The organism is Methanomassiliicoccales archaeon (genome assembly GCA_026394375.1).
Lineage (GTDB): Archaea > Thermoplasmatota > Thermoplasmata > Methanomassiliicoccales > UBA472 > JAJRAL01.
In genome coordinates this window covers 1-56457 of sequence record JAPKYJ010000022.1, presented here as the reverse complement: position 1 = coordinate 56457, position 56457 = coordinate 1, and the positions used below count along the sequence as shown (strand labels likewise).

Annotated in this window: 61 protein-coding genes and 1 pseudogene (1 of these 62 only partly in view); 35 read left to right on the top strand and 27 right to left on the bottom strand. The window is 59.3% G+C overall.

Annotated features, from left to right (window positions below; all coding sequences use genetic code 11):
* Positions 1-40: the end of a carboxypeptidase M32 gene (locus NT137_05920; protein ID MCX6652875.1), read on the top strand. The gene continues 1445 nt to the left of window position 1, outside the view; only the last 40 of its 1485 coding nucleotides appear in the window; its start codon lies off the left edge, out of view; its stop codon occupies positions 38-40.
* A 336-nt stretch (positions 41-376) separates the two neighbouring features.
* Here NT137_05920 and NT137_05915 read toward each other — a convergent pair whose 3' ends face one another.
* Complete coding sequence (locus NT137_05915; protein ID MCX6652874.1) at positions 377-979, bottom strand: rhodanese-like domain-containing protein; 603 nt, start codon at positions 977-979, stop codon at positions 377-379.
* 399 nt (positions 980-1378) lie between these two features.
* Between NT137_05915 and NT137_05910 the strand changes: the two genes are divergently transcribed.
* A complete protein-coding gene (locus NT137_05910; protein ID MCX6652873.1) occupies positions 1379-2098 on the top strand; it encodes a 4Fe-4S binding protein in 720 nt (239 codons plus the stop codon).
* Positions 2099-2239: 141 nt separating this feature from the next.
* On the opposite strand, the gene NT137_05905 is transcribed toward NT137_05910, so the two are convergent.
* Positions 2240-3325 carry an adenylyl-sulfate kinase gene (locus tag NT137_05905; GenBank protein MCX6652872.1) on the bottom strand — a complete coding sequence of 362 codons (1086 nt, stop codon included), beginning with the start codon at positions 3323-3325 and terminating at the stop codon, positions 2240-2242.
* A gap of 122 nt (positions 3326-3447) precedes the next feature.
* Here NT137_05905 and NT137_05900 point away from each other — a divergent pair, with 122 nt between their 5' ends.
* A complete protein-coding gene (locus NT137_05900) occupies positions 3448-3807 on the top strand; it encodes a hypothetical protein (GenBank protein ID MCX6652871.1) in 360 nt (119 codons plus the stop codon).
* A 43-nt stretch (positions 3808-3850) separates the two neighbouring features.
* On the opposite strand, the gene NT137_05895 is transcribed toward NT137_05900, so the two are convergent.
* Both NT137_05895 and NT137_05890 read right to left on the bottom strand, forming a co-directional pair.
* A complete protein-coding gene (locus NT137_05895) occupies positions 3851-4477 on the bottom strand; it encodes a Type 1 glutamine amidotransferase-like domain-containing protein (GenBank protein MCX6652870.1) in 627 nt (208 codons plus the stop codon).
* A 64-nt stretch (positions 4478-4541) separates the two neighbouring features.
* Entirely contained in the window at positions 4542-4934 is a 393-nt protein-coding gene (locus tag NT137_05890) for a hypothetical protein (GenBank protein ID MCX6652869.1), read from the bottom strand.
* A 426-nt stretch (positions 4935-5360) separates the two neighbouring features.
* Between NT137_05890 and NT137_05885 the strand changes: the two genes are divergently transcribed.
* Positions 5361-5954, top strand: a complete 594-nt coding sequence (locus NT137_05885; protein MCX6652868.1) for a biotin transporter BioY — start codon at positions 5361-5363, stop codon at positions 5952-5954.
* Between the two features lie 48 nt (positions 5955-6002).
* Positions 6003-6203 carry a DUF2116 family Zn-ribbon domain-containing protein gene (locus NT137_05880; protein MCX6652867.1) on the top strand — a complete coding sequence of 67 codons (201 nt, stop codon included), beginning with the start codon at positions 6003-6005 and terminating at the stop codon, positions 6201-6203.
* Here NT137_05880 and folP read toward each other — a convergent pair whose 3' ends face one another.
* Genes folP through larA form a run of 3 tightly spaced genes read right to left on the bottom strand, consistent with a single transcriptional unit; the run spans position 6204 to position 9715 of the window.
* Complete coding sequence (gene folP / locus NT137_05875; protein MCX6652866.1) at positions 6204-7364, bottom strand: dihydropteroate synthase; 1161 nt, start codon at positions 7362-7364, stop codon at positions 6204-6206. It abuts the gene before it with no gap.
* Entirely contained in the window at positions 7354-8472 is a 1119-nt protein-coding gene (locus tag NT137_05870) for a (Fe-S)-binding protein (GenBank protein MCX6652865.1), read from the bottom strand. Before NT137_05870 ends, folP begins: the two co-directional genes overlap by 11 nt.
* Complete coding sequence (larA, locus tag NT137_05865; protein MCX6652864.1) at positions 8465-9715, bottom strand: nickel-dependent lactate racemase; 1251 nt, start codon at positions 9713-9715, stop codon at positions 8465-8467. The genes NT137_05870 and larA overlap by 8 nt, the downstream gene beginning before the upstream one ends.
* A gap of 124 nt (positions 9716-9839) precedes the next feature.
* Between larA and thiL the strand changes: the two genes are divergently transcribed.
* Together thiL and amrS are read left to right on the top strand one after the other, a co-directional pair.
* A complete protein-coding gene (gene thiL, locus NT137_05860) occupies positions 9840-10808 on the top strand; it encodes a thiamine-phosphate kinase (protein ID MCX6652863.1) in 969 nt (322 codons plus the stop codon).
* A complete protein-coding gene (amrS, locus tag NT137_05855) occupies positions 10792-11817 on the top strand; it encodes an AmmeMemoRadiSam system radical SAM enzyme (protein ID MCX6652862.1) in 1026 nt (341 codons plus the stop codon). The genes thiL and amrS overlap by 17 nt, the downstream gene beginning before the upstream one ends.
* 145 nt (positions 11818-11962) lie before the next feature.
* Here amrS and NT137_05850 read toward each other — a convergent pair whose 3' ends face one another.
* On the bottom strand, positions 11963-12847 hold the full coding sequence (locus tag NT137_05850) for a hypothetical protein (protein ID MCX6652861.1): 885 nt from the start codon (positions 12845-12847) through the stop codon (positions 11963-11965).
* A gap of 940 nt (positions 12848-13787) precedes the next feature.
* Between NT137_05850 and NT137_05845 the strand changes: the two are divergent.
* A pseudogene (locus NT137_05845) lies at positions 13788-14326 on the top strand (mechanosensitive ion channel).
* Positions 14327-14328: 2 nt separating this feature from the next.
* Here the strand turns inward: NT137_05845 and NT137_05840 are convergent.
* Positions 14329-15375, bottom strand: a complete 1047-nt coding sequence (locus tag NT137_05840) for a radical SAM protein (GenBank protein ID MCX6652860.1) — start codon at positions 15373-15375, stop codon at positions 14329-14331.
* A 141-nt stretch (positions 15376-15516) separates the two neighbouring features.
* Between NT137_05840 and NT137_05835 the strand changes: the two genes are divergently transcribed.
* From NT137_05835 to NT137_05770, 14 genes are all read left to right on the top strand, one after another.
* Complete coding sequence (locus NT137_05835; GenBank protein ID MCX6652859.1) at positions 15517-16008, top strand: nitroreductase family protein; 492 nt, start codon at positions 15517-15519, stop codon at positions 16006-16008.
* 133 nt (positions 16009-16141) lie between these two features.
* Positions 16142-17605, top strand: a complete 1464-nt coding sequence (locus tag NT137_05830; protein MCX6652858.1) for an MFS transporter — start codon at positions 16142-16144, stop codon at positions 17603-17605.
* Positions 17606-17622: 17 nt separating this feature from the next.
* On the top strand, positions 17623-18399 hold the full coding sequence (locus tag NT137_05825; GenBank protein MCX6652857.1) for a metallophosphoesterase: 777 nt from the start codon (positions 17623-17625) through the stop codon (positions 18397-18399).
* The gene (locus NT137_05820; protein MCX6652856.1) at positions 18368-19357 is read left to right on the top strand and encodes an endonuclease V; all 990 of its coding nucleotides are present in this window, start codon (positions 18368-18370) and stop codon (positions 19355-19357) included. The genes NT137_05825 and NT137_05820 overlap by 32 nt, the downstream gene beginning before the upstream one ends.
* Positions 19358-20263: a 2-dehydropantoate 2-reductase gene (locus tag NT137_05815; GenBank protein MCX6652855.1), complete on the top strand. Its 906-nt coding sequence runs from the start codon at positions 19358-19360 to the stop codon at positions 20261-20263.
* Between the two features lie 84 nt (positions 20264-20347).
* Positions 20348-20989, top strand: coding sequence for an orotate phosphoribosyltransferase-like protein (locus NT137_05810; protein MCX6652854.1), 642 nt, complete (start codon positions 20348-20350; stop codon positions 20987-20989).
* Between the two features lie 10 nt (positions 20990-20999).
* Positions 21000-21443 (top strand): DUF5788 family protein, encoded by a 444-nt coding sequence (locus tag NT137_05805; GenBank protein MCX6652853.1) that lies wholly within the window; start codon positions 21000-21002, stop codon positions 21441-21443.
* A 131-nt stretch (positions 21444-21574) separates the two neighbouring features.
* Complete coding sequence (locus NT137_05800; GenBank protein ID MCX6652852.1) at positions 21575-21997, top strand: Lrp/AsnC family transcriptional regulator; 423 nt, start codon at positions 21575-21577, stop codon at positions 21995-21997.
* A gap of 1 nt (position 21998) precedes the next feature.
* Positions 21999-22877, top strand: a complete 879-nt coding sequence (dapA, locus tag NT137_05795) for a 4-hydroxy-tetrahydrodipicolinate synthase (protein ID MCX6652851.1) — start codon at positions 21999-22001, stop codon at positions 22875-22877.
* Positions 22878-22918: 41 nt separating this feature from the next.
* A complete protein-coding gene (dapB, locus tag NT137_05790; GenBank protein MCX6652850.1) occupies positions 22919-23698 on the top strand; it encodes a 4-hydroxy-tetrahydrodipicolinate reductase in 780 nt (259 codons plus the stop codon).
* A complete protein-coding gene (locus tag NT137_05785) occupies positions 23695-25050 on the top strand; it encodes an aspartate kinase (GenBank protein MCX6652849.1) in 1356 nt (451 codons plus the stop codon). Before dapB ends, NT137_05785 begins: the two co-directional genes overlap by 4 nt.
* 1 nt (position 25051) lies before the next feature.
* A complete protein-coding gene (lysA, locus tag NT137_05780) occupies positions 25052-26311 on the top strand; it encodes a diaminopimelate decarboxylase (GenBank protein ID MCX6652848.1) in 1260 nt (419 codons plus the stop codon).
* A complete protein-coding gene (gene dapF / locus NT137_05775; protein ID MCX6652847.1) occupies positions 26308-27138 on the top strand; it encodes a diaminopimelate epimerase in 831 nt (276 codons plus the stop codon). The genes lysA and dapF overlap by 4 nt, the downstream gene beginning before the upstream one ends.
* A gap of 4 nt (positions 27139-27142) precedes the next feature.
* Positions 27143-28306 carry an aminotransferase class I/II-fold pyridoxal phosphate-dependent enzyme gene (locus tag NT137_05770; protein MCX6652846.1) on the top strand — a complete coding sequence of 388 codons (1164 nt, stop codon included), beginning with the start codon at positions 27143-27145 and terminating at the stop codon, positions 28304-28306.
* A gap of 3 nt (positions 28307-28309) precedes the next feature.
* On the opposite strand, the gene pgk is transcribed toward NT137_05770, so the two are convergent.
* The 4 genes from pgk to NT137_05750 form a co-directional block, all read right to left on the bottom strand.
* Positions 28310-29548 carry a phosphoglycerate kinase gene (gene pgk, locus NT137_05765; protein MCX6652845.1) on the bottom strand — a complete coding sequence of 413 codons (1239 nt, stop codon included), beginning with the start codon at positions 29546-29548 and terminating at the stop codon, positions 28310-28312.
* A gap of 129 nt (positions 29549-29677) precedes the next feature.
* Positions 29678-30697 (bottom strand): type II glyceraldehyde-3-phosphate dehydrogenase, encoded by a 1020-nt coding sequence (locus tag NT137_05760; GenBank protein MCX6652844.1) that lies wholly within the window; start codon positions 30695-30697, stop codon positions 29678-29680.
* 130 nt (positions 30698-30827) lie between these two features.
* The gene (locus tag NT137_05755) at positions 30828-31079 is read right to left on the bottom strand and encodes a DUF5654 family protein (protein MCX6652843.1); all 252 of its coding nucleotides are present in this window, start codon (positions 31077-31079) and stop codon (positions 30828-30830) included.
* Between the two features lie 114 nt (positions 31080-31193).
* Positions 31194-31778, bottom strand: a complete 585-nt coding sequence (locus NT137_05750; protein ID MCX6652842.1) for a GyrI-like domain-containing protein — start codon at positions 31776-31778, stop codon at positions 31194-31196.
* 115 nt (positions 31779-31893) lie between these two features.
* On the opposite strand from NT137_05750, the gene NT137_05745 reads away from it, so the two are divergent.
* Positions 31894-32820 carry a radical SAM protein gene (locus tag NT137_05745; GenBank protein ID MCX6652841.1) on the top strand — a complete coding sequence of 309 codons (927 nt, stop codon included), beginning with the start codon at positions 31894-31896 and terminating at the stop codon, positions 32818-32820.
* On the opposite strand, the gene NT137_05740 is transcribed toward NT137_05745, so the two are convergent.
* The 3 genes from NT137_05740 to NT137_05730 all read right to left on the bottom strand — a co-directional run bounded on the left by NT137_05740 (position 32783) and on the right by NT137_05730 (position 34757).
* Positions 32783-33736, bottom strand: a complete 954-nt coding sequence (locus tag NT137_05740) for a prenyltransferase (GenBank protein ID MCX6652840.1) — start codon at positions 33734-33736, stop codon at positions 32783-32785. The two genes, NT137_05745 and NT137_05740, sit on opposite strands and share 38 nt — an antisense overlap.
* Before the next feature lie 110 nt (positions 33737-33846).
* On the bottom strand, positions 33847-33987 hold the full coding sequence (locus tag NT137_05735; protein ID MCX6652839.1) for a hypothetical protein: 141 nt from the start codon (positions 33985-33987) through the stop codon (positions 33847-33849).
* A gap of 242 nt (positions 33988-34229) precedes the next feature.
* A complete protein-coding gene (locus NT137_05730; GenBank protein ID MCX6652838.1) occupies positions 34230-34757 on the bottom strand; it encodes a GrpB family protein in 528 nt (175 codons plus the stop codon).
* A 286-nt stretch (positions 34758-35043) separates the two neighbouring features.
* On the opposite strand from NT137_05730, the gene ilvB reads away from it, so the two are divergent.
* The 4 genes from ilvB (at position 35044) to NT137_05710 (ending at position 39066) form a co-directional block, all read left to right on the top strand.
* Positions 35044-36720 carry a biosynthetic-type acetolactate synthase large subunit gene (gene ilvB / locus NT137_05725; GenBank protein ID MCX6652837.1) on the top strand — a complete coding sequence of 559 codons (1677 nt, stop codon included), beginning with the start codon at positions 35044-35046 and terminating at the stop codon, positions 36718-36720.
* A 75-nt stretch (positions 36721-36795) separates the two neighbouring features.
* A complete protein-coding gene (gene ilvC, locus NT137_05720) occupies positions 36796-37785 on the top strand; it encodes a ketol-acid reductoisomerase (GenBank protein MCX6652836.1) in 990 nt (329 codons plus the stop codon).
* Between the two features lie 174 nt (positions 37786-37959).
* A complete protein-coding gene (locus NT137_05715; GenBank protein MCX6652835.1) occupies positions 37960-38601 on the top strand; it encodes a DUF1638 domain-containing protein in 642 nt (213 codons plus the stop codon).
* 93 nt (positions 38602-38694) lie between these two features.
* A complete protein-coding gene (locus tag NT137_05710) occupies positions 38695-39066 on the top strand; it encodes a cyclophilin-like fold protein (GenBank protein MCX6652834.1) in 372 nt (123 codons plus the stop codon).
* Positions 39067-39074: 8 nt separating this feature from the next.
* Here NT137_05710 and NT137_05705 read toward each other — a convergent pair whose 3' ends face one another.
* From NT137_05705 to nadX, 5 genes are all read right to left on the bottom strand, one after another.
* Complete coding sequence (locus NT137_05705; protein ID MCX6652833.1) at positions 39075-40085, bottom strand: hypothetical protein; 1011 nt, start codon at positions 40083-40085, stop codon at positions 39075-39077.
* A gap of 89 nt (positions 40086-40174) precedes the next feature.
* Positions 40175-41536, bottom strand: coding sequence for a TldD/PmbA family protein (locus NT137_05700; protein ID MCX6652832.1), 1362 nt, complete (start codon positions 41534-41536; stop codon positions 40175-40177).
* The gene (locus NT137_05695) at positions 41537-42913 is read right to left on the bottom strand and encodes a TldD/PmbA family protein (protein MCX6652831.1); all 1377 of its coding nucleotides are present in this window, start codon (positions 42911-42913) and stop codon (positions 41537-41539) included.
* Complete coding sequence (locus NT137_05690) at positions 42913-43998, bottom strand: Xaa-Pro peptidase family protein (GenBank protein MCX6652830.1); 1086 nt, start codon at positions 43996-43998, stop codon at positions 42913-42915. Before NT137_05690 ends, NT137_05695 begins: the two co-directional genes overlap by 1 nt.
* A 66-nt stretch (positions 43999-44064) precedes the next feature.
* Positions 44065-44880, bottom strand: a complete 816-nt coding sequence (gene nadX, locus NT137_05685) for an aspartate dehydrogenase (GenBank protein MCX6652829.1) — start codon at positions 44878-44880, stop codon at positions 44065-44067.
* A gap of 86 nt (positions 44881-44966) precedes the next feature.
* Between nadX and NT137_05680 the strand changes: the two genes are divergently transcribed.
* The 8 genes from NT137_05680 (at position 44967) to NT137_05645 (ending at position 52210) form a co-directional block, all read left to right on the top strand.
* On the top strand, positions 44967-45371 hold the full coding sequence (locus NT137_05680; protein ID MCX6652828.1) for an archease: 405 nt from the start codon (positions 44967-44969) through the stop codon (positions 45369-45371).
* Between the two features lie 7 nt (positions 45372-45378).
* Complete coding sequence (gene mvaD / locus NT137_05675) at positions 45379-46338, top strand: diphosphomevalonate decarboxylase (GenBank protein ID MCX6652827.1); 960 nt, start codon at positions 45379-45381, stop codon at positions 46336-46338.
* Between the two features lie 57 nt (positions 46339-46395).
* Positions 46396-47382, top strand: a complete 987-nt coding sequence (locus NT137_05670) for a carbohydrate kinase family protein (GenBank protein ID MCX6652826.1) — start codon at positions 46396-46398, stop codon at positions 47380-47382.
* On the top strand, positions 47376-48212 hold the full coding sequence (locus NT137_05665; protein MCX6652825.1) for a phosphoribosylglycinamide formyltransferase: 837 nt from the start codon (positions 47376-47378) through the stop codon (positions 48210-48212). The genes NT137_05670 and NT137_05665 overlap by 7 nt, the downstream gene beginning before the upstream one ends.
* Before the next feature lie 9 nt (positions 48213-48221).
* Positions 48222-49343 carry an HAD hydrolase family protein gene (locus NT137_05660; protein MCX6652824.1) on the top strand — a complete coding sequence of 374 codons (1122 nt, stop codon included), beginning with the start codon at positions 48222-48224 and terminating at the stop codon, positions 49341-49343.
* 141 nt (positions 49344-49484) lie between these two features.
* Positions 49485-51494: a hydantoinase/oxoprolinase family protein gene (locus NT137_05655; GenBank protein ID MCX6652823.1), complete on the top strand. Its 2010-nt coding sequence runs from the start codon at positions 49485-49487 to the stop codon at positions 51492-51494.
* Entirely contained in the window at positions 51495-51836 is a 342-nt protein-coding gene (locus NT137_05650) for a hypothetical protein (GenBank protein MCX6652822.1), read from the top strand.
* Entirely contained in the window at positions 51833-52210 is a 378-nt protein-coding gene (locus NT137_05645; GenBank protein MCX6652821.1) for a hypothetical protein, read from the top strand. Before NT137_05650 ends, NT137_05645 begins: the two co-directional genes overlap by 4 nt.
* A gap of 22 nt (positions 52211-52232) precedes the next feature.
* Here the strand turns inward: NT137_05645 and NT137_05640 are convergent, their stop codons facing one another.
* From NT137_05640 to NT137_05615, 6 genes are all read right to left on the bottom strand, one after another.
* Positions 52233-52553 carry a hypothetical protein gene (locus NT137_05640; protein MCX6652820.1) on the bottom strand — a complete coding sequence of 107 codons (321 nt, stop codon included), beginning with the start codon at positions 52551-52553 and terminating at the stop codon, positions 52233-52235.
* 9 nt (positions 52554-52562) lie between these two features.
* Positions 52563-53048, bottom strand: coding sequence for a hypothetical protein (locus tag NT137_05635; GenBank protein ID MCX6652819.1), 486 nt, complete (start codon positions 53046-53048; stop codon positions 52563-52565).
* Positions 53045-53719 carry a hypothetical protein gene (locus tag NT137_05630; protein ID MCX6652818.1) on the bottom strand — a complete coding sequence of 225 codons (675 nt, stop codon included), beginning with the start codon at positions 53717-53719 and terminating at the stop codon, positions 53045-53047. Before NT137_05630 ends, NT137_05635 begins: the two co-directional genes overlap by 4 nt.
* 87 nt (positions 53720-53806) lie before the next feature.
* Complete coding sequence (gene hgcB, locus NT137_05625) at positions 53807-54124, bottom strand: mercury methylation ferredoxin HgcB (GenBank protein MCX6652817.1); 318 nt, start codon at positions 54122-54124, stop codon at positions 53807-53809.
* Complete coding sequence (hgcA, locus tag NT137_05620; protein ID MCX6652816.1) at positions 54121-55101, bottom strand: mercury methylation corrinoid protein HgcA; 981 nt, start codon at positions 55099-55101, stop codon at positions 54121-54123. The genes hgcB and hgcA overlap by 4 nt, the downstream gene beginning before the upstream one ends.
* 4 nt (positions 55102-55105) lie before the next feature.
* The coding region (locus NT137_05615; protein ID MCX6652815.1) for an HgcAB-associated protein at positions 55106-56457 on the bottom strand (1352 nt) is incomplete at its 5' end.

Below are 56457 nucleotides of genomic sequence, written 5' to 3'. Positions count from 1 at the left end.
CCTGACGTACTTGGAGGAGAAGTGCAACAGACTCTGCTAATGTAAAGAGTTTCAAGACCAGGGCCCAAAGGCATCAAGGGAGAAGATGAAGAGGGCTCTGCTATCGGAGCAGCGCAGAATCGTCGAATGACTAGACTGCCAAGAGCAATTGGGAACTCAGGCAAGCCCTGGAAGAGCCCTGCGGAGACGCCCTTGGACTTGTCTGCGAAGCCATCACGCAAGGATGGTTCGCCGATAGCCTGGAATCGCAAGGCCTTGCAGAGGAGATGAGGAGGCACGTCAAGGTGGCGATGGAAATCTATCGCCGACTGAGTAACCGGACGATACTGGCTCAACTAGAAGCGCGCCTTCGTTGATCCGAACCTAGATCTTTGGCTCACCGTGGAGAGGGACCTGTGACGGTCGGGTTCTCAGAATGAGCGCACCACTCGGTCATCGATGCCTCGAAAAGCCTCACCTTGGGGAATCCCAGGAACCATCTGAGCACGACGAGCTGCGCGGCTGCCTTCCTCCCTGACCCACAGGAGCAAATGATATCGGCCTCGGGCCTCGCTCCTGTCGCTCGAACCACATCCTCGATCTCCTTCGCTGACCGCAACCGACAGAGGTTGCCCTCTTCGTAGAGGCTAGACCAGGGTAGGCTCACCGCTCCGGGGATGTGCCCAGGCTTGGGCCAAGGACTGGTTCCTTCATACTGCGCCTTCGGACGGAAGTCGATATGCACTGCTTCGTTCCTCATCACCATATCATGGAATTCACTGTATTCGACGAGCAGGTCCTGACGCACCTTGGGCCTAAAAACGCCCTTTCCAGCTGATCGGTAGCGAGTGGATATCTCCCTTTCCTCTTGACGCCAGAGATCGAACCCCCCATCGAGTATCCTGATATTTCTGTGCCCATACCGGACGAGAGAGTATGCGATCATGCCCTGCGGCACGCCGTCCCCCACGGGCGAGGAGGGATTGGTGCCGGTGTACACTACCGCCTCCCGGTCCTGGTCGATGCCTACTCAAGCGAGGACCTTTTCGGCCAGGTCGGTGTCAAGCCAACTGTGGAGAACCCCCCCCTGCCGAAAGCCGAAGGGATTCTTCGCCCAGGTAGACCGCACCCGGGATATGACCGCGTATGAAATCATGCACGTTCGGTTGGGCGTCTATGACCAGCACGTCTGCCTCGAGGTGCCTTTCCAACCAGCCGGTGCCGACCCAGCGCACCTCTCCTTCATCGGGAAAGATGTCTCGACCCATTCTGCATTCCCCTAGGTGGAACGGTCGCGAAGCTTATTGGAGGTTCGCATCGCCTTTATGCGAAGGGGCAGGGGCGACAGACTTATGAACGGCCGAATCTGAAGGAGACCGAGCAGGGAGGGCTGGTTCCAATGGCCAAGCGCAATATAATAAAAATCGATGAGGAGAAATGCACCGGCTGCGGCAAGTGCGTGCTGGCGTGCGCCGAAGGTGCCATCGAGATCAGAAGTGGAAAGGCAAGGGTCGTATCGGAAGTGTTCTGCGATGGCCTGGGAGCGTGCATCGGAGAATGTCCGGAAGGAGCTCTGATCATCGAGGAGCGCGAAGCGCCGGACTTCGACGAGGAGGCGGTGAAGAAGCACTTGAGCGATAAGAAGGGTGAGGTGATTCCCTTGGCCTGTCCCTCCGCGGCCTTGAGACGGATCCCCGTGCCGAAGTCGGAATCCAAGGGAGAAAAGCCGTCGGCACAGCTATCCAATTGGCCCGTGCAGTTGCGCCTGGCCCATCCCAACGCTCCCTACTTCAAGAACGCAAACCTGCTCCTGGCCGCCGATTGCACTGCCTTCGCCTACGCCGCCATGCACTCGGACTTCATCAAAGGGAAGGCGACGTTGATCGGCTGTCCGAAACTGGACGATGTGCCGGTATCCATCAACAGGCTGGCTGAGATACTCACCCTCAACAACATCAAGGATATCACACTGGTGCACATGGAGGTGCCGTGCTGCTCTGGTCTGGATCGTGTGGTGAAGAAGGCCATGGAGAAGTCAGGCAAGAGCGTGCCTGTGGAAACGGTGGTGATCTCCACCGATGGCACCGTGCTCCGGAGGTCCATTGCAGGCTGCGCCTGACCGAGCCCCGTCCCAAGTTCTTCCCAGACCTGTTCGCCATCCGGGACAGCTTCTATACAGCCGGGCCCCTTGAATAGTGATGGCAGTTGAGTTGCTGTGAACTAGGTGAGAATGAGGCCTATCCACCGCCCCTTCCAGATATCAGGAGGAAACGAACTTCGGCGAATCTGGCTTGGGAACGAAACACGCGACCTTTCTTTCCACAACCTCGATCCCCGCTTTGGCGAACGCCTCGTCCATGACCGCTTCAATGGAGCTCCGCAGCGGCTCTGGAGGAGAGCGCACCCTAGAGTTCAGTACCAGTTCGGCCACCCCTTCGAAGTATCTGCCCCCTTTGAGATCATCGACCTGTATCGAGTCCTCGACCAGGCTAATCTTGACACTTGCGCCCGGCGAATTCAAGAATATCTTCACATGCGCTATGTCGTCGGTCCTGAAGCGCTTGGCGATCTCCTTCATCATCCCCATTAATAGGTCGTAGGTGTCGATCTTGCCCGCCCCGGATGAGATTCTGCAGCTGACGCTGTACCATCCCATGGCAGCCTTCTCCATGGAGAAGATCCGCTGGTCGACCTTGGGTGCCTGCTTCGCCGTTTCTCTGTCGGAATCGATGATCTCCAAGATGCTCGAGACGTTCCTCTGGTCAATGGACGAGAACTCAATGATCTCTGCATCTGGCACCTGCCGCCCCACCTCCCGCACGACCGCCGCCCTTCCCTCTTCGGACAGCAGATCGACTTTGGAGATGACGATCACTTCGGCCTCGTGCATTTGATGGACCAAGATCATCTTCTTCGGACCAAGACCGAGGTTCTCTTGCCTCCCTGCATCCTCCAGGGCTCTTGGCCCATCTGCCACCACGAACAGAGGTGATACCTGGAACTCGTCCTTGTAGAGCGTCTTCATGGGGTTGATGACGGAGGCCATCAGACTGGTGGATGTCCCAATGGGCTCGGCGATTATAACGTCGGGCTTTCCGAAGGCGACCAAGCTCCTGGCGCTCTTCACGAACTCATCGAACTTGGTGCAGAAGCAGGCGCCGACCACCTCTCCAACGTCGACCCCCGCATTCTTCATGAACTGAGTATCGACCAGAACATTTCCCTGGTCGTTCATGACCACCGAAACGGACTTCCCCTGTTTGCTAAGCGCTCGAGCCACATGATAGGCTAGCGTTGTCTTCCCAGCTCCGAGGTATCCACCTAAGAATACAATTTTGGTCTTCATCGCAACGCCAGAATCCGTTCAGCGGGAAGCGCTTGTGTGTATTTATCCTTTAGACCTACCCCTTAGACTCCTTGGTTGGAGCGTGCCTCAGCGAAACAGATTCCCTGGTTCGTCTGAACAAGATGAAGAGGGGTCTTGGTCCGCACCACCATTCCAAAGCGATTCGATGGGCCTTCGGTCGAGTGCTCGATGCGGGTGCTTACCGAGCGGCGGGTGGTTATGAAGAGCAGGACGATGAAGTGGCCAGGAAGATCACGCCTGGAAAATGGAAGTTCAAGCCGGACGTGTCCAGACAAGTTCAAGACGAACATGTCAGACCTAGCCAGATAATCTCCAAGGAGGAGCCAGAGCAGCCTCAACCGGTACAACCGACTAACCAGCAACCTGCACCGGCGTATCAGCAGCAGTACCAGCAGCCCCCGCAGCAGTACGCGCCGCCACAGGACCAACAATACCAACCGCCGCAGAACCGGCAGCCTTGACCGGGTCCAAGCGCCCCCTTCTTCACTTTTACACATGGTCAGGCTAGGCCTTGCTACCGTCCTGGAACATGACCACTTCTCCAAAAAGACAGATGCTGCATTCACCGAAGACCAGCGCCCCTCCCTCCGGAATGGCGAAGATGTGCCGGTCCGTTGAAAGTCCCTCCAGTTCTTGATCTTGGGAAGGTTCGTAGTGCACCGCCACACTGAAATCGACCAGGCCCAGGCCGCTGCCGATGCTCAATCGCCCTCCTTCTACCTCGGGCCGGAGCACGAACTCCTTGCAGAGCGCCAGCGCCCCCGCCGAATTGCCTAGGATGACCTTGTCATAGACGCGGATGAGGTGGGCCGCGCCGGTGTTGCGCATCCGATCGAGAAGCAGCCTGGTGTCGCCGCCGGGCAGATAGATGAGGTCGGACTGCTCCACTAACTGCACCATCTCGGTGTAAGGAAGCGAGACCTCCACGAAGCGCACGGCTCTCGCACCCAGCTCCTTGAAGTACTCCACCATGAGCCAGCGATACTTGTCCTCGCGCGCCGTCGTCTTGGATGTCCAAGGGAACACCAAAACGGAAGGCGACCCACCGGCCTCTTGGAAGGCTTGCTGGTCGATCTCCTTTGAATTCCTTTCCTGCAGGTCCTCGCCGCCGAGGAAATAGAGCCGAAGCATCCGCTTCCGACAATGCCGCCACCGGAGATAATGCTATTCAATGGCGTTCAGATTCTCCGACCCACTATCGCTTCTTCCCGTCCTCTTCCGCCTTCATCTCCGTTCGAAGTGTTCGCCTGAGGGAGTAGTCGTCTGAGTACTCCTCGCTAGTGACGGCGATCGAAACCTTTTGTGCCTCACCATCCAGTTCCATGAGCGGAGCGCCCGCTCCCTTGTTGATCTTGATCAAGAAGTCCCGCACGAACTCCAGGTCCTCCCGGCTCGAGCCCTCCGGCAAGTTGATGATGAACATCCACACCTCGCGGACGCCGTCCAGCACCACGCGGATGTCCGCCGCCTTCAGCAGCTTCAAGAACCGCTCCCGGTCCTTCTTGCGCAGGGAGAGCTCCACTAGTCTCTTCCTCCAAACGTCCCCCGCCTCGGGCAGGAGCGTCTCCTCGCCTAGTATCTTCCACATGAGGGTGAACTCCTTTGGCTGATAGGTCAGCTACCCACGATCAAGATCATGGGCTTGTAACTATGCTCGATCTTATCCAAGGTGTCACAGCACGCTACATTTGGTCGGCTGACTCCTGCCTGCAAGGCAGGGTGGCATCTGCCACGGCGGCCTACTCCATCAGGAGCGTTCAAATGCCTTTCCCGCAGACCGTTGCCAGTCCCGTGCCCGATGGAGCGATGTGTACGCCACGGTCATTCGGGCATTTGAACTTTATCGCCATTCATCCCACGACTGAAGTTCGTGGGTTTTCTGGCGACATACTTATAAAACCATTGTCCCAGTCTGCCAGACAGTGGCATTCAAGGGCGTCCTATGGGCGGCGAAGGAGCGTGAAGAGGGGGTCCGTGACAATTTTTATCAAGGAGCGGCGCCTTCCTCCTGCCGATGTCGGTCCGCACCGAGCTCGTGCACAAGCGCCGGGACGTAGCCCTGGTCCTTCTGCGATGGAGGCATGAGGCCAGCTTGGCGGAGAAGCTCGCCGCGTCCCTCCTGGTGGCACTACTGACCGCCTTGGCTGCGCAGATAAGACTGCAGTTGCCGTTCACGCCCGTGCCCTTCACCGGCCAAGTGCTCATCGTGCTCCTCTCCGGCTTCCTCTTGGGCAGGTTCGCACCGATCAGCATGGGCATGTACCTGGGCCTGGGAGCGACCTTCGGCTGGTTCAGCGGATTCCAGGGGATCGCGGCTTTCACAGGCATCACCTCTGGCTACCTTTTCGGTTTCGTGCTCGCCGCCGCCATCGTCGGGCATCTCGCATCCAGCAAGAGGGTTTGGAGCTTGACGGGCATAAGCGTGGTGATGAGCCTTGGCCTGGGAGCGATATATCTTTGCGGGGCGAGTTGGCTCTGCCTCTTCTGGGGCATGGGCCCGATCCAAGCCATAGCCCTCGGTGTGATTCCTTTCATCCTAGTGGATGCCTTGAAGCTGGGTATCGCAGCCACGGTGGCACGTGGCATCTCCTCAAGCGAAGCGAGCTGATCTCCCTCGAGCAAGGGGTTAAGTAAATCCAAGCGCTTCCGAAAGGCGATGCCAGAGAGGCTGCCGCCGCACACGCATTGCATCCAGTGCGACAATCCCGTGCCCGAAGGGGAGGAGTACTGCTCCGAGGAATGCAAGGCGACCTACCAGAAACGGATGAAGGACAGCACCCGCCGCTCCTGGATCTTCTTCGCCGTGGTGGTCGTCATCATGGTGCTAATGGCGATGGTGACCGTTTTCGCCGTCTGATTAGACACCTTGGACGGCGTCTATCATGCGCAGCACCTGTTTCGTCTCTTGAACGTCATGCGCTCGAATGATGCTCGCTCCATTCATAGCCGCCGCGGCCGCTGTCGCGAGGCTTCCCTGTAGCAAGCTCGCCTCATCCTCACCCAAGATCTTGCGGATGAACGACTTTCGCGAAGCGCCGATCAGAAGTGGATGACCTAGGCTGCGGTACTCCGGCAGGCGCCTGAGGATCTCCAGGTTGTGCCCGACCGTCTTGCCGAAGCCGATGCCAGGGTCCAGTACTATCTGTCTCTCGTCCAAGCCTCCCTTCTTGGCGACGTCGATCCTTTCCTGGAAGAAGAGAAGAATATCACCCACCACGTCCTGGTAGTCAGGGGAGAGCTGCATGGTCTTGGGGTCACCAAGCATATGCATGAGCACGACCGGAAGCTCGTGCTCAATGGCCACTCTGACCATTCGCGCATCGCGCAGACCACTGACGTCGTTGATCATGCTCACGCCCAGCTTGGCTGCCGCCTCCGCCACGACGGGATGCCTGGTATCGATGGAGACGGGCACGTCGAGCGAAGGGATGATGTCTCTGAGCACCGGAAGCACCCTCGCCTTCTCCTCTTTCTGGCTCGTTTCCGCCGCGCCCGGGCGGGTGGACTCCCCTCCGACGTCGATGATGTCAGCGCCCTCCTCCGCCATCTGGAATGCCCGTTTCACCGCCGCTTCCTTCTTCAGGTATCTTCCTCCGTCGGAGAATGAGTCCGGGGTCACGTTCAGAACGCCCATGACCAAGGTGCCTTCCGATCGGAGCTCTCCTCCAGGCAGTCTGACATGGAATGACTTCCTTGCATGGAAATTGCCCAGTGCCTGGGTGATGAAATCGTAGGATGTGCCTTCGTCCACCCCGCAGGACAGCGGTCGCAGCAGTCCTGATTCGAAAACGAGCATGATCCGCTTGAGGTTCTCGGAATGACATGTGGCCACATCGCCTCCCAGTTCCTCAGTCAGGAAGGCCACCTTCTCCAACTCCTCCTCCGACCTCGCCTCGGCGTACAGGAAGATGCTCTGCCACAGGTCCTCTGCTCTCTCCACTGGCGGCTGCACAGCGAATCGCCGCCATTCCGCCTGCGCCTCGAGCATGCTCGAGTATACTCGGACCCTAACGATCATGACCGATCACCAGAGGCTCGATCAGCTCCACCAGGTCCATCACTTCTACATCGCATCCTGATCCATCCTTCCCCGCACGCAGATTGGAAACGCAGAATGGACAGGAGGTCACGAGAATATCCGCGAAGGCAGCTTCGTCCACCCGGCGGGCGGCGATCTGCCTTGACAGTTCGGGATAGGCCGAGCGCACTCCTCCGCCGCCACCGCAGCAGCGAGCGGTCTCCTTGTTCCTTGGCATCTCCTGGAACTGGGCATCGGGGATGCGGGCCAGCACTTTCCTGGGTGCATCGTACACCCCACTGTGCCTTCCCAGGTGGCAGGGGTCGTGATAGGTGATCTTCTTGGACATGGACCGGAGCTTGAGATCCTTCCTGGCCAGGAACTCCGAGATATGGCGCACCTCGAACCCCACGTCCAAATGCTTCGGGTATTCCTCTTTGAACATGCGATAGCAGCCGGCGCAGGAGAACACGACCTCCTCGACCCCTTGTCCCGCGATCGAATCAACATTGCGTTGCATCAGCTCCTGGACCTCGTCCTCGTTCCAGCCGATGCGCTGCAGCACGCTGCCGCAGCATGCTTCGTCCACCAGGGTGAAATCCTCACCGAGCTTGTTCAGGAGGGATAGACTGGAGCGTGCTATCCCCAGGTTGCGGTAGGCGGCCGTGCAGCCGGCGAAATAGCCTAGCTTGGCCCGGCCTTTCTTTATGCCCAGAGCATGAGCGACGCTCCTTTCCTCCCCGTACGGATTACCGTTGCGAAGGATGCTCTCCGCCAGCTGACGGTGTTTGGGGAGGAGCGCTCCAGCCGCCACCAGATCGCGGCGGCATCTCTCCACCACGTCCACCACCTCGATGCCGGAGGGACAGCGGCGCTCGCAATCCTTGCAGGTGGTGCACTGATAGATGTGCTCCACCACGCTCTCGTCCGCGGGAATGTCCCCGTTCAGCAGGCCGTAGGATAGGATGATACGGCCCCGGGCCACGCTCGCTTCCCATCCGACGCTCTCGAAGGTCGGGCATACGGATTTGCAGAAGCCGCAGTAGGTGCAGGTCATCATGCTGCTCTTGGCGCCTTCCAGATTCTTCGTCTCGATGCGCTCAACCATTGCCTGTCAACCTCGGCACTAGGACGCTGCCCTCGTACATGACGAGTACCTTTGCCTTTGGATCCACCAATAATGCGGAATCCACGGCCTCTTGGACGCTGGAGAAGGGATGGATGTTGATCTTGCTCAGGTCATCTGGTCTCAGTGAGGTGACGCCGCAAATCTTGCCCTTCTTCGCGATCTCCGCCATCTTGGCCGCCTTATGATACCCTAGCCTATACTCGGTTTCAAGGTTGCGGAGGATCTCTTCAAGGTCCGCGGAGCGGGAGAGCTGATCGTAGTAGGTCCTGTCGCCGATGCCGTCACGACATTCGGAAACGAATATGAGCGTTCCTCCAGGCTTCAGCGCCCACTTGGCGTTGTCCATGGCCTTTTGCGATTGGTAGAGGTCGATGTCCATAGGGTACTGCGCGATCGAGATGACCACGCCCGCTCTCTCCTTGATAGGGACGCAGAAGACCTGGTTGGCATACTCGACCGCCTTGCGGAAGGAACGATGCAGGTCGCCCGCCACCACCCGGTAGATACTCTGATGCCGATCGAGGACCACCTGGACGGCGAAGATATCTTTGTTCTCGATGCACTTGATGGCATCCATCATGTCCTCGTGCACGGGATTGCCCTCCAATCTCAGAACTTGCGCCTCTGGCCTCATGGCGAGGCGATGATTCTGCTCGATGGACTTATGAGCCGCAACCCCAGGTAGAAATGACTTCCTGCCGCCTGTGTAGCCGGCGAAGTAGTGCGGCTCCACACTGGTTATTATGAGCAACCTATCTGCCTCAGCGGCCATCTCGTTCACCAGCATCTCCGTGCCGTTCTTGGAACGGCCTAGGTGGACCATTCTGTCCTTGCGGGAATCGTGCGCCTTGATCCTGTCGGCCAAGAGAGGATACCAGCGTCCGAAGATCATCTGGTACTCGGGTACCGTGGGCGGGCGATGAGCTCCCGTGGCCACTAGATAACGGAATCGCTTCAGATCAGCGAATTCCGATATGGCTTCCAGAACCAATGACGTCGGGGTCGGCCTGGTCCCATCGTTGACGATGAAAACCGTTTCTCCATCCCCTTCCAGAAAGGATAGGAGTGAGTTGAGACCTAGCGGATTGAGGAGTCCTTTTCTGATCTCCTGCTGCGGCTCACCACACTCCACCTCGTTAGGTCGAAGGACGGCCGAGAGATTCTCATCCGGAACCTCCAATATCTGATGACCATCTTTTCCATAGGGAAGCTCGAGCCTCATGATGCCAGAACCGATTGAACGCTGGCGGCCCTATTAACTCTTTGCAGCAGTCGGCGGAAGGGTGGATCTCCAATTCCAGGCCGGCACGAAAAAGGTAATCTGTAGGAGCGACGAATTAGTGACGATGAGTAGGCTTGAGGAGATCGGGGAGAAAGAAGCGGTCAGACGCATACTGGCGCAGATAGCGGAGACGGAATCATCCTCCAACGTCGGACCTGGGGATGATGCGGCGGCAGTGGACCTGGGTGTCATCTACCTCGTGGCCAGCACTGACCTCATAGCACAGAAGACGCACTTCCTCCCCGGTATGACGCACAAGCAGATGGGCTGGACTGTGGCCGCGGTCAATCTGAGCGATGTCGCCGCCATGGGCGCAAAGCCCATCGGTGTACTGGTCTCCATGGGTCTGCCCCGAGACCTGGAATTCGAGCACCTGGATGAGATCATTGATGGGGTCATGGAGTGTTGCGAATCGGTTGGCACCGAGCTTCTGGGCGGGGATACCAAGGAGACGCCGGAGATTGTGCTCGCCGGCACGGGGATCGGCACCGTTCCGAAGCGCGGTATCCTTCTGCGGAAGGGAGCGTCCCCCGGAGATTTGCTTGGGGTCACCGGTTCCCTAGGCCTGGCCGCGGCGGGATACCACTCCCTGATCAAGGGCCTTGGCAACAGAAAATCGGAGAAGGCGCTCCTTGAACCCAAGCCCCGGATCAAGGAAGGGATGGCTCTGTCCTCCTCAGGCTGTGTGACCTCCTGTATGGACATCTCCGATGGATTGGCTGCTTCGGTGCATGCGCTCTCTGAAGCGGGCCGCGTGAGCTTCGAGGTTGACTATGGAGCGATACCGGTGGAGAAGGACGTGGTGGAGATCGCCAAGCAGGCGAACGTCAAACCGGAGGACCTTGTGCTGTACTATGGGGGCGACTACCATCTGCTGTTCACATTCAAGCCCGAAGGGCTGAACATGCTCAGATCCCGCCTGGGGAATACCTTCATGGTCATAGGTAAGGCCAAGCCAGGCGGAGAGAACACGCTGACCAGGGGAGGCAGGACCGCTCCGCTGGATAAGAGGGGCTATGAGCATTTCCGTTGAGAAGGGCAAGCACGAGGCCAAGTTCTGGAAGACAGAGGGCGACAGGACTGCCTGCTACCTCTGTCCGCACCATTGCAAGCTGAGCGAGGGCAAGTACGGCATCTGCGGCGTGCGCCAGAATCAAGGGGGAAAGCTGTATTCGCTCATCTATGGCCGCGCTTCGGGCGTGCACATAGACCCGATAGAAAAGAAACCGCTGTTTCATTTCCTGCCTGGCGAGCCAATTCTATCCCTAGGAAGCGTGGGCTGTAATCTGCGCTGTCAGCACTGCCAGAACTTCAGCATCTCCCAGGCGAAGGTGCAGGAGACCCACCTAGAAGGGATGAGACCGGAGGACGTCTCCCGCATTGCAATGGAGAACGGCTGCCGCGCCATCGCATATACATACAACGAACCGACCATCTGGCACGAGTTCACCTATGACGCATCGAAGATAGCCAAAGGAAAGGGATTGCGCACCGTCTACGTGACCAACGGATTCATCGAGGAGGAGCCGTTGAGAGAGATCGCTCCTTACCTGGACGCCATGAACATCGACGTGAAAGGATTCCGAGATGATTTCTACAAGAGTGTATGCAAGGCGCGCTTAGAACCCGTGCTCAAGGCCACCATACTGGCACACCAGCTGGGCATCCATATCGAGCTCACTTACCTCATCATCCCGGGCAAGAACGACAGCGAAACGGAGATGCGGGATTTCGCCCGCTGGGTCTCCAATGAGCTGGCGAAATCCGTGCCGGTGCACTTCACCCGCTTCCACCCCGACTACATGATGAACGACGTCCCGGCGACCCCCATCAAGACCCTCGCGCTGGCAAGGGGAATAGCCAAGGAGGAAGGGTTGAAGTTCGTGTACACTGGCAACTACCTCTCCGAGGAGGACGAGGATACTCGCTGCCCGAAGTGCGGAACGCTCATCATCCACCGGATCGGCTTCAATGTCGAGAAGGTGAACTTTTGGGGTTCAAGCTGCCCGAAGTGCGGTGAGGACCTGCACATAGTGCCCTAGCAGCCTTCTTGGGAAGCGCCCAATAGGACCGCGAAGACACATGATCAACATGAGTGTAGGACCAGTGCGTTTCACCGAGGCAGCTAGCCGAGATCTATTGCCGCTCCCCGTTGCCACGACTGCCTCTTGGTTGATGGCTGTGATCCTAGTGAGTCAATAGCATGACGATGTTCCCCACGACCGCGGAGAATATTATCGAAACGGTCATGGGGATGAGGAATGGGATCTTGGGTGTGACCCAGATCTCGTCCACGCCCGCCTGCAGCAGCGCATCTAGGATCGCGTTCTCATCCTCATCCTCCTTCGGAAAGTAGACGAACTTCCTCTCCCCGTTCACCATACGCTCCATGGACCAGACGAACTTTCCCCGGGCGTCCTGGATGGTGGTGCGATATCCGAGAAGCATGGCTGGAAGGCGCACTTCCTTCTTTGCTGCGTTATAGAACAGCAGGCCCAATGGCACCGCGATGGAGAGAAGGGCAGCGTTGAACAGCACTAGTAGAGAGAAGGGGAAGACCACCGTGGCCAGATCGGAGGTGATGTGAATCAATGGCAAGCCCTCGATGATCGGGTAGGCCGGGAAAAGGATGGAGAGAGCCATGAGCCCCTTGGCATCGGCGCCTCCCTTGATGATGTCGAACTGGTAGAGCAGGAATATGATTGCGAACATCACCAACACCGCTGCCAGCCTCCAGAACAGCACCTCGTCCTTCAGGTTAACGAAAAGATAGGCTAGTGTGGCGATGCCGAGAGCGTAGAGCACGATGGGCACCGGGTTGATGCCGTCCTCGAGCATTCCTTTCCTGTCCCAGAAGAGATCAACGAACACGAAGCCAATGGGAAACAGAAACAGAAAGTAGAGCCAATTGGCGCTTGCGAGGACGAGTTCGGTGGCGATGAGCGTTAGGCCCACGACGCCCATGACAAGCCAGTAGCCGTCTTTAGCGACCCGCGTCCTCCAATCACTGTAGGAGGCCAGCAAGCATATGACCAGGGCGACTCCCAAACGCAGGAGGTCCAGCAGCTCCATCGCTGGAGGAATCGGTTGCCCGCATATCAATCATTGCGCCCAGTTACGGCCAAATGGCAACGACCGGGGCGGTCAAGGCCAAGCTTTATGTTTTCGTTGACTATGCACCGCACCACCCAAGGTAAGCCGCCTGAAAGCTGGTGCTAGGAGAGGCGTGGCCGCTTCGATGCTAGTGGCATTGACCGCAGCGCTCATGGCCATCGCTCTCGTCGCCCCTGCCGCCGCGGCCTCACCGATCAACGTGTTCTTGGTCGACAACTACAGCAAAGAGACGACCGCAGGGCACTCGGTAGAGTTCAAGTGGGTGGTCTTCAACAACGGGACGACCCCTTACCTGGTCAAACTGAACCGCACCGTGTCCTCGGCCTCGGACATGACCGCTGAGTTCGCCGAGAACTACTTCACCCTCCAGCCCGGAGAGTCGCACTCAACGGTCATGAAGGTGAGCACCGACCCGGCCATGGATTCCCGGGACGTAACCTTCCTCGTTACCCTGACCCTCACCCGGATGAGCGACCCCTCTCAAATGGAACAGGTGCAAGAGACCGTCCATCTGAAGATCAAAGCGGTCATCGGAGCCGGAGCTGGTCAGAACAAAATCTTCGGCATCTGGGACAACTTCTTGCCGGCGCCCTTCGACACCAACCTGGGTGCGTTCCTGTTCTCAATCCTGGGATGGGTGCTGATCGCCCTCTTCCTCACCTTCGTGGTGGACCCCCTCGTCCACGCCATCACCAAGAACACCAACACCACCCTGGATGACGAATTGCTGAAAATCCTGCGCGGGCCGATTTTCGTTTTCGTCATCGTGTTCGGCGCGGTAACCTCGGTGGAGATCCTCAACCTCGACCGGGACGTCATCGCCAACATCGAGTTCATCTATCACATCGCGGTCATAATTTTGCTCGTCTGGGTGGTCGGCATGATGGCCATCCTCGGAATGCTCGGATACGACCTCACCGCTCTGCTGGCAGGCGTGGGCTTCCTCGGCATCGTGATCGGTTTCGCGGCCCAATCGACCTTGTCCAACTTCTTCGCTGGCCTGCAATTATTGACGGACCGCCCTTTCAAGGTGGGCGACACGCTACAGCTGGAGAGCGGCGAAGTGTGCGAAGTGAAGAAGATCGGCATGCGAGCGACCGAGCTTCTGGACGGCTCCGAATGCTAGTGAAGATCAATACAGCCTATGGGTCGGACGTGAAAAAGGTCAGCACTATCTTGAGGCAAACGGCGCTCGAGCATTCGAACGTCCTGAAGCATGCAGAACATCAGCCAGTGGTGCGTTTCTCGGACTTCGGCGATTCGTCGCTCGTGTTCAAGGTGTTCATCTACATCGACGACGTAGCCAATCGCCACAAGGTGACTTCTGAGTATCGGAAGGCGGTCTACGAGCGCTTCGCGGCGGAAGGCATCGGGATACCATTCCCGCAGCGCGTGGTGCACTTCGTCGACGAAACGAAAAAGTCAGAGCGGAATTGAGCTCACATCAGATGCAGACCGAGGTCACGGGCCAGTTCGATTGCTTCTTCGTAATCTTTGATCTTGACCCCAGAGCGCAATTCTGGATAATCTCTGGCCAAATGCATCGGCCGGTATTGGTCCATGACATTCACCAGTGCGTTCGGCGTGTTCTCGGCCAGCCATCGGAGGATGGGCTTGGTGCAGCATTCCAGATGTCCTGGAAGCATGAGGTGGCGCACGATGAGGTCGGCGTGCTTCGCCGCCTGGATGTGATTGCGCGAAACCACCGGAAAGTAGTCTGGAATCTTTGACAGGCGCTGAGCGCATTCGTCGTTGCCGTACTTGAAGTCGGCCAGGTAGAGATCCACCATGCCGTGCAGCAGGCTCATGCACCGCTCGGACATGTACATGTTCGAGTTCCATATCTGGGGGATGTTGGCCCGGCATTGGTTGAGCACTTGCAGCACGTATCGCAGGTTGGGGGTCGGCTCGCCACCCACCCAGTTGACGTTCCTGGCCTTCTCTCCCCATTCCCTCACCAGGCTCACGTGGAAGCCCGCTCTCCCCACGTCCGTGAGATTCTCAATCCGCCGGGCTAGGCTCTCGGGGGGCACTTCGCGTCCTGCTCGAGGATCGGTGGAGATGTCAAAGTTCTGGCAGAAGACGCATTGGAGGTTGCAGCCGGCGAAGAAGACGGTGAATGAGGGGACGAGGGGCGCTTCCTCACCATGATGAAGGAACATGCTGACGATGCGCGCTTCTCCCACACCGCACTTGCCCTTCTTGCCCGCTAAGCGGTCCACGCGGCAACGGTGCTCGCAGAGCTCGCATCGCTTGATCATCCTCTCCATCAGCTGCAACTTGAGGCGGAGAAGATCGCCTTCTCCCTCCTGAACCTCTCTGCTCGGAGGTCCCGTTCCCAGACTCCCCACGGAACGGTCGTGCACCTTCCAGAGATCGTCGTCCGCATCAGAATCGTCGAATGATAGGGGGAACGACTTGGCCAGGGAGTAGGCCGGGCTCCTGCTTCCTTTGAGTATGGAATGGTAGCGATGCAGCGGGTCCATCTTAGCTCGTTCCTTATCCCCTGCCTGATTTAATTCCTTTCCTTGGTTGGCGGTGCTTTCGAACGCAAGGGCTTTCTACGACCGCTGCCAATATTGAAGCGCCCGGTGGGTTCTCCCACCTGGTCAAGGAAGGCGTTCACCATGGACGTGTCAGCAGCGATCCAGAAGCGGCGGAGCATCCGCAAGTACAAGGCCAAAGAGATACCGCACGATCTGCTCATGGAGGTTCTGGAGGCAGCCAGACTGGCACCTTCCGGAGCGAACAAGCAGCCGTGGCAGCTGGTCGTGGTCACGAACCCGGAACGGAGGAAGGCCCTGGTGCCCATCTGCAAGGAGCAGAAGTTCGTGGGGGAATGCTCGGCCTTCATCGCTGGCATCGACGACACCACCCAGAAATGGGCCAGGGTGGATGTGGCCATCGCCCTGGAGCATATAGCGTTGATCGCGGTGGAAAAGGGATTGGGGACCTGCTGGATCGGCGCCTTCGATCAGGAGAAGATGGCGGCCTTCCTTGGCCTGCCCAAGGGTCTGATGGTCACTGCCTGCCTAACGTTGGGATACCCGGACGAGAGCCCTGATGCCCGCCCCCGCAAGGAGATGAAGGACCTGGTGCACTGGGAGAAGCACGGCTGAGCGACCTGCCCTCTCAGGCAAGTCGATATCGGGTCCAGCACAAATACCATATGCCCGTCTTGGCATACAGGAGCGGGCACTGTTTTCCCGTTTCCAGCCCGCGAACCAGGAAATGGCCAATGAAGGTTCGCGGATGCCCGAAGGGTCCAATCGGCTTGACGAAGTGAACGAGAAACCTCCAATAAAAGGCTGGCAGCCCTACCACCATGTCTGGCTGTGGCTTTTCCTGGCCTGGATGCTCCTCTACGCGGACCGGAGCATCACCGGGCCGGTGGTCAATTGGATGATCGTCAACGACGTCTCCTTCCTCTATCAGGCGCCGATGCCCCATGCCTTGGGGGGTATCATCGGCTCCATGTTCTTCGCCGGCTACATGCTTACCCAGTTCCCCGCAGGCTTTCTGGGCGATCGTTACGGAAGCAAAGTGCTCATCCTGATCAGCGTCGTCTGGTCGGGCATCGCCACCTTCCTGAGCGGGTTGACCCGAGAGCTGTACTCCTTCGTGGCCTTGCGCATCTTCACCGGTCTGGGAGAGGGAGCCTATTACTCCAATGATCGGGCCATCGTCTACAAGCTGACGCCCGAAGGGCGCCGGGGCCTGGGGATGGGCGTGGTCTTCGTGGGGCTCGCCGCCGGTCTGACCATCGCCACCCTGCTCACCCCTCCATTGCTTGATTTCGCTTCGAGCATTTGGGGCAAGGACTCGGCCTGGTCCTTCCCGTTCCTGCTCTTTTCCATACCAACTCTGCTCATAGCCTTGGGCATCTGGCGCTTCGTTCGCATCCCCAGTGCGAAGGGCGCTTATCGAAAGGCGCTGGCCCGATTGCTGAGCTACTCCGCCATCTTCTTGGTCGCGCTCATGGCCACCTACCTGCTGACGGTGAACTTCGGTCTGGGGGTGGTGTTCCAAGCGGTGGCGGTGCTTCTGACCGCGCTGCTGTTGATAGCATTCATATTCCTTCGGCTCTCCTCCGCCAATCCAAAGCTGCTGCGTGACCGCGACCTGCTCGTCATGTACGTTTCCGCCATTCCGTTGCTCTACACCCTCTGGTTCTTCGGTTTCTGGGTATTGCTGGTGGTTTCAGAGGCGTCAGAGCTGGGACTTTCCGGCGCGGCGGTGTACGCAGCTCTGTTCGGAGTGGCCAACGCCCTGGGCTATCCCGTCGGTGGCAGGATCTACGACCGACTGGGGCGCACCACAAGACGGGGGAAGAGGGTCTACTCCGCGCTAGCGTTCGGCGTCGCCCTCCTGGTCTTCCTGCTGGCGGTGGTGATCGCAACCAGCAAGATTGATGTGCTCGTCCTAGGGGGCTTGGTCTTCCTCATCGGCTTCCTGTTCGCCGCCGCCCAGACCGTCCACATGACCTTGACCGCGGATCTCTCTCCGAGCGGCCAGGTGGCGCAGACGTTCGGCATGTGGAACCTGGTGGCCGAAGTGGGCGCGGTCCTCTCGCCCGTTCTGTCCGGTGCCCTGCGAGATCTCACAGGCGATTGGACCCTGGCGGTGCTGGTCGACGGAGGGCTGTTGATGATCGGCGCTTTCATGGTGTTGCTAGTGAGGAATGAGCACCCGAGACAGCACACCTCAGCAAACTAGGGACCGAAGGGGTTTTGATGTCCCGGACACTTAGACGCTCGATGAAGATCGCCGCCCTCGGGGACGTCCACTGGAAAGAGGGCATGAGCGTGCTCCGGGAGGGGAGGGGGCTCCTGGCGGAGTGCGAGCTGGTGCTCCTGGCAGGAGATATCACAGATAGCGACAATCTCGAAGGCTATGACGAGGTAATCGGGGCATTAAAGGAGATGAGCGACGCCGACATCATCGCGGTGTTCGGGAATGAGGAGTATGAGCCTTCCCATCCCGTGTACAGGAGCCGGTTCAATGTACGATTCCTCGAGGATGAGAGACTCGATCTGGAGGTGGAGGGCATCAAGCTACGCATGGTCGGTAGCACTGGCTCCGTGGACCGCCCCACGTGGTGGCAGCGCAACAACATCCCGGATATCTGGAAGCGCTACAAAGATCGGATGGGGAAGATCGAAGGGCTGCTGGAAAGAGGGGATGCGGACGTTCTACTCCTTCTGACGCACTACGCTCCAACCTATGCCACCTTGGATGGGGAGAAGAAGAGCACCTTTCCCGAAATGGGATCGCTGCAAATGGAGAAGGTCATCCTGGAGAAGAGACCGGACCTGGCGATCCATGCCCACGCTCACCGGGGAAAGGAGAGAGCGGTCCTCGCCCGCCAACAGCGCTCGCTTGAGGATTTCACCCTCGCAGGGGCTGAAGTGGTCGTTCACAATGTTTCACTGCCCGCCAAAGGCAAGGTGACATTCTTCGACATCAGGAAGGATGAGAATGGTATCAACATACGAGAGTTGCGGGGATGAAGTGGACCTGACCGCCGCCATATACGAGGCGACGTGCCAGATACCCGAAGGCATGGTTTCGACCTATGGGGGCATCGCTCGGGCGTTGGGGGACGTGCGAGCGGCCAGGGCCGTGGGCACGGTGCTGGCGAACAACCCCAGGCCGATAGTGGTGCCTTGTCACCGGGTGATATTCTCCGACGGCCGGGTCGGCTGGTATGGGGGTAGTGGCAAGGGCAATCAAAGGAAGGTCGACCTATTGCTCGCTGAAGGCCTCAGGATCGATGAAGGCCTTGTGCAAGACCTGAGCTCGGTGATGTTCAAGGATTTTCGCCTTACCCCCATGCTCAAGGACCTGAGCCAGAGACAATCTAGGATGCGGGAGCTTGTGATCGAGAAGGATGACTTCGGTTCCCTTGACAGAGTGGCCGGCCTGGACGTGGCCTACTCCGGCTACATGGGCTTCGCGGCCATGGTGGTGATGGACGCGGAGAGTGAGGAGGTGCTGGAGCAGAAGGTGATGAGCTGCCAGACCAAGTTCCCTTACATACCCGGATACCTCGGTTTCCGCGAGACCCCATTGATTGCGCGTCTGGTCAAGGAGAAGCGGGACATAGTCTACCTGGTGGACGGACATGGAACTCTGCACCCCCGAGGCTTCGGGGTGGCATGCCAGATCGGAGTGGAACTGGGCATTCCCACCATTGGTGCAGCGAAGAGCCTGCTGGAAGGCAGTGTCGTGCACGGTCGCCCGGGGAAATGGGACGCTGTGGAGATGGAGGGAAAGGTACGAGGATACGCCCTGGGAAAAGGAGAGAAGAAGACCACTTTCGTCTCCGTGGGGCATAGGGTCTCACTTCCAACGTCAGCGGAGATCTGCCAGAGGTACATGCGTCATTCGGTCCCCGAACCGCTGCGCCTGGCGCATCTCCTCGCCACGTCCGAGAGAAAGAAGCGTCAAGGGAACGCGAGGGACTGAATGCGCATCGCGGTCTTCGGGGCTGGCGCCCTGGGAAGCGTCGTCGGAGGTTTGCTTTCCCGACGGAACGAGGTCACCCTGATAGGCCGCAGCGCCCACGTGCAAGCCATCGAACACAACGGACTGGTAGTGGGCGGCATGGTGGAGGCGGTGTTCGTGCCGCAGGCGGTGAGCGAGGTGTGCCAAGTACGTGAGGCGGACGTCGTCATCGTCACCGTCAAGGCCTACGACACGCTGGAAGCTCTAGAGGCGGTCCGCCCTCTCCTGGACAAAGGAGTGGTCCTGGTCCTTCTGCAGAACGGGCTGAGGCAGTTGACCGTCATGTCCGAAGGACACATTGGTTCGGTCATAGGCATCACTTCCATTGGAGCGACCTATGTATCCCCTGGAAAAGTGGTCTACACAGGCATCGGGGACACTTACTTCGGTTCTCTCTCCGGAGCGACCCAAGAGGCTGAGCGCATCGCGGAGGCGTTCACCTCGGTCGGCCTGGATTCGGAGGTCTCCTCGGACATCAGGAGAGAGGTCTGGGCGAAGGCCGTGATCAACGCCTCCATCAATCCCATCACCGCGATCGTCCGCTGCCGCAACGGCGGCGTTCTGAAGAATGACGGACTGCTGGCCTTGAGCGAGTTGCTTTGTGACGAAGGCGTTTCGGTAGCAAGGGCCCAAGGGATAGAGCTCTCGAAGGAGCAGACCTTCGAGAAGGTGATGGAGGTGCTGCGCCGCACGGCCGAGAACCGCTCCAGCATGCTGCAGGACATAGAGAGGGGCAAGCGGACCGAAGTGGACGATATCAACGGCGAGATCGTCCGCCTGGGAAAGGAGAAGGGAATCGATGCCCGTGCCAACCTTGCCCTCACGCTCTTGATCGAAGGCCTATCCGTCCAGAGTGGAAAGAGATGAAGCTCGAGCTTGTCCTCAGATTGGCTGGCTGGTGTCGAGCAAAGGTTAATTACTCTCACGCCTTCTTTCGAATGGTGTGGTAAGATGGTCGACGTGAAGGAGCTGGCAAAGAAGGCCCTGGAATACCAGGAGAAGGGGCTGAACGAGCGCGAGATCGGCGATGAATTGCACCTCTCCGTTGACACGGTCAGATACCTGCTTGAGGAGGGCATGGAGAGCACCCTTCCGCCCACAGACGTCAAGATAGGCTGGAGGACCCTAGGCATCTATGGCAATCGCATCTCCATGATGAGCGACATCTTGGCGGACATCATAATGGAAGAGACGGAGAAGCGCGATCTTGACGTGGACGTGGTGATGGGCATCGCCGTGAACGGGGTTAGCTTCGCCACCTACATATCCGATATCCTGGGCATCGAACTGGCGATCTACAAACCGCCGGTGGAGCGGGGCAAGAAGGGAGGTTCCATCAGCGGCAACTATGCTAGCGTGGAGGGTAAGAGCGTGGTCATCATCGATGACGTCATGTCCACTGGTGCCACTGCCCAAGAGGCCATCAAGGACGTGAAGACCGCCGGCGGGAAACCGGTGCTCATGGTGGTCATCGTCAACAAGAGCAGCCAGAACGAAGTGGACGGCGTGCCCCTCCGGGGAGTGATCCGGGCCCGGTCCATGGGAGGGACCATACTGGGTGGGGGACCACTGCGCTCCTTCCCCTACAAGTGATGCGCCTTCCATGAATGATGTCTTCGACTCGGACCCTGGCCCCCTCACGGAAGAGGACCGACGCAAGATCCTCGGCCGCATCCATTCCCTGCTCTACTGGTTAGGCAAGTTCATCCCAGAGGAGGAGCTGCTGGAGCGAGAACGCGTCCAGCTGCGAGATGTCATCTTCAACTACGTCACCAAGCAGAAGCCGACGGAAGAGGAGGTGCAGGGAGCCCTCTTCCTCGCCGACGCCTTGGAGGGAAGGGCCAAGCAACTGGAATCTGAACTGAGCGAGGGAGACTTGACCAAAGGGCAAGCGCACATTCTCCTGGACGAGATCTGCGGACTGCTTCGAGCCGTGGACGAGATACGCCATGCTCAGGATGCCAGCGCTCAAATCAAGGCGAAGGCGCTCATGAGCCGGGTGACCGACGAGAAACGATGGCTCAGCTTCGTACGCTCGGTCTCTTGACCGAAACGACGTCCGATTGTGCGAATGCCTCGTCTTGACCTTATTTTTCGGAATCATTAAATAAGATTCTTCCGTTAACATTAGAAACAATACGAAAAATCGCAAATCGGACATTTCGAGAAGGTGTGCACATGATCGATCACTTGGATGAAAGAATCATCGAGATACTGAAGAAGGACTCCAGGAAGCCGTTCGTGGAGATCGCCGAAGAGCTGAAGGTCTCTGAGGGCACCATCCGCAGCCGGGTCCGCAAGCTGTTCGAAGAGGGCGTCATCCAGAGCTTCACCATCAAGACCAGCAGCAAGAACGTCAAGGCGATCATCGAGGTGAAGATCGACGTCAACGTCAACACCGCTGAGGTCGCCGCCAACATTGCGAAGTTCGATGGCGTCTCGGAGGTGTTCGAGGTCACTGGAGAGGAGGACATCGTGGCGATAATCGACGTCACCTCGTCCCCCCAACTGAACGAGATCATCGAACGCATCCGCCGCTTCGACAAAGTGCTCTCCACTCGCACCCGCCTCATCCTCAAGGAGCATTTCGGAGGGGATTGAGATGATCCGAGGATGCGCCACCGCCCTCGTCACCCCTTTCACGGAGAAGGGCGAGCTGGATGAGGAAGGGCTGCGAACTCTAGTGGGATTCCAGGAGGCACAGGGCGTGGACTACATCGTGCCCTGTGGGACCACGGGGGAATCGGCCACGCTCACACACGCTGAGCATTTGAAGGTCATCAAGATCGTCATGGACCAGGTGAAGAGGGCCAAGGTCATCGCAGGGGCAGGAAGCAACGCCACGCACGAGGCGATACTATTGAGCAAGGGAGCGAAGGACATGGGGGTGCACGCCATCCTCTCCATCTCTCCCTATTACAACAAACCGACCCAGAAGGGTATCTTCCGACACTACGAAGCAATAGCCAAGGCAGTGGACGCATCCATCATCATCTACAATGTCCCGGGACGGACGGGCTCGAACATCAACCCCTCGACCGTGCTCAAGCTGGCGGAGGTGCCTAACATCGTCGGCATCAAGGAGGCCAGCGGGAACCTGGCGCAGATAATGGCCATCCTTGGCTCAGCGCCTAAAGGATTCTCGGTCGTTTCGGGGGACGACGCCCTCACCTATCCCTTGCTGGCGCTCGGGGCCAATGGAGTGATCTCCGTGGCCTCGAACGTCATACCCAATGAGGTGAGCCGAATGGTGCATTTGGCCCTAGAGGGAAGGTGGGAGGAGGCGCGCAAAATCCACTACCGGCTCCTGCCACTGTTCAACAACCTGTTCATCGAGACCAACCCCATTCCGGTGAAGACCGCCCTCAGGCTCATGGGCAAGCCTGCCGGTTCGTTCCGGCTGCCGCTTTGCGATATGGAGCCAGCCAACCTGGAGGTCCTGAAGAAGACCCTTCTGGACCTGGGCGTCATCGATAAGTGAGGCTCATCGATCCACTGGATTCTTAGAAGGAGGGAAACACCGTGATCAAGGTAGTAGTGGGAGGAGCCACCGGCCGACTGGGCACGATGATCTGCGAGCTGGTGAGACAGCAGGAGGACATGCAGCTGGTGGCCGGTATAGTATCGGACACTGGAGGGCACGCCGGAAAGGAGATAGCACCAGGCGTGCGAACCTACGGAGCGGAAGGGCTGGAGAAGGTGCTGGAGAAGGCGGATGTCTACGTGGACGCCACCTCGGCCACAGCGGCGGAGAGGAATATCCTCCGCGTCCCGCCGTTGGGCGTCAATTGCGTGGTCGGTACCACGGGATTGTCGGAGGAGCTGCTGAAGCGCTTCGAGGCCTCGGTGGCCGAAGGCAACGTCTCCGCGGTCGTCTCCCCCAACTTCTCGGTCGGCGTGAACGTCTTCTGGAAGATATGCGGCGTGCTGGCAGCCGTCCTGGAGAACTATGATGTGGAGATCCTAGAGACCCATCACGACAAGAAGAAGGACGCACCTTCGGGCACGGCCATGAAAGCGGCCCAGATCGTATCCGAGATTACGGGCATAGAGAATATCGTCTACGGCAGGCAGGGCAACGTCGGCGCCCGAGGAAGGGAGATAGGGGTGCACGCCATCCGCGCCGGGGACGTGGTGGGCGAGCACACGATCATCTTCGCCGGCAACAAGGAGAGGATAGAGCTTACGCACCGGGCGCACTCTCGCGAGGCCTTCGCGGAAGGTGCTTTGACGGCCATACGCTGGGTCTCTGCCCGACGGGACGGCAAGGTGCATACCATGGCAGAGGTGCTCGGTCTTTGATCAAGGTCATGAAGTTCGGCGGGACCAGTGTGGGCAGCGAGAAGGCTCTGACCAGCCTCGCATCCATCATCGAGAAGGACCGGGCCAAGAAAGCGGTGGTGGTCTCGGCCATGTCCGGGGTCACCAACTCCCTCATCGCTTGGACGAAGGATCCTCGGCCAGCGGACGGCTTCCTGGATGAATTGCTAAGAAAGCATACCTCGGCCGTCGGACCGATGATGCCCGAAGAGACACTGGACGACCTGGAAACGAAGCTGCGCATCCTGCTTTCGGGCTTGAGGCAGCTCATGGAACGCTGCTCCGATCTGGCCAATCGAGCGAGCGTGCAGGATGCCATCTCCAGCTGGGGCGAGAGGCTCTCTTCGCTCATGGTCGCGTCCTTGCTTCGAGCCAGAGGGGTGGAGACCGTGGCCATGACATCCGAGGAGGCGGGCATCGTCTCCCTGGGTCAATTCGGCAGCGGCACCGCGGACCTGGAGGCCACGGCCCGCAATTTCAGACTGAACGTGCTGCCTCTCATCGAAGCGCGCAAGATCCCTATCATCACTGGCTACTATGGATGCGACCCCCAGGGTCGACCGGTCACTTTCGGTCGGGGAGGGAGCGATTACTCGGGCGCGGTGGTGGCCTATGCCTGCAACGCCTCGGTCCTGGAGATCTGGACCGATGTGAACGGCTTCATGACCGCCGACCCGCGCATCGTTCCCGGGGCGAAGAGCATCGCGGAGATGGACTACGAGGAAGCGGCAGAGCTGGCATACTTCGGTGCCAAGGTGCTGCATCCCCGCACCATCGAGCCAGCCAGAAGGAAGAAAATCGCCGTCCTGGTTAAGAACACCTTCAATCCTGAGCACCGGGGCACGCGCATCCACGAAAGGAGCAAGAGCTCGGGCCGAATGCTGAAGAGCGTGGCTGTGAAGCCCGATCTGAGCATCGTCAAGGTGTACTCCTCGGAGATCGCCTACAGCCCGGGCCTGGTCACCGAGCTCCTCGATTCGGTCAATCAGGCAGGCATGACCATGTACGCCATATCCACCTCGCTCTCCACCCTGGCCATGGCGGTGCCAGCTCACGATGTCAAGAACATCTGCGAACGATTGAAATCGCTCAAGAACGGAGAGATCGAGAAGGTGAAGGTGAAGTCCGAGGTAGCTCTGGTCTGCGCCGTGGGCGATGACATGCTCAACGTGAAAGGCGTGGCCGCCAAGGTGTTCAAGGCGGCGGCGGATGTGGACGCGAACATCGAGATGATCTCGGAAGGGGCTTCGGACGTCGCGCTCAACTTCGTCGTCCCCGGGGACAAGGCAGAGGACGTGGTCCGGAAGCTGCATGAACGATTCATAGGTGCATGATATGCGCAAGTTCGAGAACGATAACGGGTTCATGAAGATAGGCGGGGTGCGCGCCACGGAGATTGCGGAGCGCTACGGGACGCCAGTCTATGTCACGGACGAGAACGCGGTGCGCGAGAACTATCGCCGCATCAGGGACGCCTTCAAGCCCCACATGCCGGTGCGGGTGCTCTTCGCCTGCAAGGCCAATGCGTCGCTGGCAATATTGCGGATCTTGCAGCAGGAGGGCAGCCACATCGATGCGGTGTCCGTGGGAGAAGTGGACATCTGCCTGAGGGCGGGGTTCGCTCCCCATAGGATACTGTATACGGGAGTGAACGTCTCCACCAAGGAACTCTACCAGGTCGCCTCCCGGGGAGTGCCGATCAACATCGACTCGCTCTCCGAGCTGCGACGGCTGGCAGAGATGACCACCGACATTCCGATCTCCTTCAGGGTGAACCCGGGCGTGGGAGCGGGACACCATGCTCACGTGGTCACCGGAGCCAAGACGACGAAATTCGGCATTCCCCGAGAGCAGATCGTGCACGCATACGATGAGGCGCTGGAACTAGGCTTCGTCCCCTTCGGGCTGCATGCGCACATCGGGGCCGGAGTGCAGGACGTGGGACCTTTCTCCCTGGTCACCGAGGTTCTGGTAACCATCATGAACGAGATCCAGGATCAGTTATCCATCAAGCTGAAAGTGCTGGATATTGGCGGAGGAATTGGCATCCCCTATCGCCCAGAGGACAAGCAGATGGACGTGGACCTCTTCGCCAAGGAGGTCTGCGATCGCATCAAAGGCAAGTGCTCAGCGGAGACCGTGGCCATCGAGCCCGGCCGTTACATAATCGCCGACACCACCATACTTCTGACCAGCGTGGTGGACGTCAAGGAGACCTCGGAGAAGAAGTTCGCAGGCGTGGATGCGGGCTTCAACACCTTGATCAGGCCGGCGTTCTACGGCTCCTATCACCACGTAGCCGTGGCCAATAAGTTCGAGCGGCAGGGGGAGCAGATCTATGACATAGTGGGGCCGATCTGCGAATCTGGAGATTTCATCGCCAAGGACCGCATGCTGCCCCGGCTGGAGGAGGGGGACGTATTGGCCGCCTACGATGCGGGAGCTTATGGATTCACCATGTCCTCCACCTACAACATGCGCCCGCGTTGCCGCCAGGTCTTAGTGAAAGAGGGTTCGATGCTCCTCATACGCGAGGCAGAGAGCCTGGACGACCTTCTGCGGCATGAGCGCATCCCGGCGAGGCTGATGATTTGATCTTCTGGAAATATCACGGCCTGGGAAATGATTTCCTGGTGGTGGAGGACTTCGATGGCAAAGCGCCCAAGGATGCCGACTTCGTCAAGAGGACCTGCGAGCGACGCTTCGGCGTGGGCGCGGACGGCATCCTCTACGTCGGAAAGGGGGAAGGGATCGATGCGACCATGCGCGTCCTCAACTCCGACGGCTCCGAGGCGGAGATGTGCGGGAACGGCATCAGGTGCGTAGCCAAGCACCTCCACGACTTCGGCTTCGTGAAGAAGAGAAAGATGACCATAGGCACATTGGCCGGGGAGATGGAAGTGGACTGCTTCCTCGCCGACGGACGAGTCAAGGAAGTGGCGGTGAACATGGGCGCGCCTTCGCTGGAATGCGACCGCATCCCCATGAGCTGCATGGGCCGGTTCGTGGACAAGGAGATCGAGGTCGATGACAAGCATATCAAAGGCACGGCGGTCTCCATGGGCAACCCTCACTTCGTCACCTTCGATAGGCTGAGGGAGGAGGACAAGGAGCGGCTGGGGCCGAGGATCGAACGGCATCCGCTGTTCCCCAAGCGCACCAACGTGGAGTTCGCCTCCGTCCATGGCAACAGGATCAAGGTCCGGGTATTCGAGCGGGGAGCGGGCTGGACCACGGCCTGCGGCACTGGTGCCTGCGCGGTGGCGGTGGCGGCGGTGGTGGGCCAGAAGGTGCCCCCAGGCAGAGAGGTTGAGATCGTCCTGCCCGGTGGAAGCCTGTGGATTAAAGTAGCCGAGAATTTATCCTCGGTAACGATGCGCGGTCCGGCCGCGCGCGTATTCAAAGGAGAACTAGAGGAGTGAGCCCATGCCGTTCGCCTACGCAACCCGCGTGAACAAGATCCCGCCTTACCTGTTCGCTGAGATAGAGGAGAAGATCCGCATCAAGAAGTCCCTGGGAGTGGACGTCATCGATTTCGGCATCGGTGACCCGGACATCCCGACGCCCCAGCCGATCGTGGATGAGATCAAACGCCAAGTGCAGGACCCGGAGAACCATAACTATCCATCTTCCGCTGGAGAGCTAGAGACTCGACAGGCGGTGGCCGAGTTTTACAGGAAGCGATTCGGGGTGGACCTCGATCCCCAGGGAGAGGTGTGCATCCTGCTGGGCAGCAAGGAGGGTCTGGCGAACATCGCCCGTGCGTACGTCAATCCGGGCGAGAAGGTGCTCTGCCCCGACCCAGCCTATCCTGTCTACGCTCAAGGAGCGGCCACGCTCTGCGATGCCGTGCCCGTGCGCATTCCCCTCCTGCCCAATCGCAACTATTGGTTCGAGGACAGCCCGGGCGTTCTGGATAGAACGGCCAAAATGCTCTACATGAACTACCCCAACAACCCGACCGGCGCGGTGGCGACCAAGGACTATCTGCGTGGGCTCTATCTCTGGTGCGTGGAGACGGAGACCATCATGGTCTACGACAACGCCTATTCGGAGCTGACCTTCGATGACTATGTCGCCCCAAGCATGCTGGAGATCGGCAAGGAGGGAGCGATCGAGTTCGGATCCCTGTCCAAGACGTTCAACATGACCGGGTACCGCATCGGCTACGCCGTGGGAGATGCGAGCCTCATCGCTGGCCTGAAGAAGGTCAAGACCCAGGTCGACTCCGGAGTGTCGAAGTTCGTGCAGAAGGCGGGTGTCTTCGCCCTCCAGCAGTACAAGAGCGCGGAGAAGCCGCAGATGGTCAAGGACAATATCCACGTGTTCAAGGAGCGCCGTGATGTGCTGGTCAAGGGTCTGAGGGAGATGGGCTACAAGGTCGATCCGCCCAAGGGAACGTTCTACCTCTGGTTCCAGGTGGGCGGCAGCTCGCTCAAGTTCTCCGACAAGATGCTCGACCATGCGGGAGTGGCCGTCACCCCGGGCGTAGGCTTCGGCCACCAGGGTGAGGGCTACGTTCGCATGGCCATCACTCAATCCAAGAGCAGGATCGAAGAGGCGCTGGAGCGCATGGCCAAGGTCAAGTAAGCATCAGTGCTTTGAAGGGCACTTGCGGTTGTAAGCCGCCTTAAGCGCCTCGACCACCGGCAAAGGCTTGCCGAGCAGGTAGGTCTCGAGCGCCCCGCCCCCTGTGCTGACGTAGGAGAGCTTGTCCAGCAGGCCGAACTTCTCCGCGCAGGCCGCGGTGTGCCCTCCCCCTATGACCGAGTAGACCTTGGGATGCACCGCCGCCTCCATCAACGCCTTCGTTCCGGCGGCGAAGGGTTCTTTCTCGAACATGCCTGCGGGCCCGCTCATGAACACTGTGCCCGCTCTTCTGATCACCCTTCCGAACTTGTCCATCGATCCCTGGCCAATGTCCAAGATAGGGTAGTTGACCGGCAGGTCCCCCACCAGCAGATCTCGCCTTCGACATTCCACCTCTACGGCAACGTCGAAAGGCAACAGTATCTTCGCCCCTCTCTCCAAGAGCAGCTTCTTCGCTGCCTCAAGTTCCTCGGGCGTCATCTCCTTGTCCAGTAGCTTCTCGCTCGGCTCGCCCAGCTTCACGCCCCTGGCCTTGAGGAAGGCGTTTCCCGTGACGCCCACGAGGATCACCCAATCCGCGACCTTCTTGCTGATGATGCGGTCCACCACCTTCACCGAGTCGGCGAACTTGGCTCCGCCCAGAACGAACACCGATGGCCGGGCAGGATTGTCGAAGACGGTCTTTAAGGCTCGAAGCTCCCGTTCCATGAGCCTTCCCGCCGCAGAGGGAAGCAGGGCCTGGAAGCCCACCAGGGAGCATTGCGAGCGGTGCGAGGCGCCGAATGCATCGTTGACATAGAGGTCGAAGAGCGGAGCGAGGGATGTGACCAGTTCCATCTTGGCGTGCTCCTCCATGCTCTTCCTGTCTTGCTCGTATGGCAGATCGCGCACGTTCTTGAGCACGAGCGCTTCTCCCGGAGCCAGGGAGCGGATGGCCGTCATGGCCGCCGGTCCGAAGATGTCGTCCACATACCGTACCGGCTTGCTGATCATGGCGCTGAGAGCCTTGGCATGCTTGTCAAGCGGAATGAAGTCCCAATCCCCGGGCCGTCCCTGATGAGCTAGGATAGCTACCTTCGCCCCTTTCGAAAGCATCTCGTTCAGTGTCGGAAGTATCTGGCGGATGCGATTATCATCCTCGATCTCCAGGGTCTTCTGGTTCAGAGGACAGTTGATGTCCACCCGTAGCAGCACGCTCTTCTTCCGGAAATCGAAATCGTCGAGAGTGTTGAAATCGGCCATGCTCGTCCCCCTTGATCAGGATAACGGACCGCTCCGCTCCCCTGACAGAATGAGATTCGCCTGGGGATAGATTACCTTTCGGATTCTACGCCAGGATGCGCTGATTCGTACCGCAGACGAAGCTGGGCGTCACTTGACGATGCCGAGCGCCTTGTCCGTCTTGCGGATCGAGCGCAAGGGATCCGTCTCCACCTTCATCATGGCCCGAATGCAATCCACGATCTCCGGCACGATGTCGCTCTCCTGGTGGATCGCCTGGTAGTAATAGAGGGTATGGCCTTCCACCTTGACCCCGTCCTCCCAGACGATGATCTCCATGAAATCCCCCCGAGGCCGGCCGAGGTCCCTGGCCAGCTCCATGATCTGCGCCGAGGACTTGATTCCGTGCTTGCCGCTCACGAAGCGGATGCGGGGCACGTTGTCCCAGACCGAGAGCACCTCCTTCTCCGTGGCCTTCTTCTTCAGATCGCAGGTGATGCAATGCACGTGCATCATGGTGGTCGGGGTGACCACGGCCATGGTCCGTATGGGCAGCCAGGGCATGATGGTCTGGACGTCCGGACCGTGGTGAGTTGGTAGCTTGAGCGATGGCTCGATGGCGTTGAGGGCGAAACCTTTCTTGTCTCCGGGGTCCGCTCCTCTCCTGACCAGGGCCGCGAAGACCTTCTCTAGGCCGAAGACCCGGTCCAAGGGATAGAGGGTCCTCACCAGGCCAGTGGTGTTGCAGGAGACCACTCGGACGAAGTCCGCCCCCCAGGCTTCCTGGTAGTTGGCGAATGCGTTGAACGAAATGCCCGCCAGACCATGGTCCTCCCCGCCCTGGAAGATGGCCTTGACGTTAGCCTTCTCGTATATGGGCTTGTACCCTTTGCCCACTCCTCCGGGCGTCGCGTCCACGATGATATCACACTTGGGCAGCAGGTCTGCCAGTGTCCCCGCCAATTTGATCTCTTCCTTCTCGAAGTCCGCCACGTTCTCAGGTGCCGCAGCATAGAGAGGCAGGCCTTCTTTGATTGCCAACCTCGCCTCGTAGGACGGCTTGGTCTTGGTGACCCCCACGACCTCCATATCGTCCTGCCGCTGGATGGCGAAAGCAGCCCTCTTCCCAATCGTGCCGTAGCCGTTGATCCCGACCTTGACCTTGGTCATCGCATCCCCTGCAATTGCAGGGATATGGGTAGCCGGATATCTCCCTTGCGGTCTCACTCGGGAAAGGCTCGAAAAAGATGTGAGATTGGGGTAGGAAATAGGAAAAAGGGGTTTGGCGTGTGGAGAGAAATCACTTCTCTCCGCCCACAGCGGCCTTCATCTTAGCCAAGGCCCTTCCAATCAGGACGGTTGCCGCTATGGCGATGATGGTCACGATGATAGCGTAGATGAACAACCCTATGCCGGGATCGGCCTTGAACACCGAGGTAATTGCAGTCCTAATGGCCTCGTTCCAGGCCAGTGCGGCGATCAGACCGAAAGCTGCGGTCATCAACGCGGCTATCGTCTCCAACACCTGAATGCGGAATGCTTTGTCTGCCATGCCTTTCCTCCGGAGTGCCTTCCAAGTGATTTTACTGACCTATTGCTGGTCGTCATATTTCAATAATCCGTTTTCCATCTGTCATGGAGAATGACTGGCTGGCTGCGTTTGGTCCTAGACGAAAGGCTGTCTTATGACAGTCTTGAGCTTCTCTGGCGCCACCCGCCGAGGATCGCTCATGTAGATCTCATGATGCTTGCCCTTCGGCCTGCCGTCCTGCCCTTGGATGAAACCGTGCACTCTCTGGATGGTCGCGTGCTCCTCCGCCCACGGACCAATATACAGTATCTGCGCGCACCGACCTTCGTCCAATCCCTCTAGCTTCAGCCGCGCGAGGAGAGGATTGTCCTTCTTCTTCTCGGCCGCTGCCCTTGCCCCCTTCACCATCTCTGGCTTGATGAAAGGCGGCATGACGATCATGGCGGTCCATTTCCAGCCTTCCTTCTTTCCAGTATCCAAACATTCTTGCTCGTTGTTCCACCACAGCCCCTCCAGAGGACCGACCTTGAAATCCTTTGCCGCGTCGGTCTTCTTCAGCGTGAACTTGAGAGTGTATGCCACGTTGTAGAGGGCCTCGATCGCTCCCCGATAGTCCTTGGATGTGTTCGGGTCGCCCTCGCCGTGCACCATGAGATACTGCAGTGGCGGCACATCCACCTCCACCACTTTGTTGGACGGTGGAAAGTAGAGGGGTTTCATTTCACTCTTCCAGTCCCAGACCATCATCTCACCGAGATAGCATTCCTTCGCGGACGCAAATAGGCTTCGATTCTGCCCCACGGATTATATATTGCGCGATTGTTGAGAGAGTCGCATGAGCAAGCTGATGTCCGTGCGGCAGATCTTCTACTATGGCGGCTGGTTCCTCCGCTCCAAGCTGGGAAAGAAGAGGCCGCTGGTCAACACCATGATCATCAACTACAACTGCAACCTGCGCTGCAAGCATTGTTCCGTGGCGGCGAATGAGGACAGGCTGCCATCACCCCACCAGATACCCTACGAAGATGCGGTCCAGGAGATGAAGGAGCATTTCGAGCGCGGATGTCGCATCCTCTTCTTCGAGGGCGGCGAGCCGACGCTGTGGAAGGATGGGGAGAAGGGGCTGCGGGACCTGATCCGGGCGGGAAGGCAAGTGGGCTATTTCGTCATCGGCTATACCACCAATGGAACCAATGTCATCTGTGAGGACAGCGACGTCATCTCGGTGAGCCTGGACGGCCCCAGGGAAGTGCACGACTGCATCAGATGCGAAGGAGTGTACGACAAGCTCATGGCCAATCTGGAGAGCACCACCCACCCCAACATCTTCGCCAACATGGTAGTGATGCGGGACAACCTGGACCAGGTGGAAGCCACCGTACGCCTGGCCGCGGCCAACAAGCACATCCGCGGCATCATGCTCAACTTCATCACCCCTCCCCCTCAGGAACTTGCCCTCACCCTGGATGAGAAGAAACAGGTGGTGGCGCTGGCCCTTCGACTGAAGAAGGAGAAGCTGCCCATCCTCAACACCACCAAGGCCCTGAGGGACATGCTGAAGGAGGACTTCCTGGAACTTTGCCCGGATTGGGTTTCGGTCTTCGTGCTGCCCGACCGCTCGCATTACTATGGCTGCCCGATGCGCAACACCCCCGCCTGCAAGCAGTGCGGCTTCGACGCCGTGCGCGAGTACCGCCTGATCACGAAGGGATCGATGGGCACAATCATGCAAATGTCACGGCGCTTTGCAATGTCAAAATGATGACCACCAGGAACATGTGGGTCAGGGCGAGCTTGAATACTTCCAGCACCGGCCGGATCATCCAGAACTCGTCCTTCTTCTGCCGCAGATAGCGAATAGCCTTGAGGCTGAGAGCAATGGTCAGGAACAGCAGAACGTAGGTCCAGTTGATGTAGACCAATACCGCGCACAGCGCATACATGCACACCATCGCCCCCGTCATGACGCTCGTCGCGCCGTCGATGCCGAAGCGTACCACCAGATCGCGTTCGCCAGCGGCTTTGTGTGCCTCTCTGCCGGACATCTCGTCCACGATGCGCATGTTCATGACGTTCATTCCCACGGTTATGGAGATCAGCAGCATGGTCCAGCTGAATTGCTGCACGATGACGTAGTAGGAGAAGAAGGCCATGAAGGCGAAGGATAGACCCACGTCCAGCTCGCCCAGACCTCTCGAGCCAAGGTTGAGAGGAGGGGCAGTATAGAAAAAGGAGAGGAAGAACGCCACCGCGCCCATCACCAGGACCAGGATGCCTCCGAAGAGGACGATGGGCAGGGCGATGATGCATGCCACGGCGGCCAGGAAGAGGATGAGCCTTTTACCCCCTTTTTCCGTTATCAGGCCGCGGTCGAAGGAGTTGCCTTGCCAGTACATTTTCTGCGAGAACTCCCCCGAGGCACGCTGCTCGAAGGCGCGGTCGGTCATGGTGAAACGCACCTTGTCCGTGCCGCTCTTGTGATCGAAGTAGTCGTTGGTCAGATTCACGAACATCGCCAGGAAGAAGACGTCCAGGGGGATCAGGAGGGCCATCAGCCATTCCTGCCTGATCGTCAGAGCGAAGACCGCCCCGGTGATGGATGCCATGACGAACGGAAGCGTGTACGCCACGCGTAGCACGTTCTTGAATCGGTAGGCGAAGGCCCTGTCGTCGTTCATACGCTGTCCCAGTCCCTCAGTATCGTACGGCAGGACGAAAGGACCGCGAGGATTAAACCCTTTTGAACGCACGTTCGAATAACATCGAGCTGGAGGGGTTTGTCATCTGTTCACGATCGGATGTAGCCGTTCTGCGAGTACCATCGGACGTTCTGTCGCAGCCCTTCCTCCAACGTGTGTCTTGGCGAATAGCCAAGCTCCCGGCGGACCTTCTCGACGCTGTGCCAGCGGTCCACCTTGAAAGTGTCCATGGTCTGCACCCACCAGATGATCGGGCGACTTACGGAACAACTCGTCGTTCTGGACCAACCCCCAGATCTTTTACACGAACGAATCGCGGAGCAACTGGCTCCTGGTTGCCCGGTCGAATATCTCCCCCACGCCCATTTCTATCCGAGGATAATCGCGTTCCTTGCTCATATCTGATTCGCGTCCGACACGAATCCAAGCCACGTACCACTGCCGTGGCTTGTCCTGGAACTCGACCTCGGAACTAGTCCTGGCGCAGTTGAACCTGTTCACGCACCGCCCGCTGCAGGATGAGCTCGATCAAGTCCGTCTTGCCTTCCACGTACCTCTCCCTCTCGGTCGAATGCTTGGAGACGAGCAAGCGCTTAAGGCATTCGTATTCCTCCGCCGCCGACGGATGATCGATGAGGTAGTCACGGAACATGACATGCTTCCAGTAGTCCCAGCTTCTCTCCCTGACCAGGTGAAGGTGGTGCGTGCGAGGCATGCCTTTTAGGAAGAATAACCGACCGGGGTCATCATGAGGGACGTTGATGTATCCAAGCGGTTCCAGCAATCGGGCGAACCTGTCTCTCTGCTGAAGATCCTCGACGGCCACCAGGATGTCGATCACCGGTTTCGCGGCGAGGCCCGGCACGGCGGTGCTTCCCACGTGCTGGATGTGCAAGGCAAGGGGACCCATGACATCCAGGATTCTTGCCGCTTCAGAGCGGAAATCGTCCATCCATCTTGGATCATGGTCGCAGATGATGACGGCGTCCGGGTCGGTCATATTCGAATCTCTCTTTCGGCAAAGGTGGATGAATACTTGGAACCGCGCACGGCCGGGCTCAAAACGGCCCCGACGATCGGGACCTCAGCCAGCCTGGCCCATTGAGCCCAGTCAAGGAATCGTTATATACGAGGGTGACCATTTGCCTTGCCGTGCGAACGTCTATCACGTGCTCCGAGAGATCCGTCGTTTTGTTGGGCAGCACGGTGATCGTTGTTCTGGGCTAGAGGACATCCTCTTATCTGGGTGTCCTCAAGCATCGTGGTGAAAGAAGGAGGTACAGCTCTTGAAAGGCAGTAAGGCTCTGCTAACGTTGCTGGAACGAGAAGGCGTCGAGGTCATGTTCGGGTATCCCGGAGGAGTGGTCATACCTATCTACAACGACCTCTTGGACTCGAAGATACACCATGTGCTCGTCCGGCACGAACAGTGCGCGGCGCATATGGCGGATGGCTATGCTCGTGCTATTGGAAGAACGGGTGTGTGCATAGCCACGTCCGGACCAGGCTCCACTAACCTGGTGACAGGGGTCGCCACCGCTTACGCCGACAGCTCGCCCATGCTCGTGCTCACTGGTCAAGTGGCCACTCACCTCATCGGCAGCGCGGGATTTCAGGAAGCGGACACCTTCAGCCTGATGATGCCCATCACCAAGCACAACTTCCGGGTGCTGGACCCGAAGGACGTTCCAGAGGCGATAAAACGGGGCATGAACATCGCCCGGACCGGGCGCATGGGACCGGTGCACGTCGATCTCCCAATGGATGTCATGAACGGCAACGTGCCCGAGGACCTGATGGAGTTGGAGTATCCCGTTCCACAGCCAGCGGAGGACTTCTCGGGCATGCTGGAGGCGGTGCGAACGCTGCTGAACTGCGAGAGGCCGGCCTTCCTGGTCGGTGGAGGGGCCATCTGGGCCAACGCCGGGTCGGAGGTGGCCAAGCTGGCCGAATTGCTCATGGCACCGGTGACCACCACCATCATGGGCAAGGGCATCATTCCCGAAGATCATCCACTGTGCATGGGCCTACTGGGCATGCACGGCCGAGAGGCTTCGAGGAAAGCCATACTGGAATCGGACGTCATCCTGGCCATAGGCACCAGGTTCTCGGACCGCACCATCCCCCATGCCAACGAGATACCCATGACCACCAAGATCATCCACATCGACATCGACCCCGTCGAGGCGGGCAAGAACCCAAGGACCAAGGTGCGGCTGATCGGGGACGCCAAGAAGGCGCTGCAGCAGCTGATCAAGGGCGTAGGCAAGGGGAAGAGCGATACGCCCTGGGCCAAGCGGATGAAGGAGATCAGGGCGAAGTGCAGCTGCAACATCGATATCGATGGCCAGCCGATCAAGCCTCAGAAGGTTATCTATGAGCTGGGCAAGATTCTCACTGACGATACCATCATCACCACCGAGGTGGGGCAGAACCAGATGTGGGCAGCTCACTTCTTGAAGGTGAAACATCCCCGGCATTTCATAACCTCCGGCGGCTTCGGCACCATGGGATTCGGCTTCCCAGCATCCATCGGAGCGAAGATCGCCTTCCGCAACAAACCGGTCATAGACATCGCTGGGGATGGCAGCATCCAGATGGTGTTCCATGAGTTCGCGACGGCGGTGAACGAGAAGCTTCCGGTGATGGTCGTGGTCATGAACAACGGCTGGCTGGGCATGGTGAAACAGTGGCAGAAGCTGTTCTGGGACAAGCGCTACTCCGCCACGGCCCTGACGGGCAATCCGGACTTCGTGGCCCTGGCGAAGGCGTTCAGCGCAGATGGCGTGAGGGTAGAGAAGCCCTCCGAGCTGCGCGAGGCGTTCCAGAAGGGCCTGCGCTCGGACGTGCCGTTCCTGGTGGACGTCATCACGGACCCAGAAGAGGATGTGCTGCCCATGGTGCCCGCCGGTAAGATGAGCAGCGAGATCGTGCGGGGGAACTGCAACTGGGCATGCAAATGAGCGAGCGGAGAACATTGTTTAATACGTATAGGGATTACCGACGAAAGAGTGCCAAGCGTTGACAAGGTGAAAGCAATGACGAAGATTTATCACGATTCAGATGCCGATTTGGGCGTGCTCAAGGGGAAGAAGATTGCAGTCGTAGGGTTCGGCAGCCAGGGGAAGGCACAGAGCCTGTGCCTGAAGGATTCCGGGCTCGATGTGGTCGTTGCCTTAAGGAAGGGCGGCAAGAGCTGGAACGAGGCCAAGAAGAACGGCATGAAGGTGGATGAGATCGCCAAGGCAGTGAAGGGAGCGGACGTGGTCATGTGCCTGTTGCCTGACGAAGTGCAGGGCGATATCTTCGAGAAAGAGATCAAACCGAACCTGAAGGATGGCGCGGCGTTGGACTTCGCGCATGGTTTCAGCATCGTCTTCGGCACGGTCAAGCCGCCAAAGAACATAGACGTGGTCATGATGGCGCCGAAAGCACCCGGTCCCAGGGAGCGCGAGGTCTTCGTAGAGGGATTTGGAGTTCCGGCATTGATCGCCGTGGAGCAGGACTATTCCGGGAACGCAAAGAAGATCGCCCTGGCCCTGGCGAAAGGGATCGGCGCCACCAAGGCCGGAGTCATAGAGACCACCTTCCGCGAGGAAGCGACCTCCGACCTCTTTGGCGAGCAGGCGGTGCTCTGCGGAGGCGTGACCGCTCTGATCGAAGCGGGATTCGAGACCCTGGTCAAGAACGGCTACCAGCCCGAGATAGCGTATTTCGAGTGCCTGCACGAGCTGAAGCTCATCGTCGACCTGATCCAGAACGGCGGCATGATGAAGATGTGGACCTCGGTCTCCAACACCGCCGAGTATGGCGGTCTATCGCAGCGCGACCGGCTCATCACCGCCGAGACCAAGAAGACCATGGACCAGATGCTCAAGGACATCCAGTCCGGAAGGTTCGCCAAGGAATGGCTGGCCGATGCCTCCGGCGGCATGAAGAAGCTCCAAACCATGGAAGATGCCGAGGCCAAGAGCAGGATCGAGGTCGTGGGCAAGGAGATACGCGCGCTCTTCGAGATGAAGAAATAGGACCTCTTCTCCCGAAACGCCTTCCTTTCTATCCATTTGTCCAGATGCCTTTGCGTGCAGGAAGGATCTCAACCGGGTTGCATTCCGCTTGACGATCATTTTGGATAGCAGAAGTAAGCAAACCATAGAATACACGCAACTCGCCTCCCCATGACAATATCGGGAAGGAATGGAATGAAGATCGGCATCGTGGCCTGCGAGACCTTCCGGCGTGAGTTGGAGTTCATCACGGCCGGAGATTCGGACATCGTGCACCGCGAGTATCTAGAGTTCGGATTGCACGAGTACCCGGAGGAGCTGAAGCGGACCGTGATCCAGAAGGTCAATGCCCTGCAGGGCAAGGTGGACGCGGTCTTCCTGGGCTACGGCATATGTCAATCCCTGAAGGACGTGGGCAAACAGCTGCAGGTGCCGACGATCATGATCGGAGCGGACGATTGCGTGGGAGCCTTGCTCACCCAGAAGGAATACGACCGGGAGAGGAAAATATGTGCTGGCACCTGGTTCGCCACCCCTGCCTTCTGCGAGATGGGTGAGGAGTGGTTCCGGAAGCGCATGCTGCAACAGATGGGCGAGGAGAGCGTGAAGCAGCTGGAAGCACAGGGATATGACACGGACTGGTTCCTGCATCGTCTGTTCGATGGCTATTCCCGCGCCCTGTTCATCGATACGGGCATCGGCGACCGGGAGTACTTCGAGGGGCTGTCCAGGCAATTCGCGACCAAGCTCAACATGAGGCATGAGTGCCGTTTGGGTACGTTGGACGTGCTGCGGGCGGAGATTGCGGCCACGAAGCGGCTCGCCCAGCAGACTTGAGTGACGATAGCAGGCTGCGACCAGGCGATCTCACTGGGCAAGGGTCAGGAAAAGAGCTATTATCCGACGGACCCTTGGCGGGAGCGGGATGCCATGAGCAAGCGCATGCTGATGAAGACCCCGCTTCTTGACGTGGAGGTCGAATTGAACGATTGTGCCACGGCGGACGCCATCTGGCTGGCATTGCCCTTCGAGGCCTACGTCAACGTCTGGGGCGAGGAGATCTACTTCGAGATCCCGGTCGACATGAAGCTGGAGAACGGCAGGAAGCTCATGGAGGTGGGAGAGGTGGCCTTTTGGCCCGAAGGCAAGGCACTATGCTTCTTCTTCGGCCCCACGCCGGTGAGCAGCGGACCGCAGCCTGCCGCCTATAGCCCGGTAAGTCCAGTGGGCAAGGTCACCAGCGATCCTTCGACGTTGAAGGAGATCGGCGACCGGACCCCCGTGTCCCTGGAGAGGCTCTGATCGCTTCATCACAAGGATAGAACGATCTTCATACCTCTGGCGTTCGGCTTGGTCAAAACGCGCTGCAGGCGCAGATCGTCGATGACGGAAAGGCAATGATCCAGCGACCCTTCCTTCGCATATGCGGCCACGATACCGGTGTCATCGTGCACGCCCACGATGGGGCAGCACTTGACCCGGAGGGTGGACATGAGGCGGTAGATGTCGTTCCCTCCACCGAAGCGACGTATCTCCGCCACTTTGGAGCCGAGCAGCTGCAGACGGTAGATGGAATCGCCCATCTTGGCCAGGTCCGATTTGATGGCCGCGGGCATGAGCTTCATCAGCACTTCCAACGCCTTCTTCTCCCGGTCCTTCTGGTCTATTTGCACCATCCTGTCTGCATCTAGCACATCGGGATTGGAGTTGGGAGGGATGAGGATGATCGAACCCTCCTCTGGCAAGGGCGTCCGGCAGGCGATCTCCAGCTCGTCCGTGACCACCATCAATCCTCCGAAGAGGGAGCCAGCCACCCGAACACCGGTGTCCGGACGCTTCATGAGCAGACCGTCCTTCTCCCGGGCCAGATTGTAGCTGACCACCCGCCGTAGCTCCCTCTGCCCCAGCTTCCTTCCCAAGGAAGCGTTCATACCAGCGGCCACCCCGGTCAACAGCTCGGGCGTGGCATCGAAGGGAACAGCATCCTCATCTGGCGAGGTGATGGCGTAGGCCCCTTCGAAGTGAAGGATGGAGGCCAGGCATTTGCACATGTGCTCGACCGGCCGAGGCGTTCGCAGTTGGAACTGCCATTCTGAGGCAGGCGTGAGCTTGAGGGACAGATGCAGGTCGACCGCCAGGCCGATGCCTCCACCTCCCGGGGTTGAGGAGTACTTCATGGTCGAGTCGATGGTAGCCAGATCCAGACATAGGGGGACCCGAACGGAGGCGACCTTGGCCCCCTCGATCTTACCAGAGGTGGGATATGGTCCTCCGACTGGCTCGCCAAGATGCAGCATCTGCTCTTCCATAACGCCGTCCAAGAAACCTTCTATGGCAGCGACCTAGATTAGAACCTTGCCGCTCGGCTATCGAAAAATGGAAAAACGAACTGGATGCCAGACTACCGCGTTCACTCGCTGCCTACCAGCTCCAGTCCGGAGAAGCAGACGGTGGGGAGGATATGCGGTCCCGAGACCACTTGATCGTTGGCCACCCCTCTCACGTTCATCAATGCTTCGAACATGTTGCCAGTGAGCAGGCAGTGGTCGATGGTGCCTTCGATCTCACCCTTCTTGATGAGGTGAGCGCAACGCACCTCCAGCGCGAAAGCCCCCGTGATGGGGTGCACATCTGGCGACGAGAACTTCTGGACCAAGATGCCTTCATCGATCTCATCCACCAGCGCTTCTACCTTCTTCGACCCGGGGGACATGATCAGGCTCAGCGGCGAGATGTGCACCGGCATCTGATATTGACCCATGGGCTCGATAGTCGACCGGCGCAAGCCGTTGCCCGTGCCCTCGCTGGAGCTCATGGCCGCGTTATAGCTGTCGTTCAAATACCCGCGCAGAACCCCGCTCTCGACCAGGACCTTGCGTCTGGTGGGCGTGCCTTCGTCGTCATATGCCGAGCCGAGCAGCCCTCGACCATCGAACGGGTCATCTATCAACGTGACACCGCTCTCCGCGCACGCCTGCCCGATCTTGCCCATCCACGGGCTCCGGCGGCGGTTCACGTTCTCCGCGCTCAATGCATAGTCCACCGAACCGAGGAACAGCTCTGAAAGTTCGTGCGGTGGGACGAGAACATCCATTTTCCTTTTTCCCTTGAAGCTCCTGGCCTTGGAGGCGGCCAGGGCCTTCGTCCTTAATCCCAGACCTAGTGCGTCCGGCTGGAATTGCCCCAATCTCGATGAGAAGAAGAGCTCCGCCCCCTCTCCCCGTTTGCCGCCCGTGCACATGGAGGTCACATGCAGATAGAGACCGGTGTTCCGGCGCTGCACTTCCGTACCGTTGGAGTTGCCAAGCCATGCCTCGACCAGGGAGGCGCGCACCAAGCCATTGGGCACCTTCACCTTATGCCCAGCGGTGGCGGAGGAAACCATGCTCATCACCAGATCGGCCAGCTCCTCACCATCCAGATCGATGATGTCTCTGTCCACGGAGCTGAACTGCTGCTGAGATTTCTGCGGATAGGGAAAGTGCTTGAAGATGCGGTCTTGCGGCACCAGTACCGAGGAGCGTACGGCTGAGCTTGCGCAAGCGGTCACATCCACGTCGGCAGTGATGAATGACGCGGATTGCCCGATTCTCTGGTCCTTCATCGTTCTCATCCCCAGGCCCAGGTCAGTGCGGGATTCCACGCTCTTGATGCGCGAGTCATCCACGTACACGGTTATCGCCTTGGAGCGGCTGACGTAGGCTTCGGCCTCTTCCGCCCCCTCCCCTTTGGCGGCCTTGATCGCGATGGCGGCGATATCCTGCAGGTCCATTCAACCCCCTCCCAGAATCGCCTTGGAGCGGCAGTGAGGACCGCCAGATGACACTGGGACGAAGTCCTCGATGCCCTTGCCGCAGGTTCCCCCGTCCAAGCTGACCTCCTTCCCCACGGCATCCGTGGTCTTGAGAATCTCCAGCGCTTTCCCCGTGACGGCGAAGCCCTTCAGCATATCGGTGATCCGTCCGTTCTCGATGAGGAAGCCCCGAAGAACCTGGGCCTCGAAACCCCCGCCCACCGGGTCCTCCATGCCGCTGATGGCCCGATCGGTCAGTACTCCGAACTTCACCCCTTCGATCATCTCTTCCAGTTTCCAGTCACCCGCCTCGAAATAGGTGTTGGTCATGCGCACGAACACCCGCTTGGAGGTGCTCTCCGCCCGGCCGTTGCCCGTCGGCGGCACGTCCATCTCCGCCGCCGTCTCCAGACTGTGCATGTATCCTTTGTACACGCCATGGTCGATTATGGTCGTTCTGGATGAGGGCGTGCCTTCGTCATCGAACGGTATGCTGCCATATGCTCCGGGCACGGTGCCATCGTCCACCATGGTGACGAGCTCGCTGGCGACCTGCTTGCCCACCACCTCACTGAGGAACGAGCGCTTCTTGACGATCTCATCGCCTTCCGACGCATGGCCCATGACCTCATGTGCCAGCAGCCCGGAGATCAGTGGGTCAGTGATACAGGTATGGTAGCCGGAGGGGCATTTCTTGGCTTTCAGCATCTTGATCGCCTCCTCGGCGCAGCTCCGCCCCATGGCAACGACGTCCGTTCCCTGGAACAGGCCATAGCCTCCCGTTCCATCTACCATCTTGTAGAAGGCCTCCATCCTCTGACCATCGGAGGAAACGGACTGAGCCATCAGTCGCCCCCGGACCTCTTGCCATTTGATGCTGGAACCGAAGGAATCCATGACCAGGCTGTCCTTCACTTGCTCCAGGTACATGGCGTTGGAGTTGACGATGCGCTCATCACTGCGCTGGGCCTTGTCCAGATCAACGACGAGCGACAACTTCTCCTCCAGGGGGACCTGGTCCGGATGCTTCTGGATCTTGGGCTTGAAATCAGCCTGGACCGCCTTTCTTTCCGGGATGCGCACGCCTTTGGCCGTTCCGACCCGGGCGTTGACGGCCGCCTTGTCCGCCGCAGCTAGTACCTCCTTCTTCTCCAGCGTGGAGCATGAAGCATATCCCCAGGAGCCGCCAGCTCTGGCCCTCAGGCACAGTCCTCCCAGGGTATCGCGGGACAAGGTGCGCACCGACCCGTCCACCACGATGATGCGGAGGAACCCGACCCTCTGCCGGCGCGCATCGCAGAAATGCGCTCCCTGGTCCCGCATGCGTTCTATCGCGGCCTGCATGACGTCTTCCATCAGATCACCTTCAATTCCTTCTTCGCGTTTGTGAGGACCTCACAGCCGTTCTTGGTAACGAGCACCACGTCCTCTATGCGCACGCCGCCCTCTCCAGCCGCGTACACTCCTGGCTCGACCGTGAGCACCATGTTCTCCTTCAGGACGAGGTCGCTCTCCTGGGACATCTTTATCCCATCGTGCACGGACAGCCCCAGGCCGTGGCCTAGGGAGTGATTGAAAAGCCCCTTGAACTCGGAGCTTTCGATGACCCGGCGGGCGGTGGAATCCACGTCCTTGCCCTTCGCTCCTTCGCGCATGCACTCGATGCCCAGCCTCTGAGCCTCGAGCACCACCTCGTACATGCGTCTCTGCCTCCTATCAACGGAGTGGAAGTAGTAGGTACGGGTGAGATCGGAACCGTAGCGATGGCATAGCGCTCCGAAATCGAATAGCGCGCACTGACCCTTGCGCAGCTGATCTTCCCCCGGGACATGGTGCGGTTCCGCCGCGTTCGCACCGAAGGAGGCGTTAGTACTGAAAGAGGGGGCGCTGGCTCCCTTCTTCTGCATCAAGTAGTTGATCTCCGCCGCCGCCTCGTATTCTCTCAACCCCTCATGCAACATCCCTGGGATGAGGTCGGCCACCTCGGAGGTGATGAGGCAGGCTTGGCGCAGGTGCTCTATCTCCGCCTTGTCCTTCACCGCCCGGACGGTCTCGATGCTCTTCCAGACGTCCACCACCTCCGCCTCGGTGAACTTCTTAAGGTCGCTCAGCTGACGAAGGGTCAATCCAGAACCGCTCACCCCCAGCCTTTTTGTCTTCTTCAGGGCGTCCTTGAGCATCTGCTCTCTCTCCACCCGGTTCTTGAACACGTAAAGCTCGGCATCGGTGGATCGGGCGCTGGTCTCCTCCAGAATCGAGACGAACATCTCCGACCGGCCGTCCGGCCAAAGCAGTACCACGCAACCTTCGAAGAGACCAGATGTGGCACCGGTGGCGTAGAAGAAGTTGATGTCGAGATTCGGTTCTACATCGTTGATGATCGCGACCGCGTCCAGGTCCTTCGGGACGTTCTCGAAAATGCGGAGGATGCGTTCCTTCATCGGCTCACTCGGCGGAGGAAGGTTTCTGAGGCGATTTAACCTTATGTCAGGCTCTCGCGAAAGAAATCATACCCCGATCCACACGTTGGTGGCGATGCTCTTCAAGGCCGCCACCGCCGACAGCGCGGCCAGGTAGCTGGTGGCCGGATTCCCAGGGAACGGGGTGTTGTGTATCTCCGCTCGGATCTCTCCGAACGGACCCTTGGCCAGGATGAGATGCGAATTCACCTCGGTCCTTGAATCGCAGACCAGGGTGACCTTGGTGTTCTCGAACCCCAAGGCCAGAAGGCTGACCGTGGCCGCCACGTTCACGTTCTTGGGGAACAGCCGGACGGCTTCTCGCGCCGGACCCTCGAAGAGAATGGTGCTTCCCTTGAGACCGTTGACGTCGATCCCCTTCTCCTTGAGATAAGGCACGTCCTGGAAGCTTCCTGGGCCCTTGGTGGTGATGAGATGCACCTCGTCTATTCGCCCTTGGGCGGAGCGTAGGCCATCCGTCCCGCAGACCGCGCCGGAGGGGATGTACAAGCGCCCGCCTTTCTGCCGCGCCAGCTGGAAGCATCGTTCGCGAAAGGCGTCGTCATGGAACGCCCCAACGCTCATGACCATTATGTCCCGACCTCGCTCCAAGCACATGGGGGCGAACTTCTTGGCCGCATCCTGGCTCGCCGCCTCGATGACCAGATCGACCTCGTCCATGATCCTAAGGATGATGTCATCGTCATAGCGGGTCAGCTTGGCCTTGGAATACTCCTTGGCCCGCGCCTCGGCCCGCTGCTCGTTCTTGTCGGTGATGTACATGCGGTCCACCTCCGGCATGTCCTCCGCCGCCCTGGCCAGGACATTGCCGATGGAACCGCATCCGATGATGAGCAGACGCATGGCCCTTCGAACGCGCATCGCCTTATTAGACTTTCTCGCCCGCCCGTCAAAAGCGTTTTAACCGTCGCGCTGCATGTCCAGAACGGATGCGCTACGAGCTCCTGGAACACACCGCCGACGTCATGCTCAAGGCCCACGGCGCCACCCTGGAGGAATGCTTCGAGAACGCGGCCTATGCGCTCTTCGACCAGATGGTGCACGCCTCTAGGATCGAGCCTCGGACGGAGATCTCCTTCGAGGTGAAGGGCGATGATCTGGAATCGCTGCTCTACGCCTTCCTCTCTGAATTCCTCTACATCCGGGACGCCAAGATGCTGGTGCTCGGCCAGTTCCGGGTGCGCATCGAGGGATTTCAGCTCTCTTGCCACGCCAAAGGAGAGAAGTTCGACGAGAAGAAACACGGACGGCGGCATGATGTGAAGGCGGTCACCTACCACATGCTGACGGTGGACCAGCAAGAGCCATCGGTCACGGTGCTGTTCGACATATGAGGTGCACATGAAAGCGTCTGCAATGGCCTATCCCATCCAGGGGCTGATCAAGTACCACGGGCTGAAGGACGAGGCCCTCCGTCTTCCGTATCACGATTCTATTTCCGTGTGCACGGCACCTATCCGCACCCTGACCACCATCGAGTTCGGCCATCAGGAGGACAGGGCGGAGTTCGACGGCAAGGCGGCCAAGGGGAGGGAGCTGGAACGGATCAAGGCCGTGGTCGATCCACTGAGGACCATGGCCAAGGAGAAGAGCGGCTTCCGCATGGTCTCGGAGAACAGCTTCCCTTCCAACATCGGTCTGGGGGCGAGCGCGTCGGGGTTCGCGGCCTTGGCGGTGGCCACGGTAGCGGCGTTGGACCTGGAAATGGGCCTGGAAGAGATCTCGCGCTTTGCGCGGAGGGGCGCTGGTTCGGCATCTCGGGCCGTCACGGGCGGCTTCTCGCGCTGGTTCGCAGGCACGGGGGATAAGGATAGCCACTCCCGGCAACTGGCTTCCCCGGAGCATCTGGACATGGGGATCGTCTGCGCTCTGGTCCCGGCCAAGAAGTTCACCGACGTCGCGCACCGTGAGGTTGCGTCTTCCCCCTTCTTCAAGGCCCGGCTCGAATACGTGGTCGAGGCGCTTGACAAGATGGAAAGGGCGATCTACGCCCGGGACATCGACCGCATATGCTCGCTGGCAGAGACGGACACCCTTCTGCTCCATGGCATAACCATGACCGGCATCGACGAACTGGTGCTCTGGCGCCCCGAGACCGTCAAAGTGATCTTGGAAGTGAAGCAGATGCGCCAGGATGGATTGCCGGTCTACTTCTCCATCGATACCGGTGCAACGGTCTACGTTAACTGCCGCCTGGAGCAGGTGAACGAGGTCCGGGGCCGCATCGAGGGATTGGGCCTCGAGACGCTCCGATGTACCGTGGGCGGTGAGGCCAAGTTGGTGCCCGAGCACCTCTTCTGAACTCCGTCGGCAGAAGAAACGATAAACTAGTCGCGGCTGCATTCTTCCGCTGTGAACATGATGGACGCGGTGGGCGTCGGTGCACTGAACCTGGACCTCATCTACCAGGTCAGCTCGCTCTCCTTGGGCGACCGGGCCTTCAAACCGGGAGCCGAGACCTTCGGCACTTCCAGACAGCTCTCCGAACTGATCCCTAAGCTAGGGCAGCGGGGGGAGCTTCGAGGATGCAGCGGCGGGGGTTCCGCGGCCAACACCATCTATGCCTTGGCGAGAATGGGGTTCGCCACTGGCTTCGTGGGCGTGGTGGGCGAGGACGAAGGTGCGGATATCATTTTGAAGGGGATGAAGGGCGTCGACCTCCAGAGGGTCCGACGCCAAGGGGAGAGCGGGGTATGTCTCTCGCTCATAGCCGAGGAGGACCGCGCGCTAATGGTCTGCCCGAACGCCAACGATCGTCTGGTCATCAACGAACACGATATCGAATACGTAAACCGCTTCCGCCTGGTGCACATGAGCTCTTTCGTGGCGGACGAAGGGCTGCGCCAGCAGGTGAAGGCTGCCAAGCGCCTTTCGGACCAGACCATCCTTTCCTTCGCCCCGGGGGAGCTCTACGCCCGAAGGGGAAGAAAGGCCCTCCGGTCTTTGTTGGAGCGCTCGGACGTGCTCTTCGTGAACGAGCGCGAGGTCTGGCATCTCACTGGAAAGAAGGACGAACTGGAGGCCGTGGAGGAGCTGCATGAAGAGGGGGTGAGCACCGTCGCCTGCACCCTGGGAGGCAAGGGATCGCTGGTGATGACCGAACAAGGGCTCATCAAGGTGCCAGCCATCAAGGCGGATGTTGTGGACAAGACCGGGGGTGGGGACGTCTACGCCGCCGGATTCCTTGCTGGCATGCTTCTGGAATGGAAGCCCCGTGACTGCGCTTGCTTCGGCGCGAAGGTGGCCGCCAAGAGCATTGGCGGGGTGGGCAGGAGCGCCTATCCCGAAGAGAGGGATGTTCAAGACCACGTAAGGGAGATGAAGGGGAGACGGAAGGAATGCTGAGATTGGGTTGGTTCTCCTCCGGCCGGGACGAAGCGGCCCGAAACATTCTCAGCACGGTCATTCGTAAGAAGGAGGAAGGGGTGCTGGACGCCTCCGCGGCATTCGTCTTCTGCAATTGGGACGAGAACGAGGAACCTCAGCATCCAGACTACGTGGAGCGGAAGAAGTTCTTCGAGCTGGTGCACGACCATGGCATCCCGCTCATCACCCTTTCCTGGAAGCGTTTCCGGGCCGAGATGAAGGGCGGGACCAAGGACGAATGGCGCGCCGCCTATGGCGAGAAGATGCGTACCTTGATCTATGGATATCCGTTCGAACTGGGTGTGCTAGCTGGGTACGCGCTAGGGATGGACAGCGATACCTGCACCCGCTTCGACCTCCTGAACCTGCATCCTGCTCTGCCAGGAGGACCGAGCGGTTCCAAGCAGGAGGTCATCCATAGAATCATCGCCACCGGGTCCGACCGGCATGGAGCGATGATGCACCTGCGCAAGCCGGACCGGGAGGAGGGACCGGCCCTGACCTTCTGTTCCTTTTCCCTTAGCACCCCCGAATACAAGAAGCTCTGGCAGGAGCAGGACGCGAAGATCGGCAAACTGTCAGTTGACCTCCTGCCCAAGGACGAGATCGAGGCGGGTCCCTTGTTCAAAAGGATGCGGGCGGACGGAGAGAAGCGGGAGCTGCCGTTGGTCACCTTCACCATCAAGCTCTTCGCGGACGGAAGCGTGACGGTCCGCAACGGAAAACTTTACGAGGAAGGCCGTCCCTTGAACGGGCCATACGACCTGACCCTGGCGGTCGATGAGGCGATCGCCCGGGGCGAGTTCTGAGGTGCGCGCGTGGACTTCGAGGGGTTGGAGGAAGTCATCGCCTACGAGGGCAAACAGTTCGTCACCGACCTAGAGGGGCCGATCACCAGGAACGACAACGCCTTGGAGCTGTGTGAGAAGTACCTGGAACGAGGAGCGAGATTCTTCGCCCTCATCAGCCGGTACGACGATGTACTGGCGGACGTGCTGCACCGCTCCGGCTACAAGGCGGATGACAAGCTTCGCCTCGTGCTCCCTTTCCTCAAGGCCCACGGCGCTACGGACCACGCCGTGTTGGAGTTCTCGAAGCAGCACGTAGCCATCCTCCCAGGCGCGGACAAGGCTATGCGTTTCATCCCCGAGCTCATGGCCTCCTTCATCGTGTCCACGAGCTACGAGCACTACGTGAGCGCGGTCTGCGATCGCCTCGGTTTTCCCTTCGAGAACGTTTTCTGCACCAGGGTCTCCCTGGACCAGACGCACATGGAGGATTGGGAGGCGAAGAACATCCAGACCATGGCGGAGGAGATCGCCGCTATGCCTTTGATCGATATTCCGGCCGGGGCGAAGACGCTCAAGGATTTCACTTCGAGGGACCAGAAGACCATCCTCCGCCTGGACGACATATTCTGGACCGAGATCACCGACCTGCCCTCCTTCCGTCTGATGATGGAAGTGAACCCTATAGGTGGGGAGGAGAAGGCGGCCGCCATCGTGGACATCTGCAAGAAGACTGGCATCGGCATCGAGGATACGATGTATGTTGGAGATAGCATCACCGACGTGCAGGCGCTGCGCATGGTCAAACGGGGAGGCGGTCTGGCGGTGGCCTTCAACGGCAACTCCCACGCGGTCAGGGAGGCCGATCTGGCCGTGCTCTCGAAGAACGCGGTGGTCACGTCCGTGCTCGCCGAGACCTTCTTCCGGGGGGGAAAGGATGCCTCCCTGGAACTCGTTGATCACTGGGACGCCGCTGGCATCAAGCGTTCCGGGGTGGTCCATGATTACCTAATCAAAGAATTGGAGCGCACCTTCCCAGGCGGACTGCCGAAAGTGGAGCGGGTGATGACGAGGAACCTGGAGGACCTCATTTCTCGGAGCACCCGGTTCCGCCGGACGATCAATGGTGAGGCCATCAAAAGCATAGGCTGATCTTCGCGTCTCGATGCGATTCCAGCAGTTCTCCCAGAACCTCATAAACCATTGTGCAAACCTATAATGAATGAGAACGCATTTCAGGTGAAAATCACGCAGCTCGGGACCGTTGACCAAGGGCGCACGGGAGGCCTGCACATGAACTTGGGACTAGGAATAGACACTGGGGGCACCTACACCGACTCAGTCATTATCGACCTTTCCAGCGGCAAGATCCTTAGCAAGGCCAAGGCGCTCACCACGCGCAACGACCTGGCCATCGGAATACTGAATTCCATAGACAAACTGGACCGAAGCACGTTCGAACACGTTCAGCTGGTGTCCGTTTCCTCTACTCTGGCCACGAACTCCGTGGTGGAGGGCAAAGGCTGCCGGGTGGGCCTGATCGTGGTGGGGCATGAGTTCAACCGGGCCATCCCGGTGGACGAATTGGTGGAGATCGTCGGGGGTCACAACCTCATGGGGGACGAGAAGGACCCCTTGGATACCGACGCAGCTAGGGAGTTCGTGGAGAAGACCAGGGACAAGGTGGACGGCTACGCCGTGTCGAGCTACCTGAGCGTGCGCAACCCCGAGCACGAGATTGCCCTCAAGGAGATGATGCAGTCCGTGACCGAGCACCCCGTGGTCTGCGGTCACGAGCTCTCTTCCCGACTGGGCTTCCACGAGCGCACTCTGACCGCGGTCCTCAACGCCAAGCTCATCCCCATCATCTCGGACCTGTTACTTTCGGTGAAGAAGGTCCTGGCAGAGCACAAGATCGATGCTCCATTGATGATCGTCAAGGGTGACGGTTCGCTCATGGGCGAGGTGGTGGCCAAGGAGAGACCGGTGGAGACCATCCTCTCCGGTCCGGCCGCCAGTCTCACTGGGGCCAAGTACCTGACCAAGGAAGAGAACGCGGTGGTGATCGACGTCGGAGGCACGACCACCGACATTGGCATTTTGCGCAACGGACGTCCCCGCCTGGACCCCGAAGGCGCCATGATCGGCGGCTGGAGGACCAGGGTGAGGGCGGCGGACATCTCCACCTCTGGAATAGGAGGGGACAGCCGGATCGTCGTGCACAACATGAAGACTTATCTCTCCCCTCTGCGGGTCGTGCCATTGTGCATCGCCCAGTCCATGTATCCCATGATCAAGCCCAAGCTGCTGAAGGCTCGCGAAAGCAAGCAGAGGCCGCAGGCGGCGCACACCGAGCTGGGGGCGGTGAACCAGATCACGGAGTTCTTCATCTTCTCCCGGGAGATCAAAGGCTTCGAGCTCAGCCTGGAGGAGCAAAGGCTGGTGGAGCTGGTGAAGCAAGAACCACGTTCCATAAACGAGGTCAGCGAGATCACCGGCGTGCATCCCTTCTCATACAACATCCGCCGGCTGGAGGAGCTCGGCCTGGTGCAGAGGATCGGCCTCACGCCCACGGACATACTGCATACCATGGGCAGCTACGTTGAGTACGATCCAGAGCCTTCGAAGATAGCGGTGGAGATCCAGGCCAAGGCGCTGGAGACGACGCCGGAGAAGCTGTGCGCCGACGTGAAACGCATGGTCATCGAGAAGATCGCCACCGAACTGCTCAAGAAGCTGGTCTATGAGGAGACCTCCGAGACCACCTACTGCAAGGTTGCAGGAGACTTCTTCGACAAGTTCGTGAACCTGGCGGACGGGATCGATTACTCTTGCAGGCTCAAGCTCAACAAGAAGATCATCGGGATCGGCGCTCCGGTGGAAGCGTACCTTCCGCAAGTAGCGGACAAGTTCCAGACCGAGCTCATACTGCCAACGCACATGGAGGTCGGCAATGCCGTGGGAGCGATCACCGGCAGCATCATCGAGACGGTCGAGATACTGGTGCGGCCGAAGCCCGGATTGGGCGTAATGGAGAACCCCGCCTGCCTGTACTTCTCTCCTACGGAGAAGAGGGAGTTCGAATCGTTGACCGATGCCATCGAGTACGCCCGCCTGGACGGCGGGAAGATGGTGCGAAAGCGCGCTGAGCTCGCTGGAGCGGAGAACATCGAGGTGGTGCTGGAGCGCGACGACATGCGGGCGAGCATGGGCTCGGAGTGGGGCGGGGACGTTCTGCTGGAGACCAGGCTCCTCATCACCGCCGTGGGCAAGCCCCGGCAGTTCCATGAGGTGAGGCGCTAGATGCTCAATGTGGTCATCTGCGGCGGTTACAGCCCGGGCGCAAGGGTGCTGCGAGCGGCGGTGCGCAACCTGGCCAAGTGCTCTGAGATCAGAGTGGTGACGCTCGGTCCGGCGCTGGCAGAGCTCGAGCGACCGATAGAGGAGATACGTGCCCTGGACCCGCAGAGCACCGTGGTCGTGGACGCCTGCGAGGGAGGATGCGGCAACCAAGGCCTCATACGCTTCGGCGTGCAGCCCAGGGCGATCATCTTTCTCAATAAATATCCAATGGTGAGCGAGAAGAACATCAAGGAGGCCGAGGCCTGCATAGCCAAATTCCTTCAGGAGATGAGGCCTCAATGAGAAAGGGTGTCTGCGTCTGCGGCGCCAATGGCGAACGAGGCTTCGTGCTGGAAAAAGTGATCGAGGAGTTCGCCAAGAAGAACCAGAGCCGCATCGTGCAGTTCTCCGTCTGCTCCATCGCCGTCTCTCCTTTGATGCTCTCCATGAGCGGGGTGGACATGAACCAGCTGGTCACTATCAACGGCTGTCGCAACCGATGCGCGGACCGCATCCTGGAGAAGAACGGGCAGAAGAGCAGCCGTTCCTGCGTTCTGGACGATGCGTTGCAGCGGGAGGTGGGGCCGTGCAGGATCACCTGCGAGTACTCGTTCGCTAATCCTCCAGAAGACGATATCAAGCGCTTCGTGGCCATTTGCACCAAGGCTTTGGATTGAGCCGGTCGAAAAGGATGAGAGCTCAACGGCTCTTCTTGATGCCCTGCTCTTTGTAGTAATCGTCCACCACTTTACCCATGTGGTCTGCCAGGGAGTGCTCCCGATACTCGTCACCGACCTCAGGCATCTCCCGCAGGAAGAACTCGTGGTCGCATTTGGCGCAGCGCACCTTGGGACAGCCGCTCACGGACATGGAACAGCCCCGGCAGGCGAACGTCCGGGCATAGGTCAGAGAGAAAATGAAGCCGCAGTTGGGACACTTCATCCGGCGGATCGATCGCATGGTGTTGGGGGTGAACCCCTTCGACTTCATCGCTTCCCAGTAACCGTCCATTCCTGGCATTGTGCTCCCTCACTTCTTGATGTGGTGTTCGATGCCCTTCTCTGTCTCGAAGTAGTCCTGAAGCACTTCCAGCTCCAGCCCATACTGCTTGATGACCTTCTGGATCCCGGCCCTGGTGGCATCGCGCACCTTGTCGTCCCAGATGCCATGTACGATGACATGGAGAATGACCTCCGCCTCTTTGAACTTGTTCTCGCTCAGCCCGGAGGTGAGCTGCACTCCCACTTCGAGGTCGACCAGACTACCCATCAGCGTTCCATCGGGCGTGTGCATGAACGCCTTCACATGGCCGATGAGGTCCGCACCCACCGAGAAGCATTCCTTGGTGACGGTGACGAGCAACGAGCCCATGAACTTCTTCGCATTCGCTGGAGAGATGCCCTTAGGATCGCGGATGCGCATCTTGGCCGCGAACTTTCCCAGCTCATCGGCCGCGCGATGCATCTCCAGATGCAGCTCCTCGTCTTCCTCTTTTGAATGATGACCCTGGCTCAAGCCCCGTCGCCCCCGTACTGCTTCCTGAGTAATTCCTTCTCCACCGCTTCATCGTAGCGGGGCGAGACCCTCTTCTCGATCACGTCCGCCACCTCCTTCAGCCCTTTCCCGGTGCGGCCGGAAACGAGCATTATCTCGGCTTTCTCATTGATGCCCCTGATGAGCTTGCGCGATTTCTCGATCTGCTCCTCGTTGGCGGCGTCCACCTTGTTAATGAGCACCACGTCCGCCTCGCGTATCTGCGTCTCTACCAGGCGTCTCACCGCGTTCATGAGCAGGTCCACTCGGACCGCATCCACCAGGGTGATGACCGGGGCATGCTCGATGATGACGTCGCTCTCCGCCTCCGAGTACTCGGCCGCTCGCTTCAATCCCCAGGGTATGGCCACTCCCGAAGGCTCGACGATGACGATGTCCGGCTTGAAGGTGTTGTGCAGAACGGCGATGGTGTTGGCGAAGGTGCCGGCGATCTGGCAGCAGATGCATCCGCCCGAGATCTCCCGGGCCTTGAGGCCGTAGGTCTCGATGAACTTGGCATCCACGTTGATCTCGCCCACATCGTTCACGATGATGGCTATGCGGTGCCCTCGCTGGACCAGTTCCTTGGAGACGTCGATGAGCAGCGTCGTCTTGCCGCTACCCAGAAAGCCCGCGATCTGCGCTAGCTTCATTCCGGTTCACTTCCGCCGCTAGAATCCATCGATAGAATGTCAATGTTTCGGTAGCTTGGACCGGTCCCCCCGACACAACTGGTGGCGTCAGCAGCACTCCAGGTCCTCGCAATCCACCCCTTTGCCGGTGAGAGCGGCCCGTATCATGGCAGCGGCGCAGCCCACGCTGCTGTTGACCACGATGGCTGCCGTCGGGCAGTTGCGAGCGCAGGCGCCGCATTCCATGCACGCCTCGTACCGCCGCATGACCGCTTTCTTCCCGTTCTGCACGAACACCCCGTGCGGGCATACTGAGCTGCAGACTCCGCATCCAATGCATCTCTTCTCCGCGTAGCGAAGGGTGTTCTTCTCACCGTTCAACGGCTCGAATACTATTTCCTCATCCCCAATCTCTATGAAGCTCATAGCACACCACCCATTCCAGCAAAATGGGAAACGATCCCAAGCACCACTCCGGCGACGAACATGATCGCCATGACCGGTATCCAACGGAAGATCTCCTTGCGCACGCCCGTTCTGGATGTGTAGGTCGAGCATCCGGTGAAGTTGAGCGCCAGGAATGAGACCCAGGGAGCCATCAGCAAAGCGAAGGCCAAGACCCTGACCACCAGCTCCAGGTCCACCGCATGTCCCAAGGTCAGGGAATAGAGAGAGAATGGCAAGGAGAGTAGAATGCCCAGTATCGTGCCTTTCGAGCTGAATTCATGGGTGGGCAGGAAAGGCAGGAGGAGCGGAAATAGAGCCACACCGCCCAAGATCACGGCGACCGCCGCCAGAGCTAGGACCAAGCCTCCCAGCAGAAAGGCCAGGAGCGAGAAGAAGGCCATGTACAGGAAGGTGTGCACGATCTCCACCGGCACCAGCACCGCCCTCTCCCTGAGCGTGAACGTCACCTTGCGCATCTCCGGCGTGGCCTTGCCTTGGCGCATGTATTCCGGAATGTCCTTCGCGCGCACCGGTCCCCATTGGACCTGGAAGCCCGTGCCCTTCTTCACGTCCAGGGCGTTCACTCCAGGAGCAGCTAGCTGAGGGAGAATGACCTTTCTGTGACTAACGACTCTATCGAGTTCGCAGTCCTTGATGCGCTTGATCACTTCCTCGGTACCGAAGGTGCCCTTGCCAGCCGCGCACCATACGTTGATGCCTTTCGTGTCCAGAACTAGGACATAGGCGCTCATTCCATCGAGGGAGGAGCGCAAAGCATCGAAGCTGAGCGTAAGATTCGCGGAAACGAAAACCGGGGATTCGGGCGAAGGCTCTCCCACCGAATAGAGGCCAGGAGCAACCAAGTGTTCGGAGCGCTTGTACCCCCAGCGAAAGAGGAAGTGATCCCACTTCTCCTTGGGGCCCAGCCGCGTCTCTATCCGTATTGTTGCTAACAACGGTTCACCTGCTACTCATCCCGGGCATCAGCCCGGCCACTTCCTTGACACGGTCCTCGAGCTTGTCTGCCTTGAAGATATGGATACAGCACACCTTCCCCTCTTTGTAGGAAAGAGCGATTGCTAGTTTGTCGTCCGCCTCGATTCCCATTTTGGACCGCACGTCCTTGGGAAGGACCATCTGTCCTCGTTCGTCGATGCCCACCACCGATTCCACCCGGTAGCCGTTCTCTGTCACCGAAGGGGCGCAGCACTTGCCCGCTCTCTTTGTGGTCATCTTGATCTGCCGGAGAATGCAATTCCCTCTATTTGAATATTCTGATATTTCACCGTATTTCTTCGTCGTGTCCACGACCGTCTTGATGTTCTCCAGCTTGGTCGACAGCGACGGGGGCACTTCGCAGCCCGAGGCTACGATGTAGCGGGAGTGCAAGCCCTTGGCGCAGAGCGCGGTCTTGACCTCCTGCAGCAGGTTCACGGTGGTCCGCTCGATCTTCTCGGTGGAGAAGCGCACGAAGGCCTGCGGATCGATGTTGCCCGCCACCAGGCAGGCGTCGGCGTAGCCCTTCATGATCGTCTCCTTGGCGGAGGGCGACCCCGGTATCAGCGGATACCAGGCCATGCTGTAGATGGCCGGCTTGAAGGCTTTGATCTGCGTGTCCAGGTGCGGCAGGTCGGCGCAGTTGTGTACGCAGAAGGCCATGCCGTTGTCCGCCGTGAGCTTGTTCAGGCCGCGGGCGTACTGCGACTCGAACTCCTCGTACTCCTGGTCTCCCAGACAGGAGTAAGAGGCCCAGAGATAGTCCCAGACCAGGCCGGCCGGCTTGGCGCGACCGAAGCCCTTGACCATCTCGGCATCGAAGGCGGTGATGTCCTTGAGCGCTTTATGCACCGCGGAGCGGTTGTTGTACATGTCCATGAAGACCTTCTCCGCTCCGGCGCTCTGGGTGAGGATCAGCAGCGGTCCCTCCAGGAACCCGGCCGTGATGACCTCTTTCCCCAGTCTCTCCGCGAATATCCTCGTGCCTTCGAGGATGACGTGGCTGCGTCCCTTGTTCACGTCCGGCGTGTTGGCGAACTTCGTCTCGTAGTCCTCCGGCTTCTTGACCAGCGGGTCCACCACGAACGGAGTGTTCTGCTCGTCCATGCGCACGCCGGCGCCAAAGTCCCCGGCGCACACGGACAGGTCCATCAGTCCGATGGCGAAGTCGTAGTCCATGGCCTTCTGTCCGGCTATGAAGCCTTCCGCGTACTTCCTTGGGTCAGAGCACCATTCGGCGTAGGTGGTCGGGGTGCTCAGCAGCCTGCGCTGCACGCCGGTGGCGATCGGATAGGCCGTGAGACGGTCGACCGGCT

Coding starts and splice junctions, on each gene's coding strand:
- NT137_05910 (MCX6652873.1), top strand. CDS start 1,379: ATGGCCAAGCGCAATATAATAAAAATCGATGAGGAGAAATGCACCGGC.
- NT137_05905 (MCX6652872.1), bottom strand. CDS start 3,325: ATGAAGACCAAAATTGTATTCTTAGGTGGATACCTCGGAGCTGGGAAG.
- NT137_05900 (MCX6652871.1), top strand. CDS start 3,448: ATGAAGAGGGGTCTTGGTCCGCACCACCATTCCAAAGCGATTCGATGG.
- NT137_05895 (MCX6652870.1), bottom strand. CDS start 4,477: ATGCTTCGGCTCTATTTCCTCGGCGGCGAGGACCTGCAGGAAAGGAAT.
- NT137_05890 (MCX6652869.1), bottom strand. CDS start 4,934: ATGTGGAAGATACTAGGCGAGGAGACGCTCCTGCCCGAGGCGGGGGAC.
- NT137_05885 (MCX6652868.1), top strand. CDS start 5,361: ATGTCGGTCCGCACCGAGCTCGTGCACAAGCGCCGGGACGTAGCCCTG.
- NT137_05880 (MCX6652867.1), top strand. CDS start 6,003: ATGCCAGAGAGGCTGCCGCCGCACACGCATTGCATCCAGTGCGACAAT.
- folP (MCX6652866.1), bottom strand. CDS start 7,364: ATGATCGTTAGGGTCCGAGTATACTCGAGCATGCTCGAGGCGCAGGCG.
- NT137_05870 (MCX6652865.1), bottom strand. CDS start 8,472: ATGGTTGAGCGCATCGAGACGAAGAATCTGGAAGGCGCCAAGAGCAGC.
- larA (MCX6652864.1), bottom strand. CDS start 9,715: ATGAGGCTCGAGCTTCCCTATGGAAAAGATGGTCATCAGATATTGGAG.
- thiL (MCX6652863.1), top strand. CDS start 9,840: ATGAGTAGGCTTGAGGAGATCGGGGAGAAAGAAGCGGTCAGACGCATA.
- amrS (MCX6652862.1), top strand. CDS start 10,792: ATGAGCATTTCCGTTGAGAAGGGCAAGCACGAGGCCAAGTTCTGGAAG.
- NT137_05850 (MCX6652861.1), bottom strand. CDS start 12,847: ATGGAGCTGCTGGACCTCCTGCGTTTGGGAGTCGCCCTGGTCATATGC.
- NT137_05840 (MCX6652860.1), bottom strand. CDS start 15,375: ATGGACCCGCTGCATCGCTACCATTCCATACTCAAAGGAAGCAGGAGC.
- NT137_05835 (MCX6652859.1), top strand. CDS start 15,517: ATGGACGTGTCAGCAGCGATCCAGAAGCGGCGGAGCATCCGCAAGTAC.
- NT137_05830 (MCX6652858.1), top strand. CDS start 16,142: ATGCCCGAAGGGTCCAATCGGCTTGACGAAGTGAACGAGAAACCTCCA.
- NT137_05825 (MCX6652857.1), top strand. CDS start 17,623: ATGTCCCGGACACTTAGACGCTCGATGAAGATCGCCGCCCTCGGGGAC.
- NT137_05820 (MCX6652856.1), top strand. CDS start 18,368: ATGGTATCAACATACGAGAGTTGCGGGGATGAAGTGGACCTGACCGCC.
- NT137_05815 (MCX6652855.1), top strand. CDS start 19,358: ATGCGCATCGCGGTCTTCGGGGCTGGCGCCCTGGGAAGCGTCGTCGGA.
- NT137_05810 (MCX6652854.1), top strand. CDS start 20,348: ATGGTCGACGTGAAGGAGCTGGCAAAGAAGGCCCTGGAATACCAGGAG.
- NT137_05805 (MCX6652853.1), top strand. CDS start 21,000: ATGAATGATGTCTTCGACTCGGACCCTGGCCCCCTCACGGAAGAGGAC.
- NT137_05800 (MCX6652852.1), top strand. CDS start 21,575: ATGATCGATCACTTGGATGAAAGAATCATCGAGATACTGAAGAAGGAC.
- dapA (MCX6652851.1), top strand. CDS start 21,999: ATGATCCGAGGATGCGCCACCGCCCTCGTCACCCCTTTCACGGAGAAG.
- lysA (MCX6652848.1), top strand. CDS start 25,052: ATGCGCAAGTTCGAGAACGATAACGGGTTCATGAAGATAGGCGGGGTG.
- NT137_05770 (MCX6652846.1), top strand. CDS start 27,143: ATGCCGTTCGCCTACGCAACCCGCGTGAACAAGATCCCGCCTTACCTG.
- pgk (MCX6652845.1), bottom strand. CDS start 29,548: ATGGCCGATTTCAACACTCTCGACGATTTCGATTTCCGGAAGAAGAGC.
- NT137_05760 (MCX6652844.1), bottom strand. CDS start 30,697: ATGACCAAGGTCAAGGTCGGGATCAACGGCTACGGCACGATTGGGAAG.
- NT137_05755 (MCX6652843.1), bottom strand. CDS start 31,079: ATGGCAGACAAAGCATTCCGCATTCAGGTGTTGGAGACGATAGCCGCG.
- NT137_05750 (MCX6652842.1), bottom strand. CDS start 31,778: ATGAAACCCCTCTACTTTCCACCGTCCAACAAAGTGGTGGAGGTGGAT.
- NT137_05745 (MCX6652841.1), top strand. CDS start 31,894: ATGAGCAAGCTGATGTCCGTGCGGCAGATCTTCTACTATGGCGGCTGG.
- NT137_05740 (MCX6652840.1), bottom strand. CDS start 33,736: ATGAACGACGACAGGGCCTTCGCCTACCGATTCAAGAACGTGCTACGC.
- NT137_05735 (MCX6652839.1), bottom strand. CDS start 33,987: ATGGACACTTTCAAGGTGGACCGCTGGCACAGCGTCGAGAAGGTCCGC.
- NT137_05730 (MCX6652838.1), bottom strand. CDS start 34,757: ATGACCGACCCGGACGCCGTCATCATCTGCGACCATGATCCAAGATGG.
- ilvC (MCX6652836.1), top strand. CDS start 36,796: ATGACGAAGATTTATCACGATTCAGATGCCGATTTGGGCGTGCTCAAG.
- NT137_05715 (MCX6652835.1), top strand. CDS start 37,960: ATGAAGATCGGCATCGTGGCCTGCGAGACCTTCCGGCGTGAGTTGGAG.
- NT137_05710 (MCX6652834.1), top strand. CDS start 38,695: ATGAGCAAGCGCATGCTGATGAAGACCCCGCTTCTTGACGTGGAGGTC.
- NT137_05700 (MCX6652832.1), bottom strand. CDS start 41,536: ATGGACCTGCAGGATATCGCCGCCATCGCGATCAAGGCCGCCAAAGGG.
- NT137_05695 (MCX6652831.1), bottom strand. CDS start 42,913: ATGGAAGACGTCATGCAGGCCGCGATAGAACGCATGCGGGACCAGGGA.
- NT137_05690 (MCX6652830.1), bottom strand. CDS start 43,998: ATGAAGGAACGCATCCTCCGCATTTTCGAGAACGTCCCGAAGGACCTG.
- nadX (MCX6652829.1), bottom strand. CDS start 44,880: ATGCGTCTGCTCATCATCGGATGCGGTTCCATCGGCAATGTCCTGGCC.
- NT137_05680 (MCX6652828.1), top strand. CDS start 44,967: ATGCGCTACGAGCTCCTGGAACACACCGCCGACGTCATGCTCAAGGCC.
- mvaD (MCX6652827.1), top strand. CDS start 45,379: ATGAAAGCGTCTGCAATGGCCTATCCCATCCAGGGGCTGATCAAGTAC.
- NT137_05670 (MCX6652826.1), top strand. CDS start 46,396: ATGATGGACGCGGTGGGCGTCGGTGCACTGAACCTGGACCTCATCTAC.
- NT137_05665 (MCX6652825.1), top strand. CDS start 47,376: ATGCTGAGATTGGGTTGGTTCTCCTCCGGCCGGGACGAAGCGGCCCGA.
- NT137_05655 (MCX6652823.1), top strand. CDS start 49,485: ATGAACTTGGGACTAGGAATAGACACTGGGGGCACCTACACCGACTCA.
- NT137_05650 (MCX6652822.1), top strand. CDS start 51,495: ATGCTCAATGTGGTCATCTGCGGCGGTTACAGCCCGGGCGCAAGGGTG.
- NT137_05645 (MCX6652821.1), top strand. CDS start 51,833: ATGAGAAAGGGTGTCTGCGTCTGCGGCGCCAATGGCGAACGAGGCTTC.
- NT137_05640 (MCX6652820.1), bottom strand. CDS start 52,553: ATGCCAGGAATGGACGGTTACTGGGAAGCGATGAAGTCGAAGGGGTTC.
- NT137_05630 (MCX6652818.1), bottom strand. CDS start 53,719: ATGAAGCTAGCGCAGATCGCGGGCTTTCTGGGTAGCGGCAAGACGACG.
- hgcB (MCX6652817.1), bottom strand. CDS start 54,124: ATGAGCTTCATAGAGATTGGGGATGAGGAAATAGTATTCGAGCCGTTG.